This is a genomic window from Buttiauxella sp. AC038 (genome assembly GCF_979253565.1).
Window position 1 is genome coordinate 4493946 of the sequence record NZ_CEEDCQ010000001.1, and the last position, 57671, is coordinate 4551616.

Sequence of the window (57671 nt, forward strand, 5' to 3'; positions counted from 1 at the left end):
AACTTTGATACCCACGTTCTGGTCTTCGTTCTGGCCACGCAGTTCAGACAGTTTAGACGCTACGCGAATCAGCGCAACACCACCACCGGCAACTACACCTTCTTCAACCGCAGCACGGGTAGCGTGCAGGGCATCTTCAACGCGTGCTTTCTTCTCTTTCATTTCAACTTCGGTAGCAGCACCGACTTTGATTACTGCAACGCCACCAGCCAGTTTAGCTACGCGCTCTTGCAGTTTTTCACGGTCGTAATCAGAAGTTGCTTCTTCAATTTGCTTACGAATCTGAGTTACACGGCCCTGGATCGCATCTTCTTCACCATTACCATCGATGATAGTCGTGGTGTCTTTGTTGATAACGATACGTTTAGCAGTACCCAGGTCTTCCAGAGTCGCTTTTTCCAGCTCCATACCGATCTCTTCAGAGATGACGGTACCGCCAGTCAGAGTTGCGATGTCTTGCAGCATTGCTTTACGACGGTCGCCAAAGCCAGGTGCTTTAACAGCAGCAACTTTCACGATGCCACGCATGGTGTTAACCACCAGGGTCGCCAGCGCTTCACCTTCAACATCTTCAGCAATGATCAGCAGTGGTTTGCCTGCTTTCGCAACGGCTTCCAGAACTGGCAGCATTTCACGGATGTTGGAGATTTTTTTGTCAGCCAGCAGAATGAACGGGCTTTCCAGTTCGATAGAACCAGTTTCAGGCTTGTTGATGAAGTACGGAGACAGGTAGCCACGGTCAAACTGCATACCTTCTACAACGTCCAGCTCGTCTTGCAGGCCAGTGCCTTCTTCAACGGTGATAACGCCTTCTTTGCCTACTTTCTCCATTGCTTCAGCAATCAGAGTACCAACAGTTTCGTCGGAGTTAGCAGAGATAGTACCAACCTGAGCGATTGCTTTAGAGTCAGAGCAAGGAACAGACAGTGCTTTCAGCTCTTCAACAGCGGCGATAACAGCTTTATCGATACCGCGTTTCAGGTCCATTGGGTTCATGCCCGCAGCAACAGCTTTCAGGCCTTCAGTGATGATGGACTGAGCCAGCACGGTTGCAGTGGTAGTACCGTCGCCCGCAGCGTCGTTCGCTTTAGAGGCAACTTCTTTAACCATCTGCGCACCCATGTTTTCGAACTTGTCTTCCAGTTCGATTTCACGCGCTACAGAAACACCATCTTTAGTGATAGTCGGTGCACCGAAAGATTTATCCAGAACAACGTTACGGCCTTTAGGACCGAGGGTAACTTTCACTGCATCTGCCAGTACGTTAACGCCACGCAGCATTTTCACACGAGCGTCATTACCGAATTTTACGTCTTTAGCTGCCATTCTTAACTTTCCTTAAATTCGTTTATGTTCGTTCAGTTTTTGCGCGGATTACGCTTCAACAATTGCCAGAATGTCGCTTTCTGCCATGATCAACACTTCTTCATTGTCGATCTTCTCAGATTTCACGCCGTAGCCATCGTTGAAAATTACGATATCGCCGACTTTAACGTCCAGCGGTTGTACGTTACCGTTTTCCAGGATGCGGCCTTTACCGACAGCGATGATTTCGCCACGAGTTGATTTGCCTGCTGCGCTGCCAGTCAGAACGATGCCGCCCGCAGATTTAGATTCAACTTCTTTACGCTTGACGATAACGCGGTCATGTAATGGACGAATGCTCATGTGATAGCTCTCCTTTGAGAAAGTCATTATCAATTGTTTAGGTAACGCCGGCCCAAAATGGGTTATCGGCTGGTGACCTGAGAGATGGGGATGAGCCTTCCCCCTTCAAGGGGGAAAACAAAAAAATTTTCGATTTTTTAACGATTGTGGCGATCATCGTTATCGCGGTCATCTAGCTGTTTGGGAGCATCGTCTTTACGTTGATACTCACCGTCGAACGTTGAACCACCGCCAGTACCCGCGCTAAAACCACCACCTGGAGTACGCGAGAAACGTAGATGTGGCATCAGTTTCAGCGTCAGATGCTTCTGTACTGGTGGCAGTAACAGCAACAAGCCCAGGAAGTCAGTGAAGAAACCTGGCAACAACAACAGCAAGCCTGCGATGATTAACGAAACGCTTTTAATCATCTCAACTGCCGGGCTTTCACCCGCTGCCATTTTCTGCTGCATCAGCATGAAGTTTTTAAAACCCTGGTTGCGAACCAGCGACATACCAATTACTGAAGTGAATATCACCAGCACAAGCGTCAGGAAGACACCCATAACGTGGGCGACCTGAATAAACAATGAAATCTCTATGTATACATAGAGAAAGACGGCAATTAACGGTATCCAGCGCACCGTACACTCCTGTAGTTGGAAAAGCCCGTAGTAAAACCGGAGCAATTGTAGCAAGCGCCATCAAGCACTTGCGAAAATAGGTTAGCAATTATGCACAGTCAAAGAGATGGCGACTCTATAGTCAAAAATCAATCGAAGCGCCTTATTATTTTTTTGGAAGTTTTCAACAATTGATCAACATCACATATTAATAAATGTTATGTGAGCAGACCTTTTAATAAGTGATCCAGATTACTGCTTTTCGCTATCATCAGCATATCATCACGGCACGCAGACCGAATATGGACATAATCGTCGGTCTATTCATCGCACAACCGTAGATCCTGTGTGTGCAATGATCAATCAATGGCAGCTTTAATTAAGAAGGTTCACATGTTAAATAACATTCGTATCGAAGAAGATTTGTTGGGTACCAGGGAAGTGCCAGCGGATGCCTATTATGGTGTTCATACTCTGAGAGCGATTGAAAACTTCTACATAAGCAACAGTAAAATCAGTGACATACCTGAATTTGTGCGCGGCATGGTCATGGTTAAGAAAGCAGCGGCAATGGCGAACAAGGAGTTGCAAACCATTCCGAAAAGCATCGCAAACACCATTATCCAGGCCTGTGATGAAGTGCTGAATAACGGCAAGTGCATGGACCAATTCCCGGTGGACGTTTACCAGGGCGGTGCCGGTACTTCCGTCAACATGAATACCAACGAAGTGCTCGCCAACATTGGGCTTGAGCTGATGGGCCACCAGAAAGGTGAGTACCAGTTCCTGAACCCGAATGACCACGTAAACAAATGCCAATCCACTAATGATGCCTACCCGACAGGTTTCCGAATCGCGGTGTACGCCTCTATTTTGAAACTGATTGATGCTATCAATCAATTAGGCGATGGCTTCCAACGCAAAGCGGTTGAGTTCGAAAATGTCCTGAAAATGGGCCGTACTCAGCTACAAGACGCCGTACCAATGACGCTGGGCCAGGAATTCCACGCTTTCAACGTGCTGTTGAATGAAGAGACCCGCAACCTGCTGCGCACCGCAGAACTGCTGCTGGAAGTGAACCTGGGCGCTACTGCAATCGGTACTCGCCTGAACACCCCAGAAGGTTACCAGCAACTGGCAGTTCAGAAACTGGCTGAAGTCAGCAACCTGCCATGCGTTCCAGCTGAAGACCTGATTGAAGCGACTTCCGACTGTGGCGCGTACGTCATGGTTCACAGCTCGCTCAAACGCCTGGCAGTGAAAATGTCGAAGATCTGTAACGACCTTCGCCTGCTCTCTTCCGGCCCGCGTTCTGGCCTGAACGAAATCAACCTGCCAGAATTGCAGGCTGGTTCTTCCATCATGCCTGCCAAAGTAAACCCGGTAATTCCAGAAGTAGTGAACCAGGTCTGCTTTAAAGTGATTGGCAACGACATCACCGTAACCATGGCTTCCGAAGCCGGTCAGCTGCAGCTGAACGTAATGGAACCCGTGATTGGCCAGGCGATGTTCGAGTCTATTCACATCCTGACCAACGCTTGCTACAACCTGCTGGAAAAATGCATCAACGGCATCACAGCCAATAAAGAAGTGTGTGAAAGCTACGTCTACAACTCAATTGGTATCGTGACTTATCTGAACCCATTCATTGGCCACCACAATGGTGACATCGTTGGGAAGATTTGTGCCGAAACCGGAAAGAGTGTGCGTGAAGTTGTTCTGGAACGCGGGCTGCTCACCGAAGCCGAGCTGGACGATATCTTCTCCATCAACAACTTGATGCACCCGGTCTATAAAGCGAAGCGTTACACCGATGAAAGTGAACAATAGTCCTTTCTGGTAGTCATTAAAAGGCACGTCCATTGGACGTGCCTTTTTCATTTGTACCACCAACAAAAACACAACAAAAAATTATCAATCATCACACACAAGGAAGGAAATCATGTTTGGAGCTGAACTCGTTATCGTGCTTTTAGCGATATACCTCGGTGCCAGGCTCGGCGGCATAGGCATTGGCTTTGCTGGCGGTTTTGGCGTATTAGTTTTAACCCTGATTTTCCAGGTCAAACCAGGCTCAATCCCGTTTGATGTGATTGAAATCATCATGGCAGTTATTGCCGCGATTGCCGCCATGCAGGTAGCAGGCGGAATGGACTATCTGGTCAGCCTTGCAGAAAAACTACTGCGTCGCCATCCGAAATACATCACCTTCCTCGCTCCGCTCGTGACATGGTTTATGACCATTCTTGCGGGAACCGGTCATACTGCATTTTCCACGCTTCCGGTAATTACGGAAGTTGCGAAAGAACAAGGCATTCGCCCATCGCGCCCACTGTCAATTGCTGTTGTCGCCTCGCAAATCGCCATTACTGCTTCACCGATTTCTGCCGCAGTGGTGTTCTTCTCCGGCATTCTTGAGCCAATGGGCATCAGCTATCTGACTCTACTGAGCATCTGTATTCCGGTTACGCTGGTAGCCGTTATGCTGACAGCGATTGTGTGTAACTTCCTGGGCAGTGAACTGAAAGACGACCCGGTTTATCAGGAACGTCTGGCTAAAGGCGAAGTAAAACTGCGTGGGGCCAGCGTGTTTGAATTAAAACCTCATGCAAAACGCTCGGTGCTACTGTTCCTTATCGGTATCGTTGCCGTCATGCTGTACGCCACCGCCATCAGCGACACCGTTGGCTTGATTCAAAACCCAATCCTGCCGCGTAACGAAGCGATTGTAGTGTTCATGCTGACCATCGCCACGCTTATCTGCCTCACTTGTAAAATTGATACTGGCGAAATCCTTAATGCCAGCACGTTCAAATCGGGCATGAGTGCCTGTATCTGCGTACTGGGTGTAGCCTGGTTGGGTGATACCTTCGTTAAAAACCACATCCAGGATATTCAGGCCGTTGCGGGTGACTTGCTGCAAAGCTATCCGTGGTTGCTGGCTGTAGTGCTGTTCTTCGCAGCCACTTTGCTTTACTCCCAGGCGGCAACCACTAAAGCACTGATGCCAGCGGCATTAATGCTCGGTGTTAGCCCGCTGACCGCCATCGCATCTTTCGCCGCCGTTTCAGCGCTGTTCGTGCTGCCAACCTACCCAACCTTACTGGCTGCGGTAGAGATGGATGACACTGGCTCTACGCGTATTGGTAAATACGTGTTTAACCACGCGTTCTTAATTCCTGGCGTTATCGCTATTACGCTGTGCGTGATCCTCGGCTTCATTGTCGGCGGCTTGGTTCTGTAAATCTTTTAAAACACGGGTCGCACTGCGGCCCGTTTAACGCCCCCGCTCACTCCCACATGCTATAGTCAACCGCGAATCCACCAGATACGAGGTTAGCTATGCCGACTACCCAGGCTGTTGTCATCCTTTGTACTGCCCCAGATGAAGCCACCGCTCAGGAACTTGCCGCCCTTGTGCTGGCTGAGAAACTGGCGGCCTGCGTCACCTTATTGCCCGGTGCGACATCGCTCTATTACTGGGAAGGGAAAATGGAACAGGAGTATGAGGTGCAGATGCTGCTCAAAAGCGACATTGAGCATCAGGAAGCGCTGCTCGCTTGCCTGAAATCGCATCACCCATATCAAACCCCTGAATTACTGGTTCTGCCAGTTACCCACGGAGATAGTGAATACCTCTCATGGCTCTACGCATCTTTGCGCTAATTTTTGCGCTATTCAGCTCACATGCTTTTGCAGGTCTTTTCGACAACCAAAGCAAATCTCAGTTTGTGCCGGTCGACCAGGCTTTTGCATTTGATTTTCAGCAGTCTGATCACCAGCTCAACCTTAACTGGCAGATAAAACCCGGCTACTACCTTTATCGCCAGCAAATAAAAGTGAATCCGGCTCAGGCCGAACTCGCCCCGCCAGAGTTGCCAAAAGGCACCTGGCATGAGGACGAATTCTACGGAAAGACTGAGATCTATACCCAGCAGCTTAATCTACCGATAACGATTGAGAAGACGACCAAAGGGGCAACTGTTAGCGTGACGTATCAGGGCTGCGCCGAAGCGGGCTTCTGTTACCCGCCTGAGACGCGCGTGGTGCCACTTAGTGAAGTACTGCCAGCGGCAAATTCATCAGCGCCCGTAGCTGTTGCGCCAAAAACACCAGCAGACGCTACAGATACTAAAACCACCCAACTGCCGTTCTCTGCACTTTGGGCGTTCTTAATCGGTATCGGTATCGCGTTCACGCCTTGCGTGCTGCCGATGTACCCATTGATTTCCGGCATTGTGCTCGGAGGTAAACAGCGTTTATCTACTGCTCGTGCCCTGCTGCTGACCTTTGTCTATGTGCAAGGAATGGCGTTGACCTATACCGCGCTGGGCCTTGTTGTTGCGGCGGCTGGCCTGCAATTCCAGGCAGCTCTTCAACATCCTTATGTGCTTATCGGCCTGTCAGCACTGTTTGTACTGCTCGCAGCATCCATGTTTGGGTTGTTCACGCTGCAACTGCCGTCATCGCTTCAAACGCGCCTTACGTTGATGAGCAATCGCCAGCAAGGCGGTTCCGCGGGTGGCGTGTTTGCGATGGGCGCATTAGCCGGGCTGATTTGCTCGCCTTGTACTACCGCACCGCTGAGTGCCATTCTGCTGTACATCGCCCAGAGCGGGAACATGTGGCTCGGAGGCGGCACGTTGTATCTCTACGCGCTAGGCATGGGCCTGCCGCTGATGCTCATCACCGTATTCGGTAACCGTCTGCTTCCAAAAAGTGGCCCGTGGATGGAAACCGTCAAAATCGCATTTGGTTTTGTGATCCTTGCACTGCCGGTTTTCCTGCTGGAACGCATACTGGGAGATAATTGGGGTATTAGGTTATGGGGTTTGCTCGGCGTAGCGTTCTTCGGCTGGGCGTTTATCACCAGCCTGCAAGCGACTAAATCGTGGATGCGCGTGGTGCAGATAATCCTGCTCGGTGCGGCACTGGTTTGCGCTCGCCCGCTGCAAGACTGGGCATTCGGGAGCACAGTAACCGCCAGCCAGGCACATCTCAATTTCACCAAAATTGCTAACGTTGAGCAGCTCGATGCCGCACTCGCCAATGCAAAAGGCAAACCCGTAATGCTCGATTTGTACGCCGACTGGTGTGTGGCTTGCAAAGAGTTTGAGAAATACACCTTTAGCGATGCGCAGGTACAGCAACAGCTGGGAAATACCGTTTTACTCCAGGCTGATGTTACCGCCAACAACGCGCAAGATGTGGCGCTGTTAAAGCATCTCCAGGTTTTAGGGCTACCAACGATTTTGTTCTTTGATACACAAGGGCACGAGTTGCCAGAAGCACGTGTGACCGGTTTTATGAATGCTGACACCTTCCGTACGCATTTGCAGAAACTGACGCCGTAAACAACACTCATTGTGGGAAGTACACTAAATAATTCAGCTTGCATCGAGGCAGCTTGAAGTATGACGGGTACAACGGAGGAGATAACCGTGCAACGCGAAACAGTACTAGAGCACGCCTTACACGTACTTGAACGTGAAGGAATTGCCAGCACCACCCTGGATATGGTCGCCGCAGAGGCAGACTATCCGGTTACAGAGATCAGCAATTTCTGGCCAAACAGTGAGGCATTACTCTATGACTCCCTGCGTTATTTGAGTCAGCAAATTGATGTCTGGCGCCGTCAGCTCGCGCTTAATGAAGAGTTGTCGCTCGAGCAGAAACTGTTGAAGCGCTACGAAGCGTTGACCGAATGCGTCAACAACCATCGCTATCCGGGATGCCTGTTTATTGCGGCCTGCACCTTTTACCCGGATGCATCGCACCCGATTCACCAACTGGCCGATCAGCAGAAAAAAGCCGCCTGGGAATTCACTCATGAAATGCTAATGCAGCTGGAAGTGGATGACCCAACGATGGTGGCGCATCAAATGGAACTGGTGCTGGAAGGCTGCCTGAGCCGTTTGTTGGTGAAACGCAGCCAGGCCGATATCGAAACTGCCCGTCGACTGGCCGAAGATATTCTGCGATTTGCCCAGTGCCGACAAGGTGGCGCATTGACCTGATGAATTGTTTTCTCGCCATTTTGCATGAAAAGAAAGCACTTAAACGCATTTAGCCCCTTTTTTATGACAAAGCCGTTGACGCCTAACGGCCTTTACGGTTTAATGCGCCCCGTTGCCCGGATAGCTCAGTCGGTAGAGCAGGGGATTGAAAATCCCCGTGTCCTTGGTTCGATTCCGAGTCCGGGCACCACTATTTAGAAGAACCCGCCTATGGCGGGTTTTTTGCTTTCTGGGATTCGGACTCTTCATCGAACTTCGTTCGATTACTCGTCGCCTCCGTGCGACTCGCCCTGCGGGCCAGCGCAAGCGCTGTTCAAAAACGTTCCCGACGTTTTTGTCCGAGTCCGGGCACCACTATTTAAAGAAACCAGCCTAAGGGCTGGTTTTTTGCTTTCTGAGATTCGGACTCTTCATCGAGCCCTTGTTTAAAACCTAAAGGTTCGATTACTTGTCGCTTCCCTGCGACTCGCCCTGATATAACAATTACCAGAAGTACTTCACACCCGCGCTGGCAGAAAAGGCCTGGTCATTCGCCGTGCTACTCTGCATTCCGGCAAAAAGCTGCACGCTATTCAAAAGAACGTAATCAATATCTAAGCCGTAATCGAAGCTGTTCCGGTCAAACTCTGGCGAGTTCAGCGAAATTTCCTGCCCGCTCATATTGGTCGTCAGTCTCATATCGCTGATATCACGCGCCACGATCTTGCTGGCCTGCGCCCAGGCTGACAGATGAAGTTCATTGCTCACCATATAATTAAAGCGAGAGCCCAGCGCCACGCTACTCTGGCGCCCTTTCATGCCACTGACACTCACACCCTGTGGGTTTCCTTCATCGATACTATCGGTATTAGAACGATCGTATTCAACGCCGAGATAGGGCGTGATATCGGCTTCATGCGGTAAATGAAATGCGTAGCCTGATTCAAAGTAAAGGCTCGCGCTGCTCATATCCGTATTCGACTTCTGGCTACTTTGCGTGCCATTGCCGATAACCGGACGTTTAATGTCTGCATCACCACGCTGGTAACTTGCCAGACCGTTCAGATAAAACGCGCCATCGTTGAACTGCCCATAAGCGCCAATACCATTCTGGCTCCCATCAAGACTCCCACCGTTTCTGTCCAGTTTGGCAGTGATATTATTTTTATTAACGAAGCCACCCAGCAGCAAGGCATTACTAACACGACCATCCATCCCCACAGAGGTGTTATTAGTGGTGCTGCTCACCTGGTTCCATCCATCAGGCTGATACTGGTTTTTCATATAATCATAAGAAGTCCACACGCCAGGGGTAACTTTACCCATGCCATACATGGCACTTAAACGATTCACGACAGTTTGCGTAAGGCGATTTTGCTCCGCCAGTAACACGGAAGGCAGCTCGGAATAAATGACGCCAGAATGGCTATCCACAATGCGCTGAACACCATCTCCTGAACGAGTAGATTGTAAGCCCGCGGAATAATCCAATAATTGCTGCTCGTCTACCGTCAATACTTCACCGTTGTACTGCTTTAATGCAATGTCATTAGCAGCAGCAAAAATGCTGTCTACCGCTTTGGCGCCCGCCATTGACAGAGAATCTCCATTACTGACGGCATTTTGCGCAGAGACTTGTTCCACATCGAGATTGACTTGGTCAGGCGTGTAATTAACATGATTAATCTTCAGGAATTTGCTGCCATTGACCTGGCTAAATTGCCCCTGAATATTTTGCGCATGCAGAATGTCGTACGTCCCGTTAACCACGTAATTCTGATTAACCACGTTGACCGTGCCATCCAGCGCCGCGTTACCGCTAATATTAAGCTGATTATCAATGTAGGCATTAAGTATGCCGTTATGGCTCTGTGAATAATCGCCTTTCACTTTCAGTGAGCCGTTAGATAAATCTATCGTCCCATTGTTATAAGTCGAACTCACTGAACCAGAACCCGTTAATAACCCTCCAGGGGAAATGTTCACCGAGCCACGATGAATACTGCCACTAACCCATAGTGTGCCCTGATTTATCGTCGTATCGCCGCTATAGCTGTCATCCCCTGCCAGTTCCAGAGTGCCGTTACCGTTTTTAACCAGACCAGCATCACCGGATATATCATTACTGAAGATGTAATGCGAATCGGGTACTTGAGCATTAAAGTCGCCAAAGAGAGAAGAAAAAAGCATTGGGCCATTTTCTGCACGCAGAGCATTTAACTCACCCCAACCATAGGTCGCGTTATAATGTGCCCCTTGTGGGGAACCATCAGGCAGATAGGTTGCGGTCGTTAATATTGTCTGTTTTACCTGCTTTGCGGTCATCCAGGGATATTTTTGCCATACATTTGCTGCCGCTGCCGTAACTTGAGGTGCGGCACCTGAAGTACCGTAGAAATAAACATGACCGTTGTTATTCTCGCTGAGCAGTGGCCCAACGACATAATCGCCAGCAAGACACCAGGCCGCAGCCCTTCCGCAAGCATTACTGCCTTTAATTACACCGTTTTCGTCATACTCACTATAGAGCTGCTTATTACCATCAAGACCCACTACCGTGATTAATCCATTTTCGATAGAGCGATCAATCAACGGAGTCAGGTTTTCTGCGGAGGGTTCATTAAATAAATCATTCCCGGCAGAAAAAACTATCAAACCATTGCTATTAACCAGATATTTTAATACTGATGTAATCGGTGAATTTGCATCGTAATGATTATAACTCCCCCATGAGGCATTAAATAAATTGACCCCATAATGCTGATGCAGATCCATAATTGCAGCAAGTTGATCATCAATCATTGAATGGCCAAGAGGGTCATCGGTCGTTTTCGCTTCATAAAGCTGAATGTCCTGGCTACCTACATATGTCCCACCACTCCCCGTACTGGCAAGGATTTGAGAGACATAGCTACCATGTCCAGAAGTATCCATATCAGCCAGTGCCAGCGATGCTGTAATATCCTCGGGAGTAAATGCTCCTGAGCCAAGGTTCTTCCCCTGCCCGACATAATGCAAAATAATGGCAACCTTACCGGTTATATTGCTGAGGCTTTTATTAATACCTGAATCCAATACCCCAACTTTGACTTTATTATTATTTTCCGCAGGAGTTTGCACGTCGGGTTTTATCGCTGGAGTATTTATTGCTTGAGGAGAACCTGAGCCACTACCACCACCGCCTCCACCACATGCCGTTAACAAAAGAGGAATAAAGAACGCGATCTTTTTTAACTTTAATATATTCATTGTCTCAGTAATGTCTTTTTTTGGATATTTATTATGTGATTCATGTGGGTAATAAACATTACTTAATCGCTGTGTAAAAATCAAACACATTATTGAGAGGCAATTCATTCAATCATTAATATAAATAGATAAATTGAACACTCATAATTTCGGGAAAATAGAGCTAAATATTACGATTAAAAGCTATGATTACTGAATGAGAAAAAAGATGAAGTAGGGATTAGGCCAATAATTAAAGGGAACATCGCGAAATTCGATGTTCCCTTTAATTCATAGTTTTAAAATAGTCGCCAGGCCAAAAGGCTCAATCCTACTTTTGGGTAGCCTTACGTTAAACCCTCTACAAAACCAATGTCATAAAGCGGCTATTGGGGTCGAGTTGATAATCAGCAAACGGCTCACAATCGATAAAGCCATGCTTGAGATAAAGCTGATGGCAAGCAGCAAAGCCCGGCTGAGTCCCGGTTTCTAAACTCAGACGCAGGAAGCCACGCTCACGCGCAACTTGCAAAATGTGCAGCAAAAACTGGTTTGCCACACCACGGCGTAAAAAATCCGCCGCGGTACGCATTGATTTCAACTCACCATGCCCATCATCGAGCATTTTCAGTGCACCAATTCCGGCTAATTGATCCCCTTCCCACGCAGACCAAAATGTCACAGCCGGGTCACGGAGTTTTTGCACATCCAACGCGTGGCTGCTTTCTGGCGGTGATTGTTCCAGCATGCCGGAAATATGGTAGGCCACGAGTGTCTGCACCGCCGGATGCGAAAGATCGTCAATTTTGATTGTGAACATACGAGGTTTCCAAATGTTGGGTTGAGTGCAAGTAACATATTTGCAACATCAAAACGAACAATTACCTGTGCGTCCAATAACGATTACTTATAGCTCTCATTTCTTCATTTGCTGCAGCTGAATCTGATCGGCGTATTTGGCCTGTTCTGCCAGCGCTGAAAACTGTGCCGGAAGATAAAAACTCTCCGGTACCTTAAGCCCACGCATGTCGCTGCCAGTGTGGATTTGCAATTCCCCAAGTTGACTTATCGTCACCCCGGCTACGGTTTCAGGCATCACCAAGCGGTAGGGCTTCGCCTTTTCAAATGGGACAGGAGTCGGGTAACGGTTCTCGCTGAGATCATAATTACGGTTGAGCACCAAAAATTTATCTGGCACCCGGCGCTTGCTGTTCCACCAGTCGCCGTCCACTTCGCGGAATTTTCTTTCTGATTCTGTTTTGCTGACCGCGCCAAGTTGTACCAATGCCTTGTGTAACGCCTTGTCTATCGCATGATCGTAAGATTCAATTGACCTGGCGTGTCCGTGCAAAATCACGTTTATCGCAAGCCTTGCGCCCAATAAATTGGAATAGAGATCTTCGGGCGAAAAAGCAGATATCTCCTCAGAAAATCCCGGAACCGACTGGAATCCATACCACTGAGCAATCTCATGCCATTGCGCAAGCTGGAAGGCGAGATGCCCCGCAAGCCAGGCCGCAATCGTATAGCGTTCAACCATGGACGCGGGTGGATTAAACGCATGAAGCTGAATGCGTCGGACACCCAATTCTTCGCTATAGAACAGCCGCCAGTCCTGGCCAAGCCGTGAGTAGATCTGCGTGAAAAGATAGAAGGTATTATCAGCAGTATCACGCACGTGGGCGATATCAATAAAACCCCCACGGCGAGTGTAAATGAGGCCACTTTTCTCCTCACTCAAACCAACAATATTTTTGACTGCTCCCAATGCGCTATCGTTGTAACGATGATGACCAAGGGTGGTAAGCGTCAGAATATTACCAATCTGGTAGACCGGAATGGGTACACCGACGGCTCGTACTTGCAGGTCATATCCAAAGGCACAGCAAGGTCGTAAAGACTCAGGAGCCGTGAGCTCTTGTGTTATTGGCCATACTCGCCTCGCCTTCTCAATGGGCAAGATATCTACTGATTTCGGTGACGCGCCAAAACTCAGGGATGCCACACCAAGCAGCAGAGAAAAAATCCAGCGCTGCATTAAAATGCCTCCGCAACTTGAAAGTAAAACCCGGCACTCTCTTTGCCAAACCCCAGGTCGAGGCGAATATTCATGTCAGGCTTAACCTCGAAGCGGTAACCCGCGCCGATGGTAGGTAACAGCGGGTTATCTGAAAGATTATGCGGGCTGTCACCCAATGCGCCCGTGCCAACCCACAACACATAACCGTGCCGCCAGTTAAGCTTTTTACGGTATTCCAATTGGGTGCTGACCACGTCTTTATCGCGATAACGCCCCTGGTAATAGCCACGCATTCGATTATCGTCCCCGGCCTGCGACAAGCGATCCCATGGCACATCACCACGCGCAAAACGCCCCCAAAGATCGAACGCCAACACATCCTGATTGTTTAGCGGAAGGTAATAATTATATTGCAGCTGCAAAACGGTGAAGTGGTTATCCGAGCCAAGGGCAGGATCAAAAAGGCTGTATTCGGCACTAAAGAACTGCCCGTGTTGCGGCCGGGTTATCACATCCCGAGAATCATAGTTGATAGCCGCCGTGATACCCGAACTCAGCGAATTTCCTTTCACGTTGTAGCGGGAGAAGTTATCACCGGGATGTTGATCATCAATACTTTCAGCGTCATACGTTGAAAAATCCCAACCCAAACCGGCATACAGATCATCAACCACCTGGCGCATGATCTGCGGTTGAAGGCTAATCGATTGTTGCGTGTATTTCTGCTCATCACCCTGCGCCGCATCGTAGCCAATGCCCCAAAAACCGGTCGGGATCTTCGCAAGCGATCCATCGACAAACAACCGCCATTCATCCCCCGAAAAGAAGGTGTAATTCTTCATGCCAAGCCCTAACGCGCCGCTAGTACTCACAAAACCGGTAAATGACACCGACGAGTTTTGCGTGACATGATCGTTGGGATCAACGCGGTACACTCCCGCGATGGCAGTCCCCAGGCCCAGTTTCAACTCCGGGGTATAAAACGGCCCAGGCAACACGCTCCAGTCAATGCCTTTACTGGGGTCATACTGATTATCAGCCCCCAGCTTTCCCAGAAAACCGTCAATCTCCTCGCGCGTCATGGCAACCGCGTCCGTCGGTGTATTCATCAGGCTTAATAAGCCCAAAAATAGCGCGCCACGTTTCTTCATCAGAATCGATATTCACCTGCGAGGAAGAAGCTATTACGCTCGTTAAAACCAATCTCCGTCAGCACGTTAAAGTTTTGCGTGAGTTCATATTGTGCACCAATCAACGTGTTCCATGGCGAAGTGAGATGCTGTTTAACATCAAAACGCCCATCGTCATCTTTATTTACCGAATTGATCAGCGGCTGAAGTTCGGCAGGCATATGCAAGTCAGATAGATTGCCTTTGAACTCCTGCTGGACGTCCTGATACATCGCGCCTATCCACACGCTTAAATGTGATGGCCCGGAAATTTGCGGCATATCGAAACGATACCCGACGCGTGGCGATATGGTCAGGGCTGAGATTTTGCCGTCCAGAATATCGAAATTGGTACGCGTGTAGTTGGTGTCCACCAGCGTAAACCAGTTTTTATACCCGCCCGCCAACGTAACGCCGGTGCCATAAGTGACGCCTTCAAAATCGAGCGTGAAATCGATGTTCTGTAAATCACCGCTCTGGTTCAGGCTGTGCACCGACGAGGCAATAATCCGGTCAATGCCGGTATAACGCGACGGGTCAGCATCCACCGATACGTTCGAAATCGACGAGCCTTTGGTGTACCCCATCAGCCCATAAATATTTAAAAACGGGAACACCCACATATCAAGACGCAGGTTTTCAGTCTTACTACGCTCACGCGTATGGCCGACATCAATGGCAAACATATCACTGGGAATGGGATGCGTGCCAAGCTTCAACCCGGAGAAGGTAATACTATCAACGTCGACATTCTGGCGAATATTCATATAGCTGAGGTTCACACCAAACGGTAGCGGAATAGAATATCCGCGCGCACGCGCTTCATCTCCCCAGATGGGAAACGTGCTGCTGTCTGTCGCAGTGTCCGTCGTCGCACCAAACGCCGCACCGGATAAAAACAGTAGCGGTAGCGCAATCACCCGGCACTGTTGCACACTCCTTTGGATTTTCTTCATGGCGTTCTCTTAGATATTTGCATTGTCAGTCAGGCGGCAAATTCCCTCTATAGCCCCGCCCCCACATTGAAATAAACGGCTTGTTCGCTATCACTAAAGGCGACATCAATCCCGGTATGCAATCCGAACTTGCGCGCAATCAGGTAGCGAAACCCACCGCCATACGCCACTTCGGTTTTATTAAAGAGATCGTCGGCTTCTTTGCTGGCGCTTCCTGCCCCCACAAAACCCTGCAACACCCAGCGCGGCGTCATTTGCCATTCAAGCTGGGTTTGCGCGGTGCTGACATAATCTCCCTGATAGCGATACTGCGAGATGCCTCGCAATTTGATATAGGGCCGTGCCATCGGTGGCAAATGCCGGTCATGGTTTGAAAGTGACTGATAATTCCCGGCCAGCACCAGCGTGAAATCGGTGCCGAGCGGTTGGAAATATTTACCGTCCAGCGTCAACATGTCGTAGCGATAATCACCACCGAGAAAGCTGCTATAAAACTGGTATTCCGCCGTGGCTGATAACCCGTTGTGCGGGTAGAAAAAGTTATCGGTGGTGTCATATTCCATGACCAACCCAAGTGCTGATGAAGCGCTCTCCTCACCCAAAACACGCTGCAATGCGCGGCTAATAACCGGGTTATCCGCAGAGATTTTGGTATCTGCATAAAACTGTGAAGCGCCGATAAAAAATGGCGTATCTGCTACTCGGAACTGCAATTTTTGCATACCGCCGTAGCCTTTGGTTTGCGTACTGATGCCCTTTCCTCGAGAGAACCCCGCAATGTCACCTGAATAAATATCAAGATTTACATCGGCATAACCGAGTGCGACCAAATAACGGATGCTGTCATTGTTCCAGGTGTGGCGATGTCCACCGCCGACAAACCAGGTGCCATTTTGCGTCGCACCCCCGCCGAATGCCGTGACTGCAGGCGGGATAGTTTTTGCGCCGGGATGGTTTTTCCCGGCTTCACTGTCCGGCGTATCATGCAAGAACAGGCCAAACAGTCCGCCGCCGTAACCTACCGCAGGCTCGGTTATCACCACCGGGACCGGCAAAAAGCCGTAACGGTTGTCACTAAGGTATTCGCTCATATCCAGCATACCGTCCACCTCATCAATCAGCCCGCTGGCAGTGGCGACCAATGGCTGTGCTAGCCCCACGCTGAACAAAAGAACCAACGGGTAGCCGGGCTTCATCACGACGGTTTCTCAGGCTGCACAGCAGGCGCAGCAAACCAGTTATCACGCGGCACCATCACAGCACCTTCCGGCTGGTTAACAAAATTCGGCGACATAATCTGCACGTTGAATTCGTTAAACACATCCTGAATATGGCTGTGCAATTCACTCTTCACGCCAGCCAACGATTCACCCACGCGTAATTTGACCTGTAATTCGTATGCGATGTACCAGTCCATCAAATTGAGCTGTCGAACCAGCGGTGGCGTGCTGGGATCAATACCTTGTGTGCGTTTAGCGGCCAGCTCCAGCATGGCGTGAACCTGCCGCCAGGGCGTGTCGTAACCGATAGTGACGCTGGTTGTCAGATTAACGCCGGAACCTGGATTCTGAGCGCTGAGGTTGGTGATTTTCCCGCTCACGACCACTGCATTCGGCACCGTGACGATGTAGTTTTCGCGCGTGAGGATTTTGGTTGCCAGCATACCGACTTCATTCACCAGCCCTTCGTTATCGCCGATGCGAATGACATCTCCTTTGCGTAGCGCACGAGAATAGGTCAGCACCAGGCCACTCATGGCGTGGTTCATCACCCCTGCCGAGCCGAGTGTTAGCATCAAACCGAAGAAAACGCTGATCCCCTTAAATGCCACCGAGTTAGCACCGGGCAAGAATGGATACGCCGCTGAAAGCGCAAATAACCAGACCATCACGGAAATCAGTTTACGTGTGGCTCCCACCGTTTCCGGGTGCAGGCCAGGCACCATCATTCTTCTGCTTTCAACGCGCGTGAGGAGAATTTTGAGCAACTTGAGAATAAATGCGGTGATTAAAAAGATAATCATCACAATCAATAATCCGGGAAGCGCTGAAACAATCGATAACGCAATTTTCTGGACAACGTTAATCGACCAGTCACCCAGCGACTCCCCCAGACTCGCGTCCACGGGAATAACCTGAAGATCCAACTCAACCAGACATAAAATGCCGCAATGCCTAAGAAAATCATCAACAAACCATAGAGATAGCTTTCCACCGCCCCGAGGAACTCGCGCCACTTAGCCGGTATTAAGCCTTTTTTACGACTGATTCGTGCTTCAAAGTATTGCTTAACTTTTTTCCAGGACTTGAACGCGCCGTAGAACAGCAGCCCTAAAACAACTGTTCCCGCTAAGGTTTTTACAACTGCAGTGGCGAGGTATGCCGAGGAGTACTGATCTTTCAAGGAAGTGCGCTGCTCATCCATACGAGCCAGCACCCGTTGCGCAGCTTGATCGAGCGTCAGATCATCACCTTCGTCTAAATCACCTTCTGCTAATAACATCAGCATCTTACCGTTGATCGTAAATAAGCGGCCTTGCTGGTTATAGCGTGTGACAGGGGTAATGATTATCGGCTGGCGAATGTCTTCTTCACTCAGAGAGCGTAAGGTTCGGCGAATGCGCAGCACGCGTTCCTCAGGCGTGGTCAGGCCAAATTTTGCCTGCAACATAACAATCGGGTGATGAAAGATAGAGATTGTTCGTGCTTTGTCTTGCTCAGAAGGAAGTTGCCTGGGTTCCGCCGCATGCAGCCCACCTGCGGTTATCAGAGGTATCCATGCCAACAGGAATAGCAGCGCCCTAATCATATGTTTCACCCAAAAGGAATGATTTTGTTTTATTTTTCAATGACACGAGTAATGCTCTGCCGAGTCATATCTGATTTGAGCATAGACCAGCATCAAGCATATTCAAGATAACAAGAGTGATATTAAAGACTTGGTGAACAAGGATATCTAGGGTGGTATAGGTAGGGTGAGCACGGTATCATTTAATAAATTTATTAAAGGAGTGTTATTTGTGGACATTAATCACAACACTGGCGAAAACGTCATTACCAGTACCAAAGGCTATATGTGGTTTTTGTCTCTGAATATAATATATTGTTTCTGGTTATTATTACGCAGTGCTCATCGCAGTGATATTGATACACTCCCATTGGCATTACAAATATTGTGTGGCTGCATCATTACACTTTCAGTCATCAATCTTATTATCACACTCAAAATAAAGAAGAATATTAATGATGGTTTCTATCACACGGTGCTTCCTTATGTGGTATTAACCTTTGGAGTATTGTGGTCAATACTATTTTTAAATTTCACTCTTTATTACCAAAACCAGCTGATGACGTTGATGTTGACCGTCTCAGTATTATTACCGGCCACGATTACGTTCTACATTTCAGGACGGCTGTTGCTGCTGTTCTCGGCACCGCTGGTTTTGTCATTGATGTATGTCGAATTCTTCTTGCTGGAGAAATTCAGCGTGGTGCAGTTTGGCGGTGTCATCATCATGCTGCTGGTTATCTATTCTGCCCGTTACATTCTGCTTGAGTGGTATCAGCGTGTTCAGCGCAGTGAATATGAAAAAAATATCCTGATCAAAAAGCTGGTACAGCAGGCGCACTACGACGCATTAACCGGACTATTTAACCGCCTGAGCCTGACTCGCTTCTTTGAAGAGTGTGTCACCTCTCTCGCCGGAAACAAAAAAAAGCTGTTTATGATTGTTATGGATATCGATTATTTCAAACAATACAACGATGTGTATGGCCATGTTGCAGGTGATAAATGCCTGATCAAAGTCTCGCAATGTATTGAAAAATCACTAAGAAAGGAGAGCGATAGTGCATTTCGTTTCGGAGGCGAAGAGTTTGTGGTTCTGACTGTGTGTGATGATATTTCTCAGGTCAAAGCGATAAGCCACAGGATTCAGCAAAATATTGCTCATGCCCATATTCTTCATAAGGGTTCTGACGTCTCTTCTGTGCTAACCATCAGCCAGGGTATTGCACAATGGCAAGAAGGAATGGCGCTGGAAGCATTGGTTGAACAAGCAGACCAGCAGCTTTATAAAGCTAAGAAAAGTGGTAGAAACCGTGTTTGCTATTAAATGTTAATAGTCACATGAAAAAACCAGATCCAATTATGTGATATATCTAAGTTTTATTGATTATTCTAAACCGAGCAAAAACAATCTTTGCTCGGTTATTCCTGTTGATTCCCTCATGAGCCCCACATTATTTTTAGCTATAACGTTTAAAAATAAATAAACCCCTACGAATCTATCTAATACAGAATGGTAATGTATATAGCACCATTTATTAAATTTCAATTAGTTAGCCAGTCCCTCTTGTTTTTTTCAAATTGATAATATTCTTAACTATCTTAATTAGAAGTTTTCTTGGTAATTCATAATGTAATAGCAAGTTTCTACCCTTGACTATACTCATTCAGTCCCTTCAATGAACGGAGTTACAACGATGCTAAACAAAGTCCCTTACAAAAGGACAATGATAGCCAGCATGCTCGCATTGATGTCTGGTGCCGTGTCCGCTGCTGATGCAGCCCCCGCGACAACCGCTCCTGAAAACGCAGCAACGCAAGACACCTCAAAACCAAATATCGTGGTTATTTTCGGTGATGATATTGGTTACTGGAACCTGAGCACCTATAACCAAGGAATGATGGGCTATAAAACGCCGAACATTGACAGTATTGCCAGTGAGGGTGCCAAGTTTACCTCCTATTATGCAGAGCAGAGCTCCACCGCTGGGCGTTCTTCGTTCATTACCGGACAAATGCCTTTCCGTACCGGGATGAGTAAAGTCGGCATGCCAGGTGCTCCGCAAGGCCTGCAAAAAGAAGACCCAACCATCGCCAATATCCTCAAACAACTTGGCTATGCCACCGGGCAGTTTGGTAAAAACCACCTTGGCGATCGTGACGAATTCCTGCCAACTGCGCATGGCTTCGATGAATTCCTCGGCAACCTTTACCACCTCAATGCCGAAGAAGAACCTGAAAACCCGGACTACCCGAAAGACCCTGAATTCCGTAAACAATTTGGCCCGCGCGGCGTCATCAAAAGCACCGCCGACGGCAAAATTGAGGACACCGGCCCGCTCACCATCAAGCGTATGGGGACGGTTGATGAAGAAACCCTCGCTGCCAACAACGACTTTATGGAACGCCAGAGCAAAGCCGGCAAACCATTCTTCACCTGGTTTAACACCACACGTATGCACAATAAAACTCACCTCAAAGACGCCAGTAAGGGTGTGACGGGGCTTGGGGACTATGCAGACGGCATGGTTGAACACGACAAAATGATTGGCGAGGTGCTGCAAAAGATTAAAGACCTCGGTATCGAAGACAACACCATCGTGCTGTACACCACCGATAACGGCCCGATGACCGCAACCTGGCCTGATGGCGGTATCACACCGTTCCGTGGTGAGAAAAACACCGGCTGGGAAGGCGGCTTCCGCGTACCGGCGATGATCAAATGGCCGGGCCATATCAAGCCGGGCACGGTGATTAACGACATCTTCGGCAGTAACGATTGGTTCCCGACGCTGGTTGCAGCAGCCGGTATTCCAGATATCAAACAGCAACTACTGACGGGCTACAAAACGCCATCCATCACCTACAAAGTACATCTTGATGGCTATAACCAGCTCGACTTCATCCAGGGCAAAGGCGAAGACCCGCGCAAAGAGTTCTTCTACTGGAGTGATGACGGCGACTTGCTGGCGATTCGTTATGGCCGCTGGAAAGCGCACTTCATGATTCAGGAACACACCGGTATCGATTTGTGGCGCTATCCGTTCACTAAACTGCGTGCGCCGATGATCTTCGACCTGGAAGTGGATCCGCTTGAAAAAGGCTCCGACGGCATGGGCTACAACACCTGGTTCTACGACCGTCTGTTCTTGATGGGCGGCGCGCAGAAATACGTCACAGAAATGCTTGATACCTTTAAAGAATTCCCACCACGTCAGAAACCGGGTTCCTTCACCGTTTCCGATGCGGCGGCAATGATTGAACAAGGTGCCAACGCGAATAACTAAACCCGTCTTCCGGGTGGGAAACCGCCCGGTTTTCAGGAACGCTTCAGAGGGTCAGCCATGAAATACAGCACTACATTGCCGGTTAAAGCACTACCGTCAGCAGAAAAATATGATGGCAAAGGCCCTGAATACAAACGCCGTTTCCACGTCATGGCGAAACCGACTGGCTCAACCTGTAATCTCGATTGCTCCTACTGTTTTTACCTGCACAAAGAAGAGTTACTGCATCAAGACCGCCACACCGGCATGAGCGACGAAGTGCTGGAAAACTTCATCCGTCAGTACATTGACGGACAAGATGGTGACCAGGTGGTCTTCTCCTGGCAAGGCGGCGAACCCACATTGATGGGGCTGGAGTTTTTTGAAAAAGTCGTCAAATTCCAGAAGCAGTACCAAAAGCCCGGCCAGCGCGTCGAAAACGACCTCCAAACCAATGGCGTGCTGATTAATGACAAATGGGCTGAATTCCTCAAAGAACACCGTTTTCTGGTGGGTTTATCGATTGATGGCCCACGAGAATTACACGACCGCTATCGCGTCACCCGCAGCGGCAAACCGACTTTCGATTTAGTGATGAAAGGCGTTGAAGCGCTAAAAAAATACAAAGTCCCGTTTAACGCGCTTGTCACCGTCAACCGCACCAATGCCCGCTTCCCGCTGGAAGTGTACCGCTTTGTCACCCGCGAACTGGGCGCAACCTACGTGCAGTTCAACCCGTGCGTAGAACCTGTAGATTTCAAAGTCACCGCCCCACAATTCTGGCGCGATGACACCATCCCAATTACAGGCACGCGTCGTGCTAGACCAGGCGATCTGGACTCTATCGTCACCGATTGGTCAGTCGACCCGGAAGACTGGGGTACGTTCCTGAAAACGGTATTTGAAGAGTGGGTAAATAACGATTTAGGCCGCGTGCAGGTCAACCTGTTCGAAACCGCCGTCGCCCAAACCATGGGCATGCCCGCGCAAATTTGTACCGCGTCTGAATTCTGCGGCAAAGGGCTGGCCATTGAAAAAAATGGCGATATCTATTCCTGCGACCACTACGTTTACCCCGAATACCAGATTGGCAATATCGAAGACACCAAACTCGCGCACCTGGCCTTTTCTGAGCGCCAGAAAGCATTTGGCATGGGCAAAAAAGATACCCTGCCGGAATACTGCAAGCAGTGCCCATACCTGAAATTGTGCTGGGGAGAGTGCCCGAAAAATCGCCTTGTCCGTACACCAGACGGAGAGCCAGGCCTAAACTATCTCTGCCCCGGCATTAAAACCTTCTTCAATTACGCCGAGCCGATTCTTGTCGGGCTTGCCACTCTTTTGAAACGCGACTTTGCAGGATTACGCAAATGACTAACAGAGAAAAACTGCTTGAACTTGAGCAGCGCATGAACGAACAAGTTATTGGGCAAGAGTCACTGGTACGCATGTTGATTGTTGCCTTGCTGTGTGACGGGCACGTTCTGCTCGAAGGTCTGCCAGGACTTGCCAAAACACGTGCGGTACGGGAACTCGCTCGCCATATTGAAGGGGATTTTCGCCGTATTCAGTTCACTCCTGACCTTCTGCCATCTGACATTACCGGCAGTGAGATTTACCAGCAAAATGCCACGCGTGAAGAAGACCAGTTCCGTTTTCGCCCAGGCCCGGTGTTTGGCAACATCATTCTTGCCGATGAGATAAACCGCGCTTCCGCACGCGTACAGTCAGCATTGCTTGAAGCCATGGAAGAGCGCCACGTCACCGTTGCCGGGAAAACCTGGCCATTGCCGGGTGTTTTCATGGTGCTGGCAACACAAAACCCGGTCGACCAGGAAGGCACATGGCCGTTGCCTGAAGCCCAGCTCGACCGCTTCCTGATGAAAGTCCTGGTGGATTACCCATCCAAAGCGAACGAACAAAAAGTGATGCAACTGGTGCGTGATGAGCAGCAGAAAAAGTACCAGGTAGGCTCGGTTGAGGCTGGGGAAAAACAGCCGGAAACGCTGATGTTATCGCAACAGGATATTGCTACCTGCTGGCAGGAAATCTCTGCGATTTACGTCGCCCCTACTATTGAAAACTACATCGTGAACCTGGTGGATATGACTCGTCATCCGCAAGGGGTTAGCGATACCCTCGCCAGTTACATCACCTTTGGCGTCAGCCCGCGCGGCACACTGGCACTCGACCGATGTGGCCGTGCGTTGGCCTGGCTTGAAGGCCGCGATGCAGTATTGCCAGAAGATATCAAGCTCGTCGCCCCGGCAGTGTTACGCCACCGCCTGATGCTAAGCTACCAGGCCAACGCCGATAATTACTCACCAGATGATGTGATTCGGATGTTGCTTGATGCAGTGGTAGCGTGATGGACAACGCATTGCAGGTGGACAGAAAAACCCTGATGGCCCTGGCAGGCGAAGCGCGACTGCTATCAAACCCGCCGGGGCAAATCCCACCGGGGGCGCTTGCAGGTGAACGCGTATCACGCCAACAGGGGCGTGGGCTCAATTTTGACAGCCTCAGGCGCTATCAACCCGGCGATGATGTGCGGTTGATCGACTGGCAAGCAACAGCGCGCCTGCGATCGCCATGGATCAGGCTCTACAACGAAGAGCGCGAGCGCCCGGTTTTCTTGATAGTCGACCAACGGTTAGATATGTTTTTTGCCACTCGTGGGCAAACCAAATCCGTCGCCGCCGCCAAAATTGCTGCTCTGCTGGCATGGCGCAGTTGGCACGATGGCGATCGTCTGGGTAGCGTGATTTTCAGCGATACCCAATACAGCCTGCAAAAGTGCCGCTCTCCGAAGAGCAATCTCCCTGCCGTGCTTGATGATGTGCTGCAATACAATCAACAGTTACCCGAACGCTATCCTGATGAAACGCCCGCCTCTGTCACGTTGACTCACGTGCTACAACACGCAATTCAGCTGATCCCCAGCGGATCGTGGGTGGCAGTCATCAGCGATTTCCACGATCTGGATGCGCCGAGTGAGGCATTGCTTGCAGCCCTGAGACGACGCTGCGAGATAAGCGCCTTTGTGATCCTCGACGATCTCCATCTTAAACTGCCCGAGCAAGGTGATTTAGCCGCCAGCTATCAGGGGCGTGAGGCGGCATTTTCTCTTTCAGCCAGCTTGAAAGATGAGATTGCGCAAAGCACAACTTCCCGACTTTCTGGCCTGCAAAACCGGCTCACACGACTTGGGATCCGCGTAAATCAGATAGTGGTCGCGCAGGATCTTCTCAAGCAGCTACAAAAGGGAGTCTGAATGCTGGAGAAAGGATTTAGCGTGCCGGACCTAATAAACCCAGCACTTCCGCAAAGTATCTCCTGGCTTCCATTACCCCCAGGTTGGTTTGTGTCTGGCGGTCTGTTGCTGATTGCCCTGCTCATTTTCCTGCTATTTCGCCTGGCACGCTGGCGGCGAAACCTGTGGCGGCGTGAAGCACTGGCGGCTTTGCAGTTGCCGCACAGTGTTGATAGCTGGCTTGAGCTAATAAAACGCATTCTTCTGATGCACCAGCCACGAACCCTCGTCAGCCACACGCTCTCCCCGGAGCAACTTTTACAACAGGTGGAAATCGACCACGATTTACGCCAGCAACTTAGCGACAAATATTGCAGGCCCGATAACCAACTCGACGCAAGCCAGGTTGCACGCCTGCAATCTCAATTGAAAAACTGGCTGGAGAAACTGCCGTATGTCTGAGTTTCTAAGCCGCATCGATTTCGCCTGGCCGTGGGCCTGGTTATTGATTTTCGTGCCATTGATTGGCCACTATTTTTTGCCACAAGACCGCGCAGTAAAAGAGCATGTTCGTGTGCCGTTTCTGCCAGAACTAATTGATGAGCTAAAGCTTAACAGCCAGCCGGTGCGCAGCAGCAAACTCTCAAGCCTGCTTTTCTGGCTGGCATGGATATTATTAGTAGCCGCCCTATCACGTCCGGAATACCTGACGCCACCACAGCATATTCAAAAACCGATGCGTGATGTGGTGCTGATTCTTGATGTCTCGGGTTCGATGGCAAAAAGCGACGTTCAGGGTGGCGTAACGCGATTGCAGGCGGTTCAGGATTCAGTACGCAAATTCGTCGCGGCCCGTAAGTCTGACCGTATTGGGCTGGTTATTTTCGCAAGCTCCGCCTGGCCATTCGCACCTGTCAGTGAAGATAAACAGGCGCTACAAACCCGTATCAACCAATTGGCTCCCGGCATGATTGGCCAGCAAACCGCGATTGGTGACGCATTAGGCGTGGGTGTAAAACTGCTCGACAGTACCGCCAATAAAGATGCCAGCAAGCTGGCAATTTTGCTCACCGATGGCAACGACACCGCTTCGCAATTAGCCCCACCGCTTGCCGCGCAACTGGCCGCAACACATCATGTTCAGGTGCATACCATTGCTTTTGGCGACCTCAACAGCACCGGTGATGACAAAGTCGACCTCCCGCTGATACAGGGTATTGCGCGCATTACCGGTGGCAAATCCTGGACTGCTGCCAGTTCGGGCGCGTCGCTCGATAGCGTCTGGAAGGAAATCGATGCCATCACGCCTGTTCAGGTCAAATCCATCGGTTGGTCGTGGCATATTCCGCTATTCCAGTGGCCGCTAATACTCGCGCTGGTATTGCTGATTTTGCTCGCCATCGGTCGTTTTGTTCGGGGGAAAACAGCATGAGTGATTTCCATTTTGTTTATCCCTGGCGGCTAGTCGGCTTGCTGATTTGCGCTTTGTTGTGGTTTATCAGTACCGGGCAGCGCAGCGCCTGGCACAAGATTATGGACAAGCCTTTCGCTAAGGCGCTTATTATCGGGCGGCAAAAACGAATCACTCAGGTTTTACCATGGCTGTGCGCATTAGGCGTTATCGGGCTGGCAGGCCCAACATGGCAACGCGAACTGCCTGCGGCATTAACGCAGCAAAGCAATATGATGGTGGTTCTGCAACAAGATCCGGCAATGTACGCGCAGGATCTCGCACCCAGCCGCCACCAGCGGATGCAAAGCAAAATCATGGATTTGATGTCGCGCTCAACCGGCACGCATTTTGGCCTGGTGGTCTACAACAGCCATGCATATTTAACGACCCCGCTCACTTCAGACCCCTCTTTTTACGCGCTGTTTTTGCATGCCCAAAGCCCAAATCTTTTGCCTGAGGGAGAGGGCTCAGGGCTAAAACAGGCCATCAGCCTTGCACTGAAAAACATGCCGGAAACATCGAATACTCCACGCAATATTTTGCTGGTCGCCGACACCGTTTCAGCGCAGGACGCGGCCTGGCTTGCACAACTTAAAGCGCCGATTCAAATCTGGGTTCCTGGCACCGCACGCGGTGGCGAACTGCCGGAAAGCTACGCCCAGAGCGGCATTGATACCCGACTTAACGTCGATCGCTTTAGCAAGATTCGCGACGGTGGTATTCCCGTAACGCTTGTGACCAGTGACGACAGCGATTTATCCGTCATCACCAGCCATATCCAGCAATCGGTCAGTGCGCAGAATAATGCACGCGGTGATTTGCACTGGAAAAATAGCGGCTATCTGCTGGTTATCCCGATGCTGATTTTGTTGTTGCTTGGGCGGCGACAGCTGATTTGCTGGCTCATTGTATTGGTACCGCTGCTCTATCTGCCACAAAGCCAGGCCGCATGGCAGGATGCGTGGGTTAGCCCGGATATGCAGGGGCAGATCGCTTTCAAAAATGGTGATTACAAAAAAGCGGCTGAACGTTTCCAGGACCCGCTCTGGCAAGGCATTGCTTACTACCGTGCGGAGGATTTTGTCGCTGCCACATCAGCATTTCGCCAGGCACCGCAAACCGCTGAAACCCTGTTATGGACGGGTAATAGCTATGCCCAGCAAAAGCAGTGGCAACAGGCAATCAACAGTTATGACCGCGCATTAAGCCTACGACCAGACTGGAAATCGGCGCAACAAAACCGAGCCGCAATCGCCAAAATCATTATGGAATTGCGGCAAAAAGAGCGCGATCGCCAGGCGGCACAAGGCAAAGAGCAAGACTACAAACCCGATGAGATAAAGCATGATTTGAAGAAAGATCAGGGCGTGAATCAAAAAGATATTCAACCGGTTGAAAGCAGCAGCCCGCAGGTTAACCAATGGTTTGAAAACCTCGAAGTTTCCCCATCCGGCCTGCTGGAAAATCTCTACCGCGCCAATACGGAGGAAACGCCATGAGAGCCATGTTTATTCTGCTTTTGCTGGCGGTACTTCCAGCCCGTGCCGCAATGGACATCACACGTGAACTCGAGGTGCCGGAACATGTGGTGCCGGGCCAGCCAGTACGCATCGCTATTACTTTCTGGACAGATAGCTGGTTTAACCCGCCGCCTGAGTGGCCTGACTTTAAAATTGAAAACGGCTCGTTAATGAGCACACCACTGCCAAACCAGCTGTTAAGCCGCCAGAAAAATGGCATTAGTTGGAGCGGAATTCGCCTGGAAAAACAGGTCACGGCATGGGATCAAGGCGTGCTGCTTCTGCCTGCAGTAGAAATTACGCTGACATCACCAAACCAGCCGCCGGTAACGGTGCAGTTGCCAGAGTTGAAAAAAGAGGTGGTCTGGCCGAAAGGCGTTGAGCAGCCAGACCGTTTCTTACCTGCCAACAACTTAACACTAAGCCAAAAAATCACCCAATATCACGCCAGTAAAGACACCACTCTGCATGCCGGAGATGTTGTGGAACGTATTGTCACAGTGAAAGCTAACGGGATTGTGGCGACACAAATCCCGCAATTGCTGTACGCCATTCCAGGCACAGAAACGCAGCGCCTGACGCCTGTAAACACGATGCTGAAATCTGGGCGCGGCGAAATCGAAGGCGCACAGCGTGAAGAGACATTGCGTTATCTACCCTCGCAGGCAGGAACCATCACGCTACCCCCTATTAAATTGCGTTGGTGGGATACCGCCAATCAGCAATGGCAAGTCGCGCAATTACCCGGTTCAACGATGCCAGTCGCACAAGCACCCGCTGCGGGTAGCGAGTCGGCACTACGCGGCACGACAGGCCAGGATAAATGGCAAACCGTGCTGGTTATCAGCGCCATTGCCATCCTGTTGCTACTCATCTGGTTTACGCGACGCCTGCTCAAGCGCTGCCTGAAATACCTGCACCATGCCTGGCGACGCTTCTGGAACCCGGTTCAACTACCCGAGCTGACTCCCACCAAAAGGGGTGAACGATGAAAAATAAATTATTACTCAGCGCTCTGATCTTTAGCGCTATTGGCACCGCACAGGCTGCCGACCCGCTCTCTGCCTGGAACGATACCGCCGCGAAACAAGCTATTGAGCAATGGGTGCAAAACGCAACCAACAAAGATCGCTCGACCTTTATTCCACCTGAGAAACGCTATGTTGTGTTTGATAACGACGGCACATTGTGGCCTGAAGCACCCCTGACCTTCCAGCTACAGTTTGCAATTGATGAAGTGAAACGCCTTGCTCCACAGCATCCTGAATGGAAGAGCGACCCGATTGTTAGTGCTGTGCTGAACAACGATTTGCAAAGCGTCGCCGCCGCAGGTGAAAAAGGGTTGATGCAACTGCTGGAGATAACGCACAGCAATATCACCACGGATGAATTCGACCAACGCGTCAGTAACTGGGTGGCCAGTCATCGTGATAACCGTTTTGGCTGCCATTACGACCAGATGGGCTACCAACCGATGCGTCAGCTGCTCGACTACCTGCGCGACAATGGTTTTAAAACGTGGATTATTTCCGGCGGCGGCATCGATTTTATGCGTGTCGTGGCGCAGAAGATGTACGGCATCCCGCCAGAACAAGTCGTGGGATCATTCTCACTGAGCGAATTTTCACTAACGGATGACGGCACGCAACTGCGTAAAACCATGAAAGGCGCGTTTAACGACGATGCTGCCGCCAAGCCGGTCGCCATCCATCTATTTATGGGCCAACGCCCGGTTGCAGCATTTGGTAACAGTGACGGCGATTTGGCGATGATGCAATACACCGCAGCAAACCCGGACTACAAAACTTTCGGCTTACTGGTTCACCATACGGATGCAAAACGTGAATATGCCTACGACAGTCATCCACCAGCCAGCGGAAAACTGGTTGAAGGGTTAACGGTGGCGAAGGAAAAAGGTTGGACGGTAGTGGATATGAAGCAGGACTGGAGAACTATCTTTGACCCGAAATTATGTATTCCAGAAACATCAAAACCATAAAACGAAAAAACCCGCCGAGGCGGGTTTTTAAATTCTTTAGAGCTTAGTTAACGCTAACCTTACAGGCTAGTTACGTTACCAGCTGCTGGGCCTTTAGCGCCGTTCTCGATGGTGAAGGAAACTTTCTGGCCTTCATCAAGAGATTTGTAACCGTCGTTCTGGATTGCAGAGAAGTGAACGAACAGGTCTTTAGAACCGTCGTCTGGAGTGATGAAGCCGAAACCTTTATCAGCGTTGAACCATTTTACCAGACCAGTCATTTTGTTAGACATGTGTATTACCTTTTGAATTGAGTGTGCCTTACGGCGATTTGGTATGCTTTACAGATTTTATGAAGCGGTAGAGGAGCACACGACAAAGGGTATCCAGGGATGACTCTTGAAGGACTGCTTTACTAGGTTGCTTTAAAGGTCTGTACGTCAAACCGATGGGGCGTATTAACTCATGCTTAGGCGATGAATGACAAGGATTATTTTAGCCGTCCACAGCTCTATAGCTAAATTACGTCTCATTTACCGTTTCGTTTAGGGGGTGCGAATGGCACCCTTTCGCACCCATCTACCACTACCTTAACCAGTTGTTAGTAATCAATTTTAGCTACGCGACGCAGTGCTTCTGGCGTCACTTCTGGCAGGCCAAAAAATTCCATATATGCAGGAATCATCTCAAACAACATATCTGTTCCAGGTTGTATCTGGCAGTCTCTTTTCATGGCTGCCTGCAAAAATGGCGTGATTTCGCTCTTCATTACCACCTCTCCTACGAAGGTTCCTGGCGTTATCGCGCTAACATCCACCGGTAATTCGTCACCTGCATTCATACCCAGCGGCGTTGCGTTAACGACAATGGAAAACTCTTTCGGGTTGCGCAACCCGGTAAGCACCTTAAGAGACGGATAGTGGCTACGTAGCCGTTTTGCCAGCTCTTCGCAGCTTTCAGCCCGGCTATCAAACAGCGCCAGCGTATCAACGCCAGCAGCCGCCAAAGACGCCGCAATAGCGGAACCCACGCCACCGCTACCCACGACTAACGCACGAGCTCCACCCACCTGAATGCCTTTGCGCAACACACCACGAACAAAACCGTCGCCATCAAACATGTCGCCACGCAATGAGCCGTCTGGCTCAAGGCGAATGGCATTACACGCCCCGGCAATTTGCGCCGTTGGGCTAATAGTGTGAACTAACTCACAAGTCGAAACTTTATGCGGCATCGTCACCAACGCGCCAATAATATTGGTCATGCGAAATAGAGAAGGAATCAACTGCACATAATCTTCTGCTTTCACCCCCATCGGCACCACTTTGATATCGATGCCTTGCTCTTCAAACCAGGGGTTGTAAATCATCGGTGCTTTGAACGTGGTTGTCGGGTAGCCCAGGTGGGCGATTAAACGTGTATTGCCACTTATGTCCATAATTAGTCCGCCAGCTCAATACGTTTGATATCGCCAAGAATGAAGACATACGCGAACACACCCAACAGTGCAGCACCGCCGATATAGACCAGCGCGTAGAAGAAGTTGCCGGTCGCCGCAACAATAAAGCCGACAATCAGTGGCGTGATAATCGAGGCCAGGTTTGAGCAGAAGTTAAATAAACCGCCTGTCAGACCCGCTAAATTTTTCGGGGCCATATCAGATATCAGCGTCCAGCCGAGTCCCACCATGCCTTGCCCGAAGAACGCTACCGACATCACCGTAATCACCAGCGCATCGGTTGGCATCCAGTTAGCCGAAATGATAAGACTGGCCATCAACAGCCCAGAAATGATTGGCAATTTACGGGCGATATTCACCGAACCGGTGCGTTTGAGGATTTGGTCGGAGACCCAGCCACCAAACATCACGCCCACTGCGGCGGCGAGAAACGGCAGAATGGCGAAGAAGCCCACTTTCAGCCATGGCATATGGCGTTCGGTAGCAAGGTAGGTTGGGAACCAGGTCAGGAAGAACACCAGCGTGGTGTTCCCGGCAAACTGGCCAATGCCCGCACCGAGGATTTGGCGGCATTTAATAAGCCTTGCGACGTTCGCCCAGCTAAAGTTCATCTTCGGTTCAGGCTCGGCCTCTTTGAGGTCGTGACCGATGTACTCAAGCTCAAGACTGTTGGCAGTTTTGGACTCGTGCGGTTCGTGATAAAAACGCCACCACACCAGCACAAACAAAATGCCCACTACGCCGACTGTGATAAACAACGCACGCCAGCCGAAGGTTTCCATAATAAAGAACAGCAGCGGCGCAAACGCAGCAAGGCCAATGTATTCACCAACGGTGTAAACCGCCGTAGCGCGCGCACGTTCATGCTGCGGGAACCATTTCCCCACCACCCTACTGTTCACCGGGAAGCATGGCGCTTCACTAATCCCTAAGCCTAAGCGGCATAGCAGCAGCGTTTTAAGGCCAACGGTTAAACCGTGGAACAGGGTAAATGCCGACCAGAAAAACAGTGCCAGCGCATAGGTGACTTTATTACCGAAACGGTCAAGGAAGATGCCGCCTGGGATTTGCATTACCGCGTAAGTCCAGGCAAACGCCGAGAACACAATCCCCATCGTTGCCGCACCGATGCCAAGATCGGCACTCAGTTGCGGTGCAGCGATACCAAGCACAGTGCGGTCGAGATAGTTAATCATGGTTCCGATAGCCAGAAGGGTCAGGATAACCATTCGGGTACGGGTTCTTTTTACAACACCAGTTTTCTGGGCAGCGATGTCGCCCTGGCCATAACTCGCCATGGTTTATACCTCGGTTATTTGTAGGTTACAGGTGTCTTATTGAACCTTAAGGTTCATTTATTGTTGTAAATCGCATTAACGCATTTGCATTGCGGCCAACCGCACGGCGGCGTTTGTTGCACCGTATTGTTGATAATCCCCTCGCCGCTCAACTAATTCAAAGAAGAAACGGTCCGGGCGGAAAGGTGGCGTATAGGCATGCAAAAACTCATGCTGGCGCACATCACGTTCATAAAGAATATCCAGGCGCTCAAGCCCTTGTAGCAATGGGTTATTTGCCCCGTAACGCGCCAGCAAATCGTCATAATAGTTTGCCGGAATCGGCAACAATTTCAGCCCTTGTGATTGCAGGCCTTCTACCGTCGCGAGTAAATCATCACAAGCAAACGCCGCATGTTGCAGGCCCGTTCCCTGATAGCTGGCAACCGATCTGGCAATTTGCGTATCAAGGCTGTGCGACATATTCAGCGGCAAGCGTATCGAGTGACAAGGGCTGTGCATCACCTGGCTTCTAACCAGGCCATACGGGTCCGGCACGCTCAGTTCGTTATCCAGTTCAAAGCCGAACACCGCGCGGAAAAACATAATCCAGTTATCACGGCTGCCTTCTACCAGCCCTAACGCCAGATGATCAATCCCAAGTAAGCTGCCCTGGTTGGCGGTTTCTGAAAGGTTAAAATCGGTTTGATAAATATCGTTTTCACCCTGCTCTGGTGCCTCTATCAGATAAATCAGGCTACCGTCAGGCGCACACACGGCTGCCAGCGCACGCTCATCTGGCCCATGCTTTTCATGCCAGATTGGGTAACCGTAATCCTGCGCCCGTTGCAGCACGTTTGCCGCCCCTTTCAAGCGCCACGCCATCGCGCACAGCGAAACCCCGTGACGACGATGAAACTCATCGGCCCAGCTATGCGACTCATGGTTAAGAATCACATTCACTCCACCGTTGCGCCACAGTGAAACATCCTTAGAACGATGCTCACCGGCTTGTGCAAAACCCAGTGGTTGCAGTGCTTCGCCCAATGCCTGTGCATCTTTTGCATCGGTGGCAAATTCTAAAAACTCGATACCCTGATAACTGGCTTGCGGCGCACTATGGAACAGTTGTGCATCAATCTGTGGATTAGCTTTCCAGGTCTGCTCTTCCAGCCAAAGCAGCGAGCGATAACCATCTTTGGCGGTTGGTGCATTTGGCGTGGCACGGAAACTGTCGTTGAAAATCTCCAGCGACCATGGGCCACGGTAGCCTTTTTCCGTCAGCAAGCGGGTAAATTCGACCACTGGCAATTCACCCTGCCCTGGGAAGCAACGGAAATGGCGACTCCACTCAAGCACATCCATTTTCATCAACGGTGCATCAGCCAGTTGCAGGAAGGTAATTTTATCGACCGGAATATCGTCGAGATTAATCAGTTGGTCACCCAACGAAAGCACATGGAAGCTGTCGAGAACCAGCCCCAACGCCGGGCTGTTTACCTGTTTTACACGCTCCCATGCCTGGCGATAACGGTTCACATGGGTGCCCCACGCCAGCGCTTCATAGCCAACGGTTATTTCATTACGTTGTGCTAACTCAGCCAAATGCGCCAGGTCACTGACCTGCAAATCAAGATTCGACGAACAATCAGGTGCCACGTTGCTACACAGCAGCATGGTGTTGCACCCCAGCTCGTGCATCAAAGCAAACTTGCGCCGTGCGCGTTCCAGATTGCTGGCAAACTGCGGGCGCGACGCGCCTTCGAAATCGCGGAACGGCTGAAACAATGTAATAGTAAGCCCGAGATCGGCCGCCATTTTTCGCACATCGGCAGGCGTGCCTGGGTAATAAAGAAGATCATTTTCAAAGATTTCTACACCGTCAAAACCAGCAGCCGAAATTGCGGCCAGTTTTTCAGGCAACGTGCCAGAGATAGATACGGTTGCAATTGAACGCTGCATTATGGCTCCTGGTCTGTCGGGATAAGTCGGTTAATGTTGTATCATTTGGTTCATATTGCAAATTTATAGTTAATTTATTGTTACCCCAGATCACACCTCAGAAAGTTAAAAAAAATAGCGGGCGATTACCGAACAAAACAAAGTGGGGTTACACTTTTCAATCTCTCACTGGCAATTAAAAGGCAGACACAACATGTCAGATAATAACTATCAGCCGCCAAAAGTTTGGACTTGGCAAAAAGGCGAAGGCGGCACCTTTGCTAACATCAACCGTCCGATAGCGGGCCCAACTCACGAACGCACGCTGCCAATTGGCAAGCATCCCTTGCAGCTTTATTCACTTGGCACACCGAACGGGCAGAAGGTGACTATCCTGCTTGAGGAGTTGCTGGCTCTGGGTGTAAGCGAAGCTGAATACGACGCGCATCTGATTCGTATCGGTGAAGGAGATCAGTTTTCAAGCGGCTTTGTAGACGTGAACCCGAATTCAAAAATCCCGGCACTCATGGACCATTCGGTAACACCACCGATTCGCGTGTTTGAATCCGGCGCAATCTTGCTGTATCTGGCGGAGAAATTCGGTCATTTCCTGCCTAAAGATCTTGCCGCACGCACTGAAACCTTGAACTGGCTGTTCTGGTTACAGGGCTCAGCACCATATCTCGGTGGTGGCTTTGGTCATTTCTATAATTACGCACCAATGAAAATTGAGTACGCAATTAACCGCTTTGCCATGGAAACCAAGCGCGAGTTAGACGTGCTCGACAGGCAACTGGCGACACATCGTTTTATTTCAGGTGATGAATATACGATTGCAGATATCGCCATTTGGCCGTGGTACGGCAGCCTAGCAAAAGGTGGGCTGTACAGCGCGGCTGAATTCCTCGACCTCGCTTCGTACAAAAACTTCGTACGCTGGGCCGATGAAGTAGCAAGCCGCCCGGCGGTTAAACGTGGGCGCATCGTAAACCGCACCTTCGGTGAGCCGTCTGAGCAGTTGCACGAACGCCACGATGCGTCGGACTTTGATTTACGTACCGAAGATAAGCTGGCGAAGTAGACACAGTTGTACTCAACTACGCCCTGCAAGTTGCAGTATGCAGGGCGTAAAAATTTAAAATTAAACAAACTATGGGTGGTTTAAGCCTAACCGTTGCAGGTAAGTTGCCGTCTGAATTATTCAGTGAGCAAACTGCAAGGAAATATCGTGTTAAAAAAATTCGTACTCGTATTCACTTTCGTTATTGCCGGGTGTGCCAATCCAGGTGATGAGGCGGTCGAAGCCCTAAATACCCTCGAATTCCATCCCGGCACGATGTCTCCAGCGATTAATAGCACCCCGGAAGAATTGCAAACATTGCATACTTCTAATAAGGAGGTGATTACCCGTCTCACTACAGAAATAAAAGCGGCACGGGTCGATAACCTAAGAAGTGTAGATGTTTTTGATAATCGCTATGGTATTGATAATGTTTTCCAGGCGCTGACTCGGCTCGAACAATTTGATGAGCTAAATAACACTTATCTAAAAGATCAAAACAAAGATGGATTAGTACAGATTGGCAAAGCCTTAAAGCCAATAAAAGAGAAAACATCCTGAGCCAACTAAAATTGGTGGATGTCGCTTACGCTAGTCCACCAACCAACGACTTACCGCAGCTCGGATAAGCGATACTCCATCCGACTCTCATTCACTCAATAATCAGTAAAGTTGCTTCTCAATCAGCATTTGCTGTAACTGCTTTTTTTGTTCCGTGGTTAACACCTGGCTGACATTAAACAGGTACTTTGCTCGCTGGTAGCGCACCTTACTCTGAATATCACCGATGGCATTAAGTTGTTTCTTCGCTGCGCTATCATCCCAGACGCCAGAATGGAACATATCAACAATCGCATCTTGTGTTAAAGCATCGGTATTAATTTTGGCGATCTCTTTTTGCGAATCTTCACGCAGGGCTTTTACCTTCTGCGTTTGCTCTGGTGAGAAATTTAATTGCTTCGCCAATGAATCCTGCGGCAGCGTTTCTGTAGCAGAAGATGCAACAGCCATTCCTGAAAAAGCCAGTACCGTAATCAATGTGGCAATTTTAAATACTTTCTTCATTCTATACCCTTAAACATAGTGTGTATTAATAGCATCTGAACGCCCACATTATTAACGCAGTATCAACGTCATTAGAAATCATTAGTTATTTATTTTTAAACAAACCAATTAATTGTATTCAAAAGTTTATTATTATAATAAAGGTTATATGTCACATGGAGTATCCAATGCTTATCACACAAATTATAACTTTGTTCTTATTCATATTTTTGCAATGGATTATTGTCAAACGTGCCGGACTGAAACCCTGGGTTTCAATTTTATTACTGCTTCCACTCGTCAATTTGTTCGTATACTTTTATATCGCAACTGCACGCTGGCCAAATGAAAAAAACCAAAAATGTCCAGATTAAATCAAGTGAAGAACCACATCGCAAAGATAAACAGAACCGTCAAGGTTGGCTGGCAGGGTTATTTTCATTGCTGTACACTATATTCACGGTAATATTTAATGAATACAGCAATTATTTTGAATTGAAATACCTACAAACTCCTGTTGAGTTTTTAGTTATTGCACTACTCACCTATCTTATTTTTATCAAGAGCAAGATTGGCGCAGTGCTTATGGTTATTTATTTCGCCGCACATAAGATAATATTATTACTTTCTGGGTTTTATTTCTCAGTAAGTAACATCATTATCGATGTTGTTTTATTTTACTGCTATGTTACTGCGGCTCGCGAAATTAATTTCATATACAAAACATAGGATAAAGCCACACTATGTTGCCATAGTGTGGCTGCTGAGCACTAACTATTTGATTATTACTTACATAGCCTACATCCTTATTGGCTATAAACAGCATAGAACCATTTCCCTCAGTTCTCAATTGTCTTTTTATTTAAAAATAAATGCTGCATTATGGGCAAAAAAATACCCGCCGGACAGGCGGGCACATTGTATTGTGCGCAATAAAACGCACAAACAACATTAAAAATATCTAATCACTCGGGATTGATAATATCAATGAGACTTGATGCATCAACAAAATAATTTTAATGCGCAATTTGTAATCGGGCAATTGTCTTCGCATATAAAAATAAATTGATCAGAAGTTGAAATTAACCGCAGCATAGCCCCCATCGGCTAAGATGTTATCGCTATGACCATCTTTTCCCTGCATACCCACATAGCGATACCCACCTTCAACTGACAGCGTTGGGTTAACTTTCCAGCGAATGCCTGCATTAGCTTCCCCATACTGCTCAACACCACTGGAGAGCGAATCAGGCGAATAATATGCGTCACCAAACAGACTAAAATGATCACCAAGTGGAAGTTGCGCGCCACCGCCAACGGCTACGGCATAACCTTCATCACCATCACTCGGATTGAGGTACAGTGTTTTCCCACCCAATGTCACCAAAACAGATCCAAGCGGTATATTCCAGCCCATTCCCAGACTGGCAATATCACCATCATTATCGTTGTGCGCCCAGTTACCATTGAAGGTAAAACCCGGTTCGTTTGCACCAAAACTCATTCCAAGATTAGTCCAATCGGCACCAGCCTCACCGTGAAATGCCACCGCATTAGCATTCGTTACTGCAAAGGTGTTGAATACGATTAACGCAATAAGAGTCTTTTTCATCATAATCCTTGAAATCGCTACAGAGAGATAACTCTATGGTTTTGATATTTCAGGGATGGATGGTATTCAGACTCCCAGGGAGAGGGAATTTGATTTTTGTTTAATTTTAAACAAAATAAGATGGGGCGAAAATTATTCCGCCAGTGCTTTTAGTTATTAGCCAAAATGTAAACCTGCCTCAGAATTTTTCCGGCAAGTTGATCACTTCCAGTAAATATCCACCTCGTTTAATATCGATGTACCCACCATTTTTTAGTGCAAACATCACATTCAAAATACTGCTGCGCGATAAAAGAGTTCTTTCCTGAATGTAATCAAGAACGGATGTTCTCAACCGCGAATCTTCAGGCAGACGGTTCATTTCAATAAGATGGCCTCGAATGATGGAATAGGTACGTTGCTGCACCACCACAGAATCGCGATAGAAAAGATGGGTGGTATAATAAGCAAGTATCACCGCAATATCTTTCCACATTCCTTCCTGAGTAATGATTTCATGAGCAAGGCTGGCATCAAGACGCAGCATGGTGCATTCAGTTTCTACTCGCAAAATATGGCTACGTAATGGCTGGATGCTTTCTGCAATACCAAACAGATTCTGGCCAGAAACCGTGGCGATAACCAGGCCATCAGTGGCCCGCAAGACAGAGATCTCGCCTTGCTTGAAGATATAAAATTGCGGGATCTCTTTATATTCCCAGTTTATCCGTTTACGGGGAATCACCTCCATCGGTGTTCCGTGGGGTTCGAGGGTGGCAATCAGACGCTGGATAGCTGATTCCGGGCGGGTTGGAGGAGAGATAGTCATTATTTTTCCTGAAATTACTCACGGTATGCACAGGTTCCTTGAAGTATATACCACACCAAAGATCTCGCTAGGTGCGCTACAGTGCGGTGTTTGGCTTATAGATACAACCGTGTTTATTAAAACTAAAACAATATTCAGCAACATTCTTACAACTATTTCCATGATGCAAAGAATTGTAATTTTCAAGCTTTCCTCTTGCACACTATTATGGCTTTGTGCAATTGAATATTCATCCTCCATTTATTTTTAAACAAAATAAAAGTGGAGCCATACACGCCTTATCTTTAGTGTCTCCAGACATTTTCTCACGGGGGCACCCATCTATGTTTCTCGATTACTTTGCCTTAGGCGCACTTATTTTCGTGGCACTGACGCTCTTTTATGGCGTTATTGTTGTCCACGACATCCCCTATGAAATAGCAGTGCATCGTAACCATCCGCATCAAGATGCTATTCATGCTGCAGGATGGGTAAGTCTATTTACTTTGCATGTTTTATGGCCGTTCCTGTGGATCTGGGCGATGTTATATCGTGAAGACAGAGGCTGGGGGTTTGCCGTCAAAAATAATGAAATGGAAATGCTACGTGAAAGGTTACTCCGGCTGGAATCCCAGCATGAGAAAAACCAAAGCAAGTCATCAGTAACCGACTAATTGAGCAGGATTCATTGTGGATTTATTACTTATTCTTACTTATACCGCCATTTGCTTCGGTATATTTAAATTCTTTAAAATTCCGTTAAATAAATGGAGTGTGCCTACTGCTGTATTGGGTGGCATTATTCTTATTGGCTCGTTGTTATTATTAATGAATTATAACCATCCATATACCGAACGAGCCCAGATGGTTACCGTTACGTTACCCATCATCCCAGAAGTGCAAGGCGTCGTGGTAGAAGTGACCGCCAAAGCCAATAAGAAACTGAAAAAAGGGGATTTCCTATTTCGAGTTGACCCCACTGCCTATGAAGCCAAAGTCGAAGCAATAAAAGGTGAGATAGAAAGCGCCCAGCAAAACGTAGAGATGCTCAAAGCACGCCTTGCTTCCGAAAACGCAGATATTGCGCAGGCGAAAGCTGAGCGTGATTTAGCCTTGAAAGATGCAGACCGTTACCGCAACGGCAGCCGGGACAAACTGAAAAGCCCGTTTACAGATCAAGAAGTGGTTCGCGCACAGCAGACGTATCTGGCCGCGCAGGCACAGTGGCGATCTTCCCTCTCAAAGAGAGATCAAACAGCGGCACAGCTTGATGCCATGATAAACGGTGAAAACGCCACGGTTTACCGGCTGAAAGCAAACCTCAAAGAAGCAGAGTACTTCCTTGCAAAAACCGTGGTTCGCGCGCCGAGCGATGGCTACGCGACACAGCTTTTCCTGAAACCCGGTATGTTCGTGCGCCCGTTGCCGCTGCGCCCAGTGATGGTGTTCGTTCCGGATCAAAAAACCAGTGTTTATGCCGTATTCCGCCAAAACTCCGCCCTACGCTTAGTCGCAGGTGACCAGGCCGAAGTGGTATTTAATGGCCTGCCCGGCAGTGTCGTGCAAGGGACTGTGAAGCAAATCCTCCCCGCGATCGCTAACAGCAGCTATCAGGCGCAAGGCCATCTACAAGGCTTGAGCCTTGACCCGAAACTCGACGGTATCTATGCAGAAATTGAGCTGAAAAACGTTGCCGATGTTCAAAGGCTACCCGCAGGAACCATGGGCCAGGTCGCAGTGTATTCCGGTTATTTCGAGCACGTTTCCATTATTCGTAAAATCCTGCTGCGCATGACCAGCTGGATGCACTATCTCTATATTGATCATTAATTTAAGGTAAAAAAGGGAGCCGCCCCATGCAGAAAACAAAAATGTTTATTCTTTTCGCCATCGTTATTCTGACGTGGGGAACAACCTGGCTTGCCATGAAGTTTGCGTTGGTCAGCATGCCGCCGATATTTGCCACCGGGCTGCGCTTCTTAAGCGCAGCACCCTTGCTGCTATGGCTGTTGCACGTTACGCGGTCATCATTGTTATTTCCGCCAGGGCACCGGTTCTTCCAGTTCTGCGTGTTCCTATTTTGTTTCTGCCTGCCCTTTACGCTGGTGATTTACGGCGAGCAATACGTTAACGCCAGCACTGCGGCGATAATCTTCGCCGGAATGCCCGTCGCCGTGCTTCTGATTTCTATTGTGGTACTCAATGCCCCCACCAGCCTGTTGCAGCTGATGGGCGCAATGTTGGCAATGCTCTCCCTGTTTTGTCTGTTGCAGGAAGAGTCCAGAAACAGTCTCAGTAATAACTGGAAAGGCGCATTTGCTGTCGTGGCGGCAGTCACCATGCATGCTTATATGTATGTGCAATGCAAAAAGCGCAGTTGCCAGATTTCGCTTTTCACATTTAACGCCTTGCCTTGTCTGGCTGCGGGTTTACTGCTCACATTGACTGGCGCGGTAGTGGAAAGGCCGGAAATTGAAAACATCACCTGGTTGTCTTTTTCTTCGATTATTTACCTCGGCGTCGTGGCTAGCGTGTTCGGGATCTTGTGTTATTTCTCGCTGCAAAAACGCATTTCGACTTTTAACACCTCTTTGGTATTTATCTGCTTTCCCGTTATCGCGGTCATCCTGGAGTGTGTAGTGATGGGCAGCGTGTTTTCTCAAACATCGTGGATTCTGCTCGCGGGAATGTTATGCGGCGTGTTGCTGTCCGTCATTCCTGTAGAGAAAGAAAAAAATGGCCACAACGACAAAACGTTTGTGGAATTAGCACGATTTTTTCATTGCCATATTTACAAGTAATTAATAGCTGTTAAGAATGGATATTATTTGCTCATAACTGTGGTCAATGTCAGAAGAGATACTCAGGCAGCAGATTCAGAACCTTAAAAAACACAATGCCCGACTCAAAAGAATTGCACACGACTCTCGCAATAAGCTCAGTGCAGCGCTGGACGGGACAGGCTTATGTTTATGGCAGCTCGATGTGCCAAGCGGCAAGTTGGTTATTTTCAACCGTCGCTGGGGTTCCATGCTGGGCTTTCAGCCCAAAGAACTTAGCGCTCATTTTGATGTGTGGCGTGAGCATCTGCATCCTGAAGATAAAGAGATGGTGCTGTCCGCGTTTTATAACCACCTCGAAGGTAAAGCGCCATTTTATGAAGCACTGCATCGCATGCAGGCGAAAAATGGCACCATCACATGGGTGCTGGATCGGGGCCGTGTGACCGAATGGAGTGATGACGGGAAACCGCTGAAAGTTACCGGCACCCACATTGATATGACCAAAGAAAAGCAGTACGAGCAGCAACTAGCAAAACTTGCCAATCACGACCCCCTCACAGGCCTTGCCAACCGCCACGCGCTTCAAGCGCAGTTCGATCTGCTAAAAAAATTGGGCCCACTTTCGATAGCGTTTATCGATCTCGATGACTTCAAAAACGTTAACGATACGCTGGGCCATCGCAGCGGTGATGAAGTGCTGTTGCAACTGAGCCAGCGCCTGCACGAATCCTGCCCACCAGAGGTCACCATTGGCCGCATTGGGGGAGATGAATTTATCCTGTTATTGCCCTGGTCGCTGGAACATCCCGAGATAAACCACATCGCCAGATGCTGTCTGGATGCCGCCATCACCCCGTTCGAATTAGGTAATGGCGCCGCCAAAGTAGGAGCATCTATTGGGGTGAATGAATCCTGGGTGGACGACACTTTTAATAATGCGGTGATTCGAGCCGATGAGTCGATGTACTTGATTAAACGCACCGGCAAAAATGGTATCGCGTTGGGTGCCAGGATTATTATTCAGTCTTAAACCAGGTATTTGTGGAACCAATCAATGGTTCTCGTCCATGCAAGTTCTGCCGCGGCTTTGTCGTAACGCGGAGTCGAATCGTTGTGAAAGCCATGATTCACGCCCGGATAGATATAACCTTCGTAGACTTTATTATTGGCTTTCAGAGCAGCTTCATAAGCAGGCCATCCCTCATTAATGCGCGAATCGAGCTCGCCATAATGAAGTAATAAAGGTGCTTTGATACGCGGTACATCTTCAGTTTTTGGCTGGCGACCATAGAACGGTACGGCGGCTGCTAATTCCGGGTAAGCGATCGCAGCGGCATTGGCTACTCCTCCGCCGTAACAAAAACCGGTGATCCCCACTTTTCCCGTGACCGAATCGTGATGCATCAAAAATTCTATCGCGGCAAAGAAATCATTCATCAGTTTGGTCGGATCGACCTGAGATTGTAGCTCGCGGCCTTTTTCATCATTGCCAGGATAGCCGCCAACCGAACTTAATCCATCAGGAGCTAATGCAATAAAACCCGCTTTGGCAACACGTCGCGCCACATCTTCGATGTAAGGATTAAGCCCACGGTTTTCATGCACCACGACCACGCCCGGTACTTTGCCCACGGCTTTTGCCGGGCGCACCATGTAGCCTCTCACCTGGCCATGCCCTTGTGGACTTGGGTACTCAATGTATTCAGCGACAATATCTGGATCGGTAAACTCCACTTGCGTCGCGAAGGCATAGTTTGGGGTCAGCAATGTACCGAGCGCCACGGCCGAAAGGCCACCAACAACAAATTTCCCCGCCAGATCGAGAAACTCGCGTTTGCTGATTTTACCGTGTACATAAAAATCGAAGTATTCGAGTAATTCAGGAGGGAAATCTTTTGCGGTAAGTCTGGTCATTTGCAGGCCCTTTATCGGTAAAAGATAGATAAATAATGGCCTGCATTTAATGATTTTGCCTGGTTCTAATTCACCCGACTGCCACGTACCACGTTAACCCGCCAAATCCCGAAGCACACCAGCACAAGCGCCAGCGCATAACGCCACTCAAGAATGCTCTCTTGCAGGAAGATTGCCGACAATACCGCACCGGATACCGGGATCAGGAAGTTAAATGGTGCAATCATGCCCACACGGTTGTGTTTGAGCAGCAGGCTCCACAGTGCAAACGCCACGGATGATAACAGCGCCAGGTAACCCAGAATGGCCACCGACTCCCACCCATGAAACGCAAGCGTACCGCCGCAGGCATAGCCGCCAGCCGTCAGCACAAGGCCACCAATAGCCAGTTGCCAGCCGGTCATAATCGTCGCATCCATAGTTTGCGAAATACGCTTACCGTACAACGACGCGGCAGAAAGAATAAACGCCGCCAGCACCACGAAACCGTCGCCCATCAGGCTGAAGCTAAAGTCCATCAACTGGCTGTTGAAGTTGACCACCATCACACCGGCAAAACCGAGCACGCAACCCACCACCTTGTTGATGCTGAGCTTGTCGTTTTGGTAGATAAAATGCGCCAGTAACACGCTAAAGAAAGTACCGGTGGCATTCATAATTGAGCCTTTGACACCGGTGGTGTACGCAAGGCCAATATAGAAGAAAATGTATTGAATTGCGGTTTGTGTGACGCCTAGTACGGCTAGCTGGGAATACTGCTGGCGCGACATACGAGCAATTGGCTTACCCTGTAAAAATGCAAATGCCAGCAACAACAAGCCAGCAATCACAAAGCGGTATCCGGCAAAGACAATTTTGCCCGGCAGGTCGTCCGTCGCTATCTGAAATATTTCATAGCCGTTTTTAATTGCCGGGTAAGCACTACCCCATAACAGGCAACAAAAAGCAGCCCCCATCCATGCGATTTTCTTATTAGTAAACCGTGAAACGTTATTACTCACGCCTCTTCCCTTAACCAAAATTAAACTGTCGTTTCAGAATCGACCATTATCCTTCAATAAAGAAAAATAGCGATAGCGCCATCCACACTTTGCGCGGTGGATGGCACGACGTTTAATTTAAGGTTTAGGAAGATGTGAAGGACGCGCTTTCGGATGCACGGCAAAGTGCCCTTCTGGCGCATTATCGACTTTTACATGAACCAGGTCCGGTGCATGACTTTTAATGGTTTTATCGCGGAACAGATAGACGTTAAACGGCAGAATAAACACCAGTACAAAACAGACAATCAGCAGACCGCCATACACATCGTGGGCGTGGGCACCGGGTAGAGAACTTGGCGGAATAAATGACACAATAAACGCCAGCACCGACACCACCAACCCTGAACAGGCGATAGCCAGTTTCACCGGTTTCCCACCTGGAACCTGGAAGGCACGTTTTCTATCACGCTGTTTACGCACCAGTTGGATATACCCGAGGAACAACATCAGATAACTGCATAGATAGATAACTACGGTGAGTGACAGAGCCACGAGGAATGACATATTGCTACCGCCGCCAGTATTGGTCAGGACAATCAGCGCAATGGAAGTGATGATCAACTGAGAGATCACCAGTGCTACAGGTACGCCGTTTTTATTCACTTTGGCAAAACGCGCAGGCAGCAGACCTTGTCGTGCTGTCACTAACATGCCGCGAGAAGGGCCGACAATCCACGAAGCAATTTCGGCTAACACACCCAACATCAGCAATGCCGCAATGACACGTACCGCCCATTCAAAACCTGGGCCGTAATAACCAATCAGAGTACTAAATGCCTGCATCACCCCAGCGGAGAGGTTGATTTCATCATGCGGAATAACCGCCGCGACTGACAGACCGCCAATCGAGCTAAGTACAATGGCGGCAATCACCAACAGAATCATCGCCAGTGGGTAATCACGGGCCGGGTTGGTCATCTCATTGACGTGAGTCGCTGAAGCTTCAACGCCCATATAACTGAGCACAAATGCCACAAACACCACTAATGTGCCAATTTGTGAAAAATCAGGGAAGAAAGTCGCGGCCGACATTTCAATTGCCAGCGGTTGGCCGTTATACAACCAGGCGACTGCCAGCCCCACCAGCACGATTGCCGGGAATAAAATCCCAAAGAAGAAACCCGCTTTAGCAATACGCGCGGTATAACGTGTACCTTTAAATTGTGTAAGTGCCAGGCCCCATAAAATTATCAGGGCTGCGATGGTTTTCACCAGCGGATCGGTATTTAGCGCAGGCCAGTTAAGGATGTATGAGAGCGCGCCGAGCACAAAATAGAGCATCGGAATAAAACCGATGGCGATTTGCAAATAGCTAAATGAAATCGCCGCAAAACCCCAGCGTTCACCAAGCGTATTGGAAACCCAGGCAAATAAACCGCCCTCTTCCCAGCCTTCAACGGTTGCCATTTCAGCAGCGCACAAACCAACGGGAATAAACCAGAAAACCCCGCCCATCAGCAGGAAGAAAATCAGGCTAAAACCGGAAGTGGCAAACGTAGGATATTCATAAACCGCCATCACCATCGAAGCGGTAATAGCGAAAAAGCCAAGCAAAGTCAGTGACCTTGCAGGGGCATTTGTCGTTGTGGTGGACATAAGTCTCTCCGCATCCGCAAGCAGATGCCTGCGGATGTTTTTGGTTAATTGATAAGAAAGTGTCTTATGCGTGGTTGAAGCCACCCGCTTCTTCGGCGGTCAGCGAATGCGTAACCGGATTTTTCTCCAACGCCTCAAGAGTGCGTTTCAGATCGGCAATCAGCAATTCAGCCAGGTCGGTACTCATCCCGTGACGGACCAGGATGCGCTGCACCACTAAGTCTTCACGATGAGTTGGCATGGAGTAAGCAGGCACCTGCCAGCCACGGCTACGTAAGCGGTCAGCCAGGTCATACAGAGTGTATCCATCATTCTGATGGTCAGCTTTCAGTGCCCAGGTCAGCGCCGGGATACCGTTCAGGTGGCTGCCATCAAAAATAATCTCGAATGGACCAATCGCGGCAATTTCTCGAGCCAGATACTGCGCAGTCTCGTAACAGGCCATGTGAATTTTGCGATAGCCTTCGCGGCCCAGGCGCAAGAAGTTGTAATACTGCGCGACAATTTGCCCACCAGGACGCGAGAAGTTCAGCGCAAAGGTCGGCATATTGCCGCCGAGGTAGTTAACGTTAAAGATAAGCTCCTCTGGCAGGTCCTGTTTTTCACGCCATACCACCCAACCGGCACCAAGTGGCGCAAGACCAAATTTGTGGCCAGATGCGTTAATGGATTTCACACGCGGTAGACGGAAGTCCCAATCGATTTCCGGCGCGCAGAACGGAGCAAGGAAACCACCGCTGGCGGCATCCACATGCATTGGAATATCAAGCCCGGTCTTCTCGAACAGATCATCGAGCGCATCGTGAATTTCTTTCACTGGCTCGTACTGGCAGGTGAAGGTAATACCCAAAGTCGGCACCACACCGATGGTGTTCTCATCGACATATTTCAGTGCTTCTTCCGCCGTCATCATTAGGCGATTACCTTCCAGTGGCACTTCGCGCAGTTCAACATCAAAGTAGCGGGCGAATTTGTGCCAGCAGATTTGTACCGGGCCACACACCATGTTTGGTTTATCAGTAGATTTTCCGGCCAGTTCACGGCGTTTGCGCCAGCGCCATTTCAGCGCCAGGCCACCAAGCATCGCGGCTTCAGAAGAACCGATGGTTGAGCAACCGAGCGTATCGGTGGCTGCTGGAGAATGCCAAAGGTCGGCGAGCATATTCACGCAGCGCTGTTCCAGTTCAGCAGTTTGCGGGTACTCGTCCTTATCAATCATGTTCTTATCGATAGAGAGATCCATTAACTGGCGAATCTCATCATCCACCCAGGTCTGGCAGAAGGTCGCCAGATTCTGGCGTGAATTGCCATCAAGCATCAGTTCGTCATGAATGGCATGAAAAACATTACGTGGATTGCTTTCTTGAACCGGGAATTGGGTTTTTGGCAGTGAAGTGGATAATTCTACAGATGCATAAACATCGTCATTTTCATTTTCAGCGGGTTGAATGAGCATAGTCATAATTAATCCTTTTCGTATCAGATAAATTTATTATTCAGTTACTTTAGGGCTGGAGTTATTTCACCCAGTTTGGCATGTGGTGTCTTTTGACATTGCTTGAATATTTTCGGCACCGCTACGGTTTCGACTTCATGCCAGTGAACATAATCACCACCTTTAAAATCAGTATTTCTATTGACTACCCAAAAGGCGATTGGCGTCATGGATTTCGGATTCATATCCATAAATTCCTGACAAGTCATATTTTGTGGCGTCGTTTCCTGTTCGGCAAAAGCAGAATTAATAGAAGTAGAAAGAGCCGCAGCAGCAATAATTATCGAGATACTTACTTTAATATTCATAAATTATTCCAGTGGTTATTTTGAATCTTTTGACGCCAGTCGTTTAGGTTGTGCCAGCGCCAACTTCTTACGCAAAGAGATAAAACTCCCGGCACTGAAGATCATCTCCAGGCCAATAAAAGCAGTGGTGAATAGATAAGACTGCTCAGGGTTCATGCCAAGCCAGATGGCGGCAATCAGCAGGTCAAAAATACCGATAAAAATGTTCCAGATAGCCCCGGAACGGCCGCGCATAGTGAAGCCAGAAACGATGCGTGAAACGCCACCGATAATGAACAGACAACAAAATACTATCGATAAAGAGTTCATCCCAACCATTGGATTGGCGACGAAGCTGTAACCCAACAACAACCAGGCGAGAGCGAAAATCGCACTGACAAATTTTGATTTCCAGTGCTGTTGGCGAAAGACAACCAGGCAGTAAAGAGTATAAAAGCCGCAAACCATAAACATCATGCCAATGATATAACTGAGATACAGTCCGGACATAAATGGATAGATAAGACAGCAAGCACCACATATAAGCAGCAGCACCGCCATGACCAGAGCATGTTTTTTATAATAAAGACGAGAAGCTTCACTCAGTGCCTTCATTCTATATTGGTTAAAGATGAACATATTATCTCCGCCGTAATTTCAATGGCTGAAATAGTAGTACCCACCTGGCTGCGGAGTAAATAAGAGTGAAGAGTCATTGTTATACGCTGAGTCTGACATCTGTCTGCGTCTTCTGACATATGTAAGACTCAGCTTGCATTATTCATTCGGCGCTCTGATTTTCATTGTGATACTTATTTTTTATTCTGGTGGCGTTTGGTGATGAACACCTATTTTATTAAGGAGAAGATAATGAAAAAATTAATTCTGGCAGGCTTGTTGGCAACTATGATGAGTTCTGCACCTGTATTAGCTGCAGCGACTGCAACCCCAGCACAGACCGCTGCGGCAACCGCACAAATCCAAAAAGAAGCGGCTGATGTGATGCAAGTTGCGGTTCAGGGTGCCAATGCAATGCGTGATATTCAGTTTGCACGCCTGGCGCTATTCCACGGTGAACCAGCCAGCGCGAAGAAATTGACCGACGACGCAGCAACTTTGCTTAAAGATGACAGCGCTGACTGGAAGAAATTTGTCAAAACCGACGCCAAAGCGAAAATGATCGACGATCAATACGTGATCATTAACGCAACCGTAGCGCTGTCTGAAGACTATATTGCAACCCCAGCAAAAGAGACCGCCATCAAATCTGCTAATGAAAAACTGGCAAAAGGTGACCAGAAAGGTGCGATGGATACCTTACGTCTGGCTGGTATTGGCGTGATGGAAAATCAGTATCTGATGCCACTTAACCAGACCCGTAAAGCGGTTGCTCAGGCCAAAAAACTGCTGGCAGACGGTAAATACTACGAAGCGAATTTGGTACTGAAAGGTGCTGAAGACGGTATCGTAGTTGATAGCGAAATGTTTGCTGCCAGCAACTAATCTGCGTTTGTATTGAGAGTGCACGCGGGGAATGGTCGGGCGATAACTGCCCGACCATTCAATCTCAGTGGCTCATCAAGCTCTCTATCTCCACCTCGATTTCCCGCATAATTTTCGCAATTTCTTCTAACGCCTCCTGTCGCTCCTCAAGCGGTAGCGAATCATGGCGGCGTGACTCAAACGGTTCACAAAGTTTTTGCAAAGCAGTGATTTCCAGTATTTGAGCCGAGCCATGCAGACGATGTAGCGCATGCAAAAACATCTGCGGCTCGTCTTCTTCTATTGAACGCACAGCAGCCTGCAAATCATTTGCCGAAGCTTCGCGGAAGGTTTCCAGAATTTCATTCATCAACTTCCGATCCCCCCAGTATTCTCGGTCAAAATGCTGAGTTTCAAATGCCGGGTAACACAAGGCATTGAACGGCCAACATCGAGTTTGCTAAGCTCATGGGTCAGCGTTTGAATCGATACAGGCTTAAACAGACACTGATTCATCCCACTTTCCAGACACTGTTCGCGTGACTGAGGCAAGGCACTCGCAGTAAGCCCCCAGATTTGCAGCCGCTGATTTTGACGACGTAACGACGCCGCCAGTTCGAGGCCATCTTTTTTCGGCATATTCACGTCAGTTATCAACAAGTCGTACAGCTTGCTGAGAATTTTGGCTTCTGCTTCTTCGCCATCACAAGCCTCATCAACATTGAAACCAATAGTATTTAACTGCCGTTTGAGTAGCAGGCGATTAGTTGGGTTATCGTCCGCAATCAGAATCGATAAGCGCGGCAATGGCGACAGTGCAGCAGGCGTATCGCGCGTTGGTGTTAGCGATTGTTGAGCAGTTTCAACCGCAAGCGTTATCGTAAAAGTGGTACCCAGCGACTGGCGGCTGTTCATCTCAAGCGTACCTCCCATCAGCGTGACCAATTCTTTACAGATAACCAATCCCAGACCAGAACCCGTCTGTTCACGTCCCTGGCGTGCCTGAACGTAGCGGTGGAATAACGTTTCCTGCTCTTCCGGGCTAATCCCGCAACCGGTATCACTTACCGTAATCACTAACGTGCCGTGTTTATCCATTTCGAGGATCAGGCGAGCAGACACCTGAATATGCCCTTGTTCAGTAAATTTCAGCGCATTACCGACCAAATTGGTGAGGATTTGTCGCAAAGCCTGCGGATCGACCAGCACCCGATCATTAGCAGCCAAATGGCTAACGCAGCGCAACGTAATACCTTTTTGCCTTGCCAGCGCATCAAACGAGTGGCATTGCAGGTCAATAAGCTGAGTTAAATCAGTCCACTGTGGGGCAATTTGATATTTACCTGACTCAATTTTATCGACATCAAGGATCTTACCAATCAACCCCAGCAGCGATTGCGCCGTCGCCCCGGCAAGCGCTATCGCCTCTTTGCGTTGGCTGGAGCTGAGATCCGAACTCGACAGCAATTCTAAGAAACCCACAATAGAGCTGACGGGCGTGCGTAACTCATGGCTCATACTCGCAAGGAAACGACTTTTCGCTTTAGTCGCCTGAATCGCTTTATCTTTTTCAGCCTCCAGTTCGTGAGAAAGCGCCTCTTTGAGATGCAGCTGTTCTTCAAGTTGCCGCTGTGATTGTTTTCTTTTACGCACTTCACGCGAAAGAGATAGCCCCCATCCCAGGCTGATGGCGATAAGCATCAGCGCGAAGAGAACCAACTGATAGAACTGTTTGCTGTAAAGGCTCCAGGTATCAATCTGCACGCTGGAAATCTTCGACCACTTCTCCGTCATTTGCAGAATTTCACGCGGAGGAATGGCTTGCAGCGCTTTGCCTAAAATAGACTTCAGTTCTGGCTCATCGCGCGCCATCGCAAAACTAAGAGCCGCGCTGGGCATACCTGGCAGCCGGGTATAGTGCATATTTTGCGGATAATAATGGTCAATCATGTAACGAGCGGAAAGTTCGGTGGTTATCGCCGCATCAACCTCCCCCTCCTCGACCATTTTCATCGCCACTTTGACATTATCCGTTTCAACCCAGGTCGCCTGCGGGAAACGAAGTTTGAGGTCGTGCGTCAAAATATGCCCCGCTGCCACGGCGATACGCCGAGGTTTTGCCAGCATTACGTTGGCATTTTCTCGGTGTGCGGTAACCAGTACGAAAGAGACATTCATCAACGGATCGCTAAACGAGATAAATTTCTGTGGCTGGTTACTGAGGGTGGCGGCTGGGATCATATCCCACTGACCCGGCACCATTTTTTCAGCCATTTCTTTATTGGAATTAACGATAACTGGCTGAAACTCAAGACCGGTTTGCAGTTGGACGATATTGAGCAAATCCGCCATGATGCCGCGCAGTTCGCCATCGTGATCGATAAGCGTAAACGGTGGGTAGTTTGGATTCACCAGCACGCGGATTTTAGGGTGCTTTTTAAGCCAACTCTTTTCCTCGCTGCTGAATGGTATCGGGGTATTCAGGTAAGAAAGGTTGCCGCGATTTAGCCAGTTCTGCATGACTCGCATATGGGTTTCATTACTAATTGCGCTAATAAAACTTTCAAGGATGTTTCGCAACAGCGGCTGATTCCGGCTGGTGACAAAATAGTTATATTGTTCCTGCTTGTTAAAGTAGTGCGTGATGACCAGCGATTGTGAGAAATATTTCGAGATGCAATTACCGGTGGTCACATTATTACCAATGAAATATTGGTTAAGACCTGACATAACAGACGACAGCGCCTGATAGTCGCTATCGTAAAAGGTGATTTTTGCGTTAGGAAAGGCCATCTTAATCACATCGAGAAATGAACAATCACGTACACAAGCAAGGGTGACTTTTTTATTTGTTGCCAGTGGCAGTAAGGTGTTTTTGAGGGATGTGACCAGTGTTGGCCATGTCTTGATCAACGCTGAAGTTCGCAACAAGTCGCTCCCTACTTCTTCGCGCTGAGATAACTGCGTGAGCAGAGTATCCACTTCGTTTTGGGAGAGCGCTGCCAGGGCTTCTTTTTCGCTATCGTACTGTTTGATAGCGACTTTAACATTGAGGTTTTTTTGTAATAGCGCGAGATAATCAGCATTAACACCCTGATAATGTTCTCCACCACTTTCATAATCTATCGGAGAAACTTCCGGCAGCCAGGTGCCGACTGTCAGAGTATTATTCCGTGCCAGCCAGCGCGACTCATCGGCAGTTAAACGAATATCCAGTGACGATGGTTGATAATTACTTTTCAGCTCAATTAACTGAGAAGCACCGTAGGCTGAAAAAATGTTCAAGAAAAACATTGCTGCCAGATAAACATATAATAGAAACCGCATCTTATTACCCTATTTTATTTCTTTGCGCATAATCATAAAGTTCCATTAATGAGGAACAATCTAACTTTTCCATTAAGCGACTTTTATAGGTGCTGACGGTTTTATTACTGATATTCATTTTGCTGGCAATGGTCGTGTAATCAATACCATTGAGGATATAGCGTAATACTTTCATTTCCTGGGTAGATAACGTATCCAGCTTGTCCTGTTCCGTCGTCGCAGCACCGCTAAAGCGCTCGAGTGAAAATGGGAAATAGCTGTAGCCATTTTTTGCAGCCTCGATAGCCGCAAGGATGTTATTCATGCCCTCCTTTTTACTAACAAAGCCGTTAGCACCGCATTCAGCACTGCGTTTACCGTAGAACAATTCATTCTTTGCAGAGATGATAATAATGATGCCCAGATAGTGCCGTTTACGTAGCTGTTCCAGCACTTCAATACCGCTGATGCAGGGAATATCGACATCGATAATTAACAGTTCAGGCTTGAGTTTCTCGACGGTTTGTACCGCACGCTCACCGCTGTCGAGCTCAGTAGTGACCGTGATACCGTTGGTATCGAGCAAATTTCGAATGGCTATACGCGCCAATGGGTGATCGTCAACGATTATCGCGTTCATTGCGTTAAAAAATCCTGGTGTAGAAAAGAATAGCGAGGCCGGTAATATTATTACGTTTAGAGGTAAATCTGAGTTAGATTAAATTATAACTTGTCCGACCAAGTGTTCTAAAATATTTACACCATGAGTAAAAAACCAACAGAAAATCAATTTTATTGATTTAATCTACCTTTTTAATAAATAGGTTAATCCTAATGCATACCCTAAATAACTCGTGTTGCAGGAAGGCGGCAACGCAGTGAATCCTCAGGAACTTACTCAAGTAAGTGACTGGGGTGAGCGAGGAAAGCCAACGCACATGCAATTCGAAGTATGACGGGTATAGATGATGTCGATCATATTTTTGATTACATGCGTAGGAATAGGATTTCAATTATTCAGGCGGGGTCTTAAATAAAAGTGTTAATTATTTCAATATTATCCCCTCATCCTTTCCCTTAGGGAGAGGATGAGGGCGGTACTTAAAGATTAGTTACGGCTGTCCATTACACCGTGAGCTCTTCAGCCCTCTTTCACAGAAAATGAGCAGGGTGTTTTAGGCATTCGCCAGCTGTTTCGCCTTCTCTTCTTCTTCGCGCTGTTGCTGCTCGGTTTCCAGCATCTTCTTCTCGTAAACCTTGAAGAATGGATAGTAGATAGCCAGTGAAATAAAGAAGCAGACGAACACCAGCCCACAGGCGACCAGATTCCAGTTTGAGGTGATCAACGCGCCTAACGGAGCAGGGATGGTGAATGGTGGTTTCACCATCATGCGTGGAATAATTCCGGTGATGGTAAACAGATACACCACTATGGTGTTTGCCATCGGCGCAAGAATAAAGGGAACAGCCAGAATCGGGTTCATCACTATTGGCGCACCGAAAATCATCGGTTCGTTGATGTTAAACAGCCCCGGAATAAAGGAGAGTTTCCCCAACGATTTCAGATAAGCAGCTTTAGAACGGATAAACAGCACAACTAGCGCAAGCGTCGAGCCAGTTCCGCCCATCTGCGCATACCACTGGAAGAACTGCTCGGTGAAAATATTTGGCAGCTCGTAAGCGCTGGTTCCCGCCTGGAACATCTCCATATTCTGCACAATCGCCTGGTCCCAAAGCGGGCGAATCAGTGGCCCCATTACCGCATGGCCATGAATACCGAAGACCCAGAACAGATCGATAAAGAACTGCGTAACAATGCCGCCAAACAGGTTCGTACCGGTCATAAACCCTTTGAGCGGCATGATGATGTAACTGATGATGGCGTTAATATCGATATTCAAAAAGTGACGCGGGATCCAGAAGATCAACACCACCGCGAGTGTTGGGAATAGCGCTGAAAACGAACTCGCCACCACTGGCGGCACGCCCTCTGGCATTTTGATTTCAATATTTCTGACTTTAATAAAACGGTAAATCTCGATAGCGATCAGTGAGGAAATAATCGCGCCAAACAGCCCCTGAGAACTTAGCGACGTAATGGGAATATAACGCCCGGAAACCGCGTCTCCGGCAACGGTAATGCCTTCTTTGATATTGACGGGCACAATCATCAGCAGGGTCGCCAGCATCGCCAACAGCCCACTGGTAATATCGTTGAGCTTGTAACTTTTACCGAGGAACGAACCGATAGTAAAAGCGGCATACAGCGACATTAATCCCACGGTAAAACGGAACGGCACATCCAGCATATCGCGATATGGCGCGATAAAATCCATATAACCTTTAATCGGGATATTGAGCAAAATAACGAAGAATGACCCGACAATAGTCAGCGGTAAAATTGAAATAAGACCATTACGGATTGCCTGCATATGCCGCTGGTTGCCAATCGCATTTGCCACCGGCAGCATTTTTTCAGCCAGTCGTTCAAAGTAAGACATTATTCCGCCCCCTCGAATCCGTTGTTTTCAATCACAGCCTTGAACCACTGGCCCGATTTTTTAAGCGAACGTTGCTGAGTCTCTAAATCCAGACGATAAAAACCGTAGCGATTTTTATAAGCGTTTTGCCATGACCAACAGTCGATAAACGTCCACATGTGATAACCCAGACAATTGCTGCCATCAGCCATAGCCTGATGCAAATAACTCAGATGCTCTTTGAGAAACTCAATCCGGTAATCATCCTGTACCTGACCATTCACCATGAACTGTTCTTCGTCAGAAATACCTATCCCGTTTTCCGAGACAAACCATGGCAAATTGCCGTAACGGTCTTTCACCACCATCGCGATGTCATAAAGTGCCGCGGGATAAATCTCAATACCGCGCGAGGTATTCATCCTGCGCCCCGGCATAATATATTCTTCAAAAAACCGCTCTGGCATAAAACCATGCGGTTCTTCGAGCAAGGTTTCACGCGCTTTAACACGGCGCGGGCGATAATAATTTATCCCCAGTAAATCGATACGTGTGCTGGAAATAAGCTCGCAATCACCAGGCTGAATGACGGGCAATTGATCGTATTCTTTTAAAATGGCAATCAGTTCATCCGGGTAGCGCCCAAGCAAAATAGGCTCGTTAATACTGCGGGTATAAAACAGATCGGCCATTTCTGCGGCATGTAAGTCCTCCGGCGCATCGCTACGCGGATAAACCGGAATAACATCCATAATGATGCCAATCTGCCCGGCAATATTGAGCTCGCGCCAGGCGGCAACCGCTTTGCAATGCGCCAAAACAATATGATGGAGTACTTGCGCAGCGCGGCGGAAACTGGTCACGTAAGGATAATGGCGAGGATGCAAATAGCCCGCTTCAGCAGGAATTAACGGTTCGTTAAAGGTAAACCAGTAGCGCACTCTGTCGCCAAAAAGCTCGTAACAAATCCGCGCATAGCGGGCAAACGCATCCACAACTTCACGGTTTTCAAAGCCGCCTTTTTCCTGAAGTGCCATTGGCATATCAAAGTGATAAAGGTTAATAAATGGCTCGATGCCCTGAGCATTGAGCTCATCAATCACTGCGTTATAAAAATCGACTGCCTGAGGATTAATTTCCCCGTCACCATCAGGAATAAGGCGTGACCAGGAAATTGAGGTACGAAATGAATTCAGACCAATATCTTTGGCGCGTTGAATGTCTTCCCGATAGTTCTGGTAAAACGTTGAGGTATCGTCAGCCGTTACGCCCCCGAAGAAGCGTTCGTTAAAATGATGTGAGGCATAATCCCAAATATTTTCGCCTTTGCCATCTCCGGCCTGGTGCCCTTCGGATTGTGTTGCGCTGGTTGCTGTACCCCACCAGAAATTCTCAGGAAAACGATATTTCATGACCCATCCTTATTGTGCATTTTTTAATAAAGACAGGGCCTGATCCAGCACCTTATCGCCCTGCATTGAGCCGTACAGCATCATATCAATCGCCGCCACTGGCACGCCGTGTGGCGCGGCTGCGCTGGATATACTCTGTAGCTGGAACTTCACCTGTGGCCCAAGCAAAATGACATCAGCGTCCGTGATGATTTGGTCAAAATCAGACACCGGTACCGCCGTAATTTCTACTTCAATATTGCGGCTGGTAGCGGACTGTTTCATTCTTTCCACTAACATACTGGTGGACATTCCAGCAGCGCAGCATAAAAAGATCTTTTTCATCACATCTCCCTGGTGTAATAAGCACGATTACCCGCAGTATGCGGCAAAATATATTCTGAGGAGTGTGGGAAAAAGCAGCAAGTGAGGCGCAACACAGAATTGGTTTTATTGTCTGGTACTTTTGCAGTGTTTAATGACAAAAGGTATAAATTAGTGATTACAAACAGAAGGATAGCACTGTTACTTTTGAGGAAATCATTGAAATTTAATATCTAAATTTGCGACATAATAAGAAAAACCTCTACGTTTAGATATATTTCAAAACCAGTGTAAACGCTGCTTTTAAAGCATATTGTTTCATCAGCAGCTTCACACCGGAATATTAAGATCTTTATTTGGCAAATCTACCATCAATAAAGACTTCATCGACCATTGCACTTCCCAGCCGCATTGCGGAACAAATACGTGGCATACCAAGTGAAACGCCCTGGTGTGTTTGGGTAGTTGCAAAACTCACGGGCTGATGCTCACTG

Annotated in this window: 50 protein-coding genes, 1 tRNA gene and 2 pseudogenes (2 of these 53 cut by a window edge); 24 read left to right on the plus strand and 29 right to left on the minus strand. The window is 48.7% G+C overall.

What is annotated here, in order from left to right:
- From groL to AC0IXI_RS21400, 3 genes are all read right to left on the minus strand, one after another.
- Positions 1 to 1326, minus strand: the 5' portion of a protein-coding gene (gene groL, locus AC0IXI_RS21390) for a chaperonin GroEL (RefSeq protein ID WP_064515601.1). 318 nt of this gene lie to the left of the window's left edge; 1326 of the gene's 1644 nt are visible here — the first part of the coding sequence; the start codon lies at positions 1324 to 1326; its stop codon lies off the left edge, out of view.
- Between the two features lie 48 nt (positions 1327 to 1374).
- Positions 1375 to 1668, minus strand: a complete 294-nt coding sequence (locus tag AC0IXI_RS21395; protein WP_034461121.1) for a co-chaperone GroES — start codon at positions 1666 to 1668, stop codon at positions 1375 to 1377.
- A 137-nt stretch (positions 1669 to 1805) separates the two neighbouring features.
- Positions 1806 to 2291, minus strand: coding sequence for an FxsA family protein (locus AC0IXI_RS21400; RefSeq protein ID WP_064515596.1), 486 nt, complete (start codon positions 2289 to 2291; stop codon positions 1806 to 1808).
- A 372-nt stretch (positions 2292 to 2663) separates the two neighbouring features.
- On the opposite strand from AC0IXI_RS21400, the gene aspA reads away from it, so the two are divergent.
- The 6 genes from aspA (at position 2664) to AC0IXI_RS21430 (ending at position 8477) form a co-directional block, all read left to right on the plus strand.
- A complete protein-coding gene (aspA, locus tag AC0IXI_RS21405; RefSeq protein ID WP_064515594.1) occupies positions 2664 to 4100 on the plus strand; it encodes an aspartate ammonia-lyase in 1437 nt (478 codons plus the stop codon).
- 112 nt (positions 4101 to 4212) lie between these two features.
- Positions 4213 to 5514 carry an anaerobic C4-dicarboxylate transporter gene (locus AC0IXI_RS21410; RefSeq protein ID WP_064515589.1) on the plus strand — a complete coding sequence of 434 codons (1302 nt, stop codon included), beginning with the start codon at positions 4213 to 4215 and terminating at the stop codon, positions 5512 to 5514.
- A gap of 98 nt (positions 5515 to 5612) precedes the next feature.
- Entirely contained in the window at positions 5613 to 5936 is a 324-nt protein-coding gene (cutA, locus tag AC0IXI_RS21415) for a divalent cation tolerance protein CutA (RefSeq protein ID WP_034461116.1), read from the plus strand.
- Positions 5912 to 7624, plus strand: coding sequence for a protein-disulfide reductase DsbD (locus tag AC0IXI_RS21420; protein ID WP_471683072.1), 1713 nt, complete (start codon positions 5912 to 5914; stop codon positions 7622 to 7624). The genes cutA and AC0IXI_RS21420 overlap by 25 nt, the downstream gene beginning before the upstream one ends.
- A gap of 87 nt (positions 7625 to 7711) precedes the next feature.
- A complete protein-coding gene (locus AC0IXI_RS21425; RefSeq protein ID WP_422568275.1) occupies positions 7712 to 8287 on the plus strand; it encodes a transcriptional regulator in 576 nt (191 codons plus the stop codon).
- A gap of 114 nt (positions 8288 to 8401) precedes the next feature.
- Positions 8402 to 8477 (plus strand) — tRNA-Phe (locus AC0IXI_RS21430).
- Between the two features lie 293 nt (positions 8478 to 8770).
- Here AC0IXI_RS21430 and AC0IXI_RS21435 read toward each other — a convergent pair.
- The 7 genes and pseudogenes from AC0IXI_RS21435 to AC0IXI_RS21465 form a co-directional block, all read right to left on the minus strand.
- On the minus strand, positions 8771 to 11515 hold the full coding sequence (locus AC0IXI_RS21435) for an autotransporter domain-containing protein (RefSeq protein WP_471683073.1): 2745 nt from the start codon (positions 11513 to 11515) through the stop codon (positions 8771 to 8773).
- Positions 11516 to 11855: 340 nt separating this feature from the next.
- On the minus strand, positions 11856 to 12314 hold the full coding sequence (locus AC0IXI_RS21440; RefSeq protein WP_471683074.1) for a GNAT family N-acetyltransferase: 459 nt from the start codon (positions 12312 to 12314) through the stop codon (positions 11856 to 11858).
- A gap of 96 nt (positions 12315 to 12410) precedes the next feature.
- Positions 12411 to 13532, minus strand: coding sequence for a DUF4056 domain-containing protein (locus AC0IXI_RS21445; RefSeq protein ID WP_471683075.1), 1122 nt, complete (start codon positions 13530 to 13532; stop codon positions 12411 to 12413).
- Positions 13532 to 14665 (minus strand): BamA/TamA family outer membrane protein, encoded by a 1134-nt coding sequence (locus AC0IXI_RS21450; RefSeq protein WP_134186213.1) that lies wholly within the window; start codon positions 14663 to 14665, stop codon positions 13532 to 13534. Before AC0IXI_RS21450 ends, AC0IXI_RS21445 begins: the two co-directional genes overlap by 1 nt.
- Positions 14665 to 15639 carry a porin family protein gene (locus tag AC0IXI_RS21455; RefSeq protein ID WP_166671990.1) on the minus strand — a complete coding sequence of 325 codons (975 nt, stop codon included), beginning with the start codon at positions 15637 to 15639 and terminating at the stop codon, positions 14665 to 14667. Before AC0IXI_RS21455 ends, AC0IXI_RS21450 begins: the two co-directional genes overlap by 1 nt.
- A gap of 47 nt (positions 15640 to 15686) precedes the next feature.
- Complete coding sequence (locus AC0IXI_RS21460) at positions 15687 to 16835, minus strand: BamA/TamA family outer membrane protein (protein ID WP_134186430.1); 1149 nt, start codon at positions 16833 to 16835, stop codon at positions 15687 to 15689.
- A pseudogene (locus AC0IXI_RS21465) lies at positions 16835 to 18447 on the minus strand (mechanosensitive ion channel family protein). The gene AC0IXI_RS21460 and the pseudogene AC0IXI_RS21465 overlap by 1 nt, the downstream one beginning before the upstream one ends.
- 211 nt (positions 18448 to 18658) lie before the next feature.
- Here AC0IXI_RS21465 and AC0IXI_RS21470 point away from each other — a divergent pair.
- From AC0IXI_RS21470 to AC0IXI_RS21515, 10 genes are all read left to right on the plus strand, one after another.
- Positions 18659 to 19753: a GGDEF domain-containing protein gene (locus tag AC0IXI_RS21470; RefSeq protein WP_157092072.1), complete on the plus strand. Its 1095-nt coding sequence runs from the start codon at positions 18659 to 18661 to the stop codon at positions 19751 to 19753.
- Positions 19754 to 20123: 370 nt separating this feature from the next.
- Positions 20124 to 21713 (plus strand): arylsulfatase, encoded by a 1590-nt coding sequence (locus AC0IXI_RS21475; protein ID WP_064515569.1) that lies wholly within the window; start codon positions 20124 to 20126, stop codon positions 21711 to 21713.
- Between the two features lie 57 nt (positions 21714 to 21770).
- A complete protein-coding gene (locus AC0IXI_RS21480; protein ID WP_471683076.1) occupies positions 21771 to 23066 on the plus strand; it encodes an anaerobic sulfatase maturase in 1296 nt (431 codons plus the stop codon).
- A complete protein-coding gene (locus AC0IXI_RS21485) occupies positions 23063 to 24061 on the plus strand; it encodes an AAA family ATPase (protein WP_471683077.1) in 999 nt (332 codons plus the stop codon). The genes AC0IXI_RS21480 and AC0IXI_RS21485 overlap by 4 nt, the downstream gene beginning before the upstream one ends.
- Complete coding sequence (locus AC0IXI_RS21490; protein ID WP_471683078.1) at positions 24061 to 24966, plus strand: DUF58 domain-containing protein; 906 nt, start codon at positions 24061 to 24063, stop codon at positions 24964 to 24966. The genes AC0IXI_RS21485 and AC0IXI_RS21490 overlap by 1 nt, the downstream gene beginning before the upstream one ends.
- The gene (locus AC0IXI_RS21495) at positions 24967 to 25407 is read left to right on the plus strand and encodes a DUF4381 family protein (RefSeq protein WP_471683079.1); all 441 of its coding nucleotides are present in this window, start codon (positions 24967 to 24969) and stop codon (positions 25405 to 25407) included.
- On the plus strand, positions 25400 to 26377 hold the full coding sequence (locus AC0IXI_RS21500) for a vWA domain-containing protein (protein WP_471683080.1): 978 nt from the start codon (positions 25400 to 25402) through the stop codon (positions 26375 to 26377). Before AC0IXI_RS21495 ends, AC0IXI_RS21500 begins: the two co-directional genes overlap by 8 nt.
- The gene (locus AC0IXI_RS21505; protein WP_424222557.1) at positions 26374 to 27897 is read left to right on the plus strand and encodes a vWA domain-containing protein; all 1524 of its coding nucleotides are present in this window, start codon (positions 26374 to 26376) and stop codon (positions 27895 to 27897) included. Before AC0IXI_RS21500 ends, AC0IXI_RS21505 begins: the two co-directional genes overlap by 4 nt.
- Positions 27894 to 28910, plus strand: a complete 1017-nt coding sequence (locus AC0IXI_RS21510) for a BatD family protein (protein WP_134186195.1) — start codon at positions 27894 to 27896, stop codon at positions 28908 to 28910. Before AC0IXI_RS21505 ends, AC0IXI_RS21510 begins: the two co-directional genes overlap by 4 nt.
- Complete coding sequence (locus tag AC0IXI_RS21515; protein ID WP_064515552.1) at positions 28907 to 29917, plus strand: HAD family hydrolase; 1011 nt, start codon at positions 28907 to 28909, stop codon at positions 29915 to 29917. The genes AC0IXI_RS21510 and AC0IXI_RS21515 overlap by 4 nt, the downstream gene beginning before the upstream one ends.
- 59 nt (positions 29918 to 29976) lie before the next feature.
- On the opposite strand, the gene cspE is transcribed toward AC0IXI_RS21515, so the two are convergent.
- The 4 genes from cspE to AC0IXI_RS21535 all read right to left on the minus strand — a co-directional run bounded on the left by cspE (position 29977) and on the right by AC0IXI_RS21535 (position 34594).
- Positions 29977 to 30189, minus strand: coding sequence for a transcription antiterminator/RNA stability regulator CspE (gene cspE / locus AC0IXI_RS21520; protein ID WP_034461105.1), 213 nt, complete (start codon positions 30187 to 30189; stop codon positions 29977 to 29979).
- A 308-nt stretch (positions 30190 to 30497) separates the two neighbouring features.
- A complete protein-coding gene (locus AC0IXI_RS21525) occupies positions 30498 to 31334 on the minus strand; it encodes a shikimate dehydrogenase family protein (RefSeq protein ID WP_134186193.1) in 837 nt (278 codons plus the stop codon).
- Between the two features lie 2 nt (positions 31335 to 31336).
- On the minus strand, positions 31337 to 32653 hold the full coding sequence (locus AC0IXI_RS21530) for an MFS transporter (RefSeq protein ID WP_064515548.1): 1317 nt from the start codon (positions 32651 to 32653) through the stop codon (positions 31337 to 31339).
- 75 nt (positions 32654 to 32728) lie between these two features.
- Positions 32729 to 34594, minus strand: a complete 1866-nt coding sequence (locus tag AC0IXI_RS21535) for a bifunctional sugar phosphate isomerase/epimerase/4-hydroxyphenylpyruvate dioxygenase family protein (protein WP_471683081.1) — start codon at positions 34592 to 34594, stop codon at positions 32729 to 32731.
- A 193-nt stretch (positions 34595 to 34787) separates the two neighbouring features.
- Here AC0IXI_RS21535 and yghU point away from each other — a divergent pair, with 193 nt between their 5' ends.
- Both yghU and AC0IXI_RS21545 read left to right on the plus strand, forming a co-directional pair.
- Positions 34788 to 35654 (plus strand): glutathione-dependent disulfide-bond oxidoreductase, encoded by an 867-nt coding sequence (gene yghU / locus AC0IXI_RS21540; protein ID WP_471683082.1) that lies wholly within the window; start codon positions 34788 to 34790, stop codon positions 35652 to 35654.
- 147 nt (positions 35655 to 35801) lie between these two features.
- On the plus strand, positions 35802 to 36194 hold the full coding sequence (locus AC0IXI_RS21545; RefSeq protein ID WP_064515543.1) for a hypothetical protein: 393 nt from the start codon (positions 35802 to 35804) through the stop codon (positions 36192 to 36194).
- Positions 36195 to 36296: 102 nt separating this feature from the next.
- Here AC0IXI_RS21545 and AC0IXI_RS21550 read toward each other — a convergent pair whose 3' ends face one another.
- Positions 36297 to 36698: a Spy/CpxP family protein refolding chaperone gene (locus tag AC0IXI_RS21550; RefSeq protein WP_064515541.1), complete on the minus strand. Its 402-nt coding sequence runs from the start codon at positions 36696 to 36698 to the stop codon at positions 36297 to 36299.
- A gap of 324 nt (positions 36699 to 37022) precedes the next feature.
- Here AC0IXI_RS21550 and AC0IXI_RS21555 point away from each other — a divergent pair, with 324 nt between their 5' ends.
- Positions 37023 to 37406 carry a hypothetical protein gene (locus AC0IXI_RS21555; RefSeq protein ID WP_471683083.1) on the plus strand — a complete coding sequence of 128 codons (384 nt, stop codon included), beginning with the start codon at positions 37023 to 37025 and terminating at the stop codon, positions 37404 to 37406.
- A gap of 340 nt (positions 37407 to 37746) precedes the next feature.
- Here the strand turns inward: AC0IXI_RS21555 and AC0IXI_RS21560 are convergent, their stop codons facing one another.
- Positions 37747 to 38289 (minus strand): YfaZ family outer membrane protein, encoded by a 543-nt coding sequence (locus tag AC0IXI_RS21560; RefSeq protein WP_064515535.1) that lies wholly within the window; start codon positions 38287 to 38289, stop codon positions 37747 to 37749.
- 178 nt (positions 38290 to 38467) lie between these two features.
- Complete coding sequence (locus AC0IXI_RS21565; protein WP_471683084.1) at positions 38468 to 39097, minus strand: helix-turn-helix domain-containing protein; 630 nt, start codon at positions 39095 to 39097, stop codon at positions 38468 to 38470.
- Positions 39098 to 39420: 323 nt separating this feature from the next.
- Between AC0IXI_RS21565 and AC0IXI_RS21570 the strand changes: the two genes are divergently transcribed.
- From AC0IXI_RS21570 to AC0IXI_RS21585, 4 genes are read left to right on the plus strand one after another with little or no spacing between them, the layout of a single operon-like run.
- On the plus strand, positions 39421 to 39750 hold the full coding sequence (locus AC0IXI_RS21570; RefSeq protein WP_064515530.1) for a DUF3302 domain-containing protein: 330 nt from the start codon (positions 39421 to 39423) through the stop codon (positions 39748 to 39750).
- A gap of 16 nt (positions 39751 to 39766) precedes the next feature.
- A complete protein-coding gene (locus AC0IXI_RS21575; RefSeq protein ID WP_064515528.1) occupies positions 39767 to 40906 on the plus strand; it encodes an HlyD family secretion protein in 1140 nt (379 codons plus the stop codon).
- Positions 40907 to 40932: 26 nt separating this feature from the next.
- Entirely contained in the window at positions 40933 to 41877 is a 945-nt protein-coding gene (locus AC0IXI_RS21580) for a DMT family transporter (protein WP_471683085.1), read from the plus strand.
- Between the two features lie 46 nt (positions 41878 to 41923).
- The gene (locus tag AC0IXI_RS21585; RefSeq protein WP_134186181.1) at positions 41924 to 42889 is read left to right on the plus strand and encodes a GGDEF domain-containing protein; all 966 of its coding nucleotides are present in this window, start codon (positions 41924 to 41926) and stop codon (positions 42887 to 42889) included.
- Here AC0IXI_RS21585 and yghX read toward each other — a convergent pair.
- The 6 genes from yghX to AC0IXI_RS21615 all read right to left on the minus strand — a co-directional run bounded on the left by yghX (position 42886) and on the right by AC0IXI_RS21615 (position 48833).
- Positions 42886 to 43773, minus strand: coding sequence for a YghX family hydrolase (yghX, locus tag AC0IXI_RS21590; protein WP_413499397.1), 888 nt, complete (start codon positions 43771 to 43773; stop codon positions 42886 to 42888). The genes AC0IXI_RS21585 and yghX overlap by 4 nt on opposite strands.
- Positions 43774 to 43838: 65 nt before the next feature.
- Positions 43839 to 44729 (minus strand): DMT family transporter, encoded by an 891-nt coding sequence (locus tag AC0IXI_RS21595; RefSeq protein ID WP_134186428.1) that lies wholly within the window; start codon positions 44727 to 44729, stop codon positions 43839 to 43841.
- A gap of 162 nt (positions 44730 to 44891) precedes the next feature.
- Positions 44892 to 46412 carry a glutamate/gamma-aminobutyrate antiporter gene (gadC, locus tag AC0IXI_RS21600; protein ID WP_134186177.1) on the minus strand — a complete coding sequence of 507 codons (1521 nt, stop codon included), beginning with the start codon at positions 46410 to 46412 and terminating at the stop codon, positions 44892 to 44894.
- Between the two features lie 64 nt (positions 46413 to 46476).
- The gene (locus AC0IXI_RS21605; RefSeq protein WP_471683262.1) at positions 46477 to 47868 is read right to left on the minus strand and encodes a glutamate decarboxylase; all 1392 of its coding nucleotides are present in this window, start codon (positions 47866 to 47868) and stop codon (positions 46477 to 46479) included.
- Positions 47869 to 47912: 44 nt separating this feature from the next.
- Positions 47913 to 48215 (minus strand): acid-activated periplasmic chaperone HdeB, encoded by a 303-nt coding sequence (hdeB, locus tag AC0IXI_RS21610; RefSeq protein ID WP_064515517.1) that lies wholly within the window; start codon positions 48213 to 48215, stop codon positions 47913 to 47915.
- 15 nt (positions 48216 to 48230) lie between these two features.
- Positions 48231 to 48833, minus strand: a complete 603-nt coding sequence (locus AC0IXI_RS21615; protein ID WP_064515515.1) for an HdeD family acid-resistance protein — start codon at positions 48831 to 48833, stop codon at positions 48231 to 48233.
- Between the two features lie 231 nt (positions 48834 to 49064).
- Here AC0IXI_RS21615 and AC0IXI_RS21620 point away from each other — a divergent pair, with 231 nt between their 5' ends.
- Positions 49065 to 49697 carry a YfdX family protein gene (locus AC0IXI_RS21620; protein ID WP_134186175.1) on the plus strand — a complete coding sequence of 211 codons (633 nt, stop codon included), beginning with the start codon at positions 49065 to 49067 and terminating at the stop codon, positions 49695 to 49697.
- Positions 49698 to 49761: 64 nt separating this feature from the next.
- On the opposite strand, the pseudogene AC0IXI_RS21625 reads toward AC0IXI_RS21620, so the two are convergent.
- From AC0IXI_RS21625 to AC0IXI_RS21650, 6 genes and pseudogenes are all read right to left on the minus strand, one after another.
- Positions 49762 to 52970 (minus strand): annotated as a pseudogene (locus tag AC0IXI_RS21625) (ATP-binding protein).
- Positions 52971 to 53007: 37 nt separating this feature from the next.
- On the minus strand, positions 53008 to 53622 hold the full coding sequence (gene evgA, locus AC0IXI_RS21630) for an acid-sensing system DNA-binding response regulator EvgA (protein ID WP_064515509.1): 615 nt from the start codon (positions 53620 to 53622) through the stop codon (positions 53008 to 53010).
- A gap of 535 nt (positions 53623 to 54157) precedes the next feature.
- The gene (locus AC0IXI_RS21635) at positions 54158 to 55483 is read right to left on the minus strand and encodes a PTS sugar transporter subunit IIC (RefSeq protein WP_064515507.1); all 1326 of its coding nucleotides are present in this window, start codon (positions 55481 to 55483) and stop codon (positions 54158 to 54160) included.
- A complete protein-coding gene (locus AC0IXI_RS21640; RefSeq protein ID WP_471683086.1) occupies positions 55483 to 56874 on the minus strand; it encodes a glycoside hydrolase family 1 protein in 1392 nt (463 codons plus the stop codon). The genes AC0IXI_RS21635 and AC0IXI_RS21640 overlap by 1 nt, the downstream gene beginning before the upstream one ends.
- 9 nt (positions 56875 to 56883) lie before the next feature.
- Entirely contained in the window at positions 56884 to 57198 is a 315-nt protein-coding gene (locus tag AC0IXI_RS21645; RefSeq protein ID WP_064515503.1) for a PTS sugar transporter subunit IIB, read from the minus strand.
- A 331-nt stretch (positions 57199 to 57529) separates the two neighbouring features.
- Positions 57530 to 57671 carry the final stretch of a diguanylate cyclase regulator RdcB family protein gene (locus AC0IXI_RS21650; RefSeq protein ID WP_134186169.1) on the minus strand. Its footprint extends 752 nt past the window's final position, so the window shows 142 of its 894 coding nt (coding positions 753-894); its start codon lies beyond the right edge, outside the window; its stop codon occupies positions 57530 to 57532.

Excerpts from the sequence above, each read along its gene's own strand:
- AC0IXI_RS21395 (WP_034461121.1), bottom strand. The coding sequence starts at position 1,668 with ATGAGCATTCGTCCATTACATGACCGCGTTATCGTCAAGCGTAAAGAA.
- aspA (WP_064515594.1), top strand. The coding sequence starts at position 2,664 with ATGTTAAATAACATTCGTATCGAAGAAGATTTGTTGGGTACCAGGGAA.
- AC0IXI_RS21410 (WP_064515589.1), top strand. The coding sequence starts at position 4,213 with ATGTTTGGAGCTGAACTCGTTATCGTGCTTTTAGCGATATACCTCGGT.
- cutA (WP_034461116.1), top strand. The coding sequence starts at position 5,613 with ATGCCGACTACCCAGGCTGTTGTCATCCTTTGTACTGCCCCAGATGAA.
- AC0IXI_RS21420 (WP_471683072.1), top strand. The coding sequence starts at position 5,912 with ATGGCTCTACGCATCTTTGCGCTAATTTTTGCGCTATTCAGCTCACAT.
- AC0IXI_RS21435 (WP_471683073.1), bottom strand. The coding sequence starts at position 11,515 with ATGAATATATTAAAGTTAAAAAAGATCGCGTTCTTTATTCCTCTTTTG.
- AC0IXI_RS21440 (WP_471683074.1), bottom strand. The coding sequence starts at position 12,314 with ATGTTCACAATCAAAATTGACGATCTTTCGCATCCGGCGGTGCAGACA.
- AC0IXI_RS21445 (WP_471683075.1), bottom strand. The coding sequence starts at position 13,532 with ATGCAGCGCTGGATTTTTTCTCTGCTGCTTGGTGTGGCATCCCTGAGT.
- AC0IXI_RS21450 (WP_134186213.1), bottom strand. The coding sequence starts at position 14,665 with ATGAAGAAACGTGGCGCGCTATTTTTGGGCTTATTAAGCCTGATGAAT.
- AC0IXI_RS21455 (WP_166671990.1), bottom strand. The coding sequence starts at position 15,639 with ATGAAGAAAATCCAAAGGAGTGTGCAACAGTGCCGGGTGATTGCGCTA.
- AC0IXI_RS21460 (WP_134186430.1), bottom strand. The coding sequence starts at position 16,835 with ATGAAGCCCGGCTACCCGTTGGTTCTTTTGTTCAGCGTGGGGCTAGCA.
- AC0IXI_RS21475 (WP_064515569.1), top strand. The coding sequence starts at position 20,124 with ATGCTAAACAAAGTCCCTTACAAAAGGACAATGATAGCCAGCATGCTC.
- AC0IXI_RS21480 (WP_471683076.1), top strand. The coding sequence starts at position 21,771 with ATGAAATACAGCACTACATTGCCGGTTAAAGCACTACCGTCAGCAGAA.
- AC0IXI_RS21485 (WP_471683077.1), top strand. The coding sequence starts at position 23,063 with ATGACTAACAGAGAAAAACTGCTTGAACTTGAGCAGCGCATGAACGAA.
- AC0IXI_RS21490 (WP_471683078.1), top strand. The coding sequence starts at position 24,061 with ATGGACAACGCATTGCAGGTGGACAGAAAAACCCTGATGGCCCTGGCA.
- AC0IXI_RS21495 (WP_471683079.1), top strand. The coding sequence starts at position 24,967 with ATGCTGGAGAAAGGATTTAGCGTGCCGGACCTAATAAACCCAGCACTT.
- AC0IXI_RS21500 (WP_471683080.1), top strand. The coding sequence starts at position 25,400 with ATGTCTGAGTTTCTAAGCCGCATCGATTTCGCCTGGCCGTGGGCCTGG.
- AC0IXI_RS21505 (WP_424222557.1), top strand. The coding sequence starts at position 26,374 with ATGAGTGATTTCCATTTTGTTTATCCCTGGCGGCTAGTCGGCTTGCTG.
- AC0IXI_RS21510 (WP_134186195.1), top strand. The coding sequence starts at position 27,894 with ATGAGAGCCATGTTTATTCTGCTTTTGCTGGCGGTACTTCCAGCCCGT.
- AC0IXI_RS21515 (WP_064515552.1), top strand. The coding sequence starts at position 28,907 with ATGAAAAATAAATTATTACTCAGCGCTCTGATCTTTAGCGCTATTGGC.
- cspE (WP_034461105.1), bottom strand. The coding sequence starts at position 30,189 with ATGTCTAACAAAATGACTGGTCTGGTAAAATGGTTCAACGCTGATAAA.
- AC0IXI_RS21525 (WP_134186193.1), bottom strand. The coding sequence starts at position 31,334 with ATGGACATAAGTGGCAATACACGTTTAATCGCCCACCTGGGCTACCCG.
- AC0IXI_RS21530 (WP_064515548.1), bottom strand. The coding sequence starts at position 32,653 with ATGGCGAGTTATGGCCAGGGCGACATCGCTGCCCAGAAAACTGGTGTT.
- AC0IXI_RS21535 (WP_471683081.1), bottom strand. The coding sequence starts at position 34,594 with ATGCAGCGTTCAATTGCAACCGTATCTATCTCTGGCACGTTGCCTGAA.
- yghU (WP_471683082.1), top strand. The coding sequence starts at position 34,788 with ATGTCAGATAATAACTATCAGCCGCCAAAAGTTTGGACTTGGCAAAAA.
- AC0IXI_RS21550 (WP_064515541.1), bottom strand. The coding sequence starts at position 36,698 with ATGAAGAAAGTATTTAAAATTGCCACATTGATTACGGTACTGGCTTTT.
- AC0IXI_RS21555 (WP_471683083.1), top strand. The coding sequence starts at position 37,023 with ATGAAAAAAACCAAAAATGTCCAGATTAAATCAAGTGAAGAACCACAT.
- AC0IXI_RS21560 (WP_064515535.1), bottom strand. The coding sequence starts at position 38,289 with ATGAAAAAGACTCTTATTGCGTTAATCGTATTCAACACCTTTGCAGTA.
- AC0IXI_RS21565 (WP_471683084.1), bottom strand. The coding sequence starts at position 39,097 with ATGACTATCTCTCCTCCAACCCGCCCGGAATCAGCTATCCAGCGTCTG.
- AC0IXI_RS21570 (WP_064515530.1), top strand. The coding sequence starts at position 39,421 with ATGTTTCTCGATTACTTTGCCTTAGGCGCACTTATTTTCGTGGCACTG.
- AC0IXI_RS21580 (WP_471683085.1), top strand. The coding sequence starts at position 40,933 with ATGCAGAAAACAAAAATGTTTATTCTTTTCGCCATCGTTATTCTGACG.
- AC0IXI_RS21585 (WP_134186181.1), top strand. The coding sequence starts at position 41,924 with ATGTCAGAAGAGATACTCAGGCAGCAGATTCAGAACCTTAAAAAACAC.
- yghX (WP_413499397.1), bottom strand. The coding sequence starts at position 43,773 with ATGACCAGACTTACCGCAAAAGATTTCCCTCCTGAATTACTCGAATAC.
- AC0IXI_RS21595 (WP_134186428.1), bottom strand. The coding sequence starts at position 44,729 with ATGGGGGCTGCTTTTTGTTGCCTGTTATGGGGTAGTGCTTACCCGGCA.
- gadC (WP_134186177.1), bottom strand. The coding sequence starts at position 46,412 with ATGTCCACCACAACGACAAATGCCCCTGCAAGGTCACTGACTTTGCTT.
- AC0IXI_RS21605 (WP_471683262.1), bottom strand. The coding sequence starts at position 47,868 with ATGCTCATTCAACCCGCTGAAAATGAAAATGACGATGTTTATGCATCT.
- hdeB (WP_064515517.1), bottom strand. The coding sequence starts at position 48,215 with ATGAATATTAAAGTAAGTATCTCGATAATTATTGCTGCTGCGGCTCTT.
- AC0IXI_RS21615 (WP_064515515.1), bottom strand. The coding sequence starts at position 48,833 with ATGTTCATCTTTAACCAATATAGAATGAAGGCACTGAGTGAAGCTTCT.
- AC0IXI_RS21620 (WP_134186175.1), top strand. The coding sequence starts at position 49,065 with ATGAAAAAATTAATTCTGGCAGGCTTGTTGGCAACTATGATGAGTTCT.
- evgA (WP_064515509.1), bottom strand. The coding sequence starts at position 53,622 with ATGAACGCGATAATCGTTGACGATCACCCATTGGCGCGTATAGCCATT.
- AC0IXI_RS21635 (WP_064515507.1), bottom strand. The coding sequence starts at position 55,483 with ATGTCTTACTTTGAACGACTGGCTGAAAAAATGCTGCCGGTGGCAAAT.
- AC0IXI_RS21640 (WP_471683086.1), bottom strand. The coding sequence starts at position 56,874 with ATGAAATATCGTTTTCCTGAGAATTTCTGGTGGGGTACAGCAACCAGC.
- AC0IXI_RS21645 (WP_064515503.1), bottom strand. The coding sequence starts at position 57,198 with ATGAAAAAGATCTTTTTATGCTGCGCTGCTGGAATGTCCACCAGTATG.